The sequence below is a fragment of the Aeromonas sp. 603757 genome, from assembly GCF_049171255.1.
Lineage (GTDB): Bacteria > Pseudomonadota > Gammaproteobacteria > Enterobacterales > Aeromonadaceae > Aeromonas > Aeromonas veronii_A.
Genome location: NZ_JAAKOE010000023.1, coordinates 1 through 56,726 on the forward strand (window position 1 = coordinate 1; position 56,726 = coordinate 56,726).

51 protein-coding genes are annotated in these 56,726 nt (G+C 58.8%); 25 read left to right on the forward strand and 26 right to left on the reverse strand.

Annotated elements, in window-relative coordinates; all coding sequences use genetic code 11:
• Positions 1-225: 225 nt before the first annotated feature.
• Both G5332_RS17960 and G5332_RS17965 read right to left on the reverse strand, forming a co-directional pair.
• Entirely contained in the window at positions 226-660 is a 435-nt protein-coding gene (locus G5332_RS17960; protein ID WP_005361134.1) for a YcgN family cysteine cluster protein, read from the reverse strand.
• A 412-nt stretch (positions 661-1,072) separates the two neighbouring features.
• Entirely contained in the window at positions 1,073-1,558 is a 486-nt protein-coding gene (locus G5332_RS17965) for a cell division inhibitor (RefSeq protein WP_227342688.1), read from the reverse strand.
• Between the two features lie 230 nt (positions 1,559-1,788).
• Between G5332_RS17965 and G5332_RS17970 the strand changes: the two genes are divergently transcribed.
• Positions 1,789-1,986, forward strand: a complete 198-nt coding sequence (locus G5332_RS17970; protein ID WP_005333612.1) for a DUF4250 domain-containing protein — start codon at positions 1,789-1,791, stop codon at positions 1,984-1,986.
• Between the two features lie 375 nt (positions 1,987-2,361).
• A complete protein-coding gene (locus tag G5332_RS17975) occupies positions 2,362-4,836 on the forward strand; it encodes a glycogen/starch/alpha-glucan phosphorylase (RefSeq protein ID WP_216978915.1) in 2,475 nt (824 codons plus the stop codon).
• 366 nt (positions 4,837-5,202) lie between these two features.
• On the opposite strand, the gene G5332_RS17980 is transcribed toward G5332_RS17975, so the two are convergent.
• Positions 5,203-6,588, reverse strand: coding sequence for an SLC13 family permease (locus tag G5332_RS17980; protein WP_421249919.1), 1,386 nt, complete (start codon positions 6,586-6,588; stop codon positions 5,203-5,205).
• A gap of 161 nt (positions 6,589-6,749) precedes the next feature.
• On the reverse strand, positions 6,750-7,184 hold the full coding sequence (gene trxC / locus G5332_RS17985; RefSeq protein ID WP_216978913.1) for a thioredoxin TrxC: 435 nt from the start codon (positions 7,182-7,184) through the stop codon (positions 6,750-6,752).
• Between the two features lie 167 nt (positions 7,185-7,351).
• Between trxC and G5332_RS17990 the strand changes: the two genes are divergently transcribed.
• The 4 genes from G5332_RS17990 (at position 7,352) to G5332_RS18005 (ending at position 14,447) form a co-directional block, all read left to right on the forward strand.
• Positions 7,352-10,156 carry a response regulator gene (locus tag G5332_RS17990; protein WP_421249918.1) on the forward strand — a complete coding sequence of 935 codons (2,805 nt, stop codon included), beginning with the start codon at positions 7,352-7,354 and terminating at the stop codon, positions 10,154-10,156.
• Between the two features lie 166 nt (positions 10,157-10,322).
• Entirely contained in the window at positions 10,323-12,059 is a 1,737-nt protein-coding gene (locus G5332_RS17995) for an ABC transporter transmembrane domain-containing protein (protein ID WP_421249917.1), read from the forward strand.
• Positions 12,056-13,807: an ABC transporter transmembrane domain-containing protein gene (locus G5332_RS18000; protein WP_421249916.1), complete on the forward strand. Its 1,752-nt coding sequence runs from the start codon at positions 12,056-12,058 to the stop codon at positions 13,805-13,807. Before G5332_RS17995 ends, G5332_RS18000 begins: the two co-directional genes overlap by 4 nt.
• A 166-nt stretch (positions 13,808-13,973) precedes the next feature.
• Positions 13,974-14,447 (forward strand): DUF4442 domain-containing protein, encoded by a 474-nt coding sequence (locus tag G5332_RS18005; protein ID WP_019446113.1) that lies wholly within the window; start codon positions 13,974-13,976, stop codon positions 14,445-14,447.
• Between the two features lie 33 nt (positions 14,448-14,480).
• On the opposite strand, the gene ybcJ is transcribed toward G5332_RS18005, so the two are convergent.
• Positions 14,481-14,714 (reverse strand): ribosome-associated protein YbcJ, encoded by a 234-nt coding sequence (ybcJ, locus tag G5332_RS18010; RefSeq protein WP_005361116.1) that lies wholly within the window; start codon positions 14,712-14,714, stop codon positions 14,481-14,483.
• A 260-nt stretch (positions 14,715-14,974) separates the two neighbouring features.
• On the opposite strand from ybcJ, the gene G5332_RS18015 reads away from it, so the two are divergent.
• The 3 genes from G5332_RS18015 to pdxY all read left to right on the forward strand — a co-directional run bounded on the left by G5332_RS18015 (position 14,975) and on the right by pdxY (position 17,435).
• Positions 14,975-15,538 carry a VC2662 family protein gene (locus tag G5332_RS18015; protein WP_320546028.1) on the forward strand — a complete coding sequence of 188 codons (564 nt, stop codon included), beginning with the start codon at positions 14,975-14,977 and terminating at the stop codon, positions 15,536-15,538.
• Positions 15,539-15,622: 84 nt separating this feature from the next.
• Positions 15,623-16,399, forward strand: a complete 777-nt coding sequence (locus G5332_RS18020) for a DUF429 domain-containing protein (protein ID WP_227342698.1) — start codon at positions 15,623-15,625, stop codon at positions 16,397-16,399.
• 172 nt (positions 16,400-16,571) lie between these two features.
• On the forward strand, positions 16,572-17,435 hold the full coding sequence (pdxY, locus tag G5332_RS18025; RefSeq protein WP_216953460.1) for a pyridoxal kinase PdxY: 864 nt from the start codon (positions 16,572-16,574) through the stop codon (positions 17,433-17,435).
• 77 nt (positions 17,436-17,512) lie between these two features.
• Here pdxY and G5332_RS18030 read toward each other — a convergent pair whose 3' ends face one another.
• The gene (locus G5332_RS18030; protein WP_139478043.1) at positions 17,513-17,905 is read right to left on the reverse strand and encodes an NUDIX hydrolase; all 393 of its coding nucleotides are present in this window, start codon (positions 17,903-17,905) and stop codon (positions 17,513-17,515) included.
• Between the two features lie 339 nt (positions 17,906-18,244).
• Between G5332_RS18030 and G5332_RS18035 the strand changes: the two genes are divergently transcribed.
• Both G5332_RS18035 and G5332_RS18040 read left to right on the forward strand, forming a co-directional pair.
• A complete protein-coding gene (locus G5332_RS18035) occupies positions 18,245-19,090 on the forward strand; it encodes a DUF5718 family protein (RefSeq protein ID WP_216953462.1) in 846 nt (281 codons plus the stop codon).
• Positions 19,091-19,148: 58 nt separating this feature from the next.
• On the forward strand, positions 19,149-19,589 hold the full coding sequence (locus G5332_RS18040; RefSeq protein ID WP_227342699.1) for an acetyltransferase: 441 nt from the start codon (positions 19,149-19,151) through the stop codon (positions 19,587-19,589).
• A gap of 77 nt (positions 19,590-19,666) precedes the next feature.
• Here the strand turns inward: G5332_RS18040 and G5332_RS18045 are convergent, their stop codons facing one another.
• From G5332_RS18045 to G5332_RS18055, 3 genes are all read right to left on the reverse strand, one after another.
• Complete coding sequence (locus G5332_RS18045; RefSeq protein ID WP_227342700.1) at positions 19,667-19,984, reverse strand: DUF4377 domain-containing protein; 318 nt, start codon at positions 19,982-19,984, stop codon at positions 19,667-19,669.
• Positions 19,985-20,075: 91 nt separating this feature from the next.
• A complete protein-coding gene (locus tag G5332_RS18050) occupies positions 20,076-21,362 on the reverse strand; it encodes a citrate synthase (RefSeq protein ID WP_005346116.1) in 1,287 nt (428 codons plus the stop codon).
• Positions 21,363-21,551: 189 nt separating this feature from the next.
• On the reverse strand, positions 21,552-21,740 hold the full coding sequence (locus G5332_RS18055; RefSeq protein ID WP_216953465.1) for a hypothetical protein: 189 nt from the start codon (positions 21,738-21,740) through the stop codon (positions 21,552-21,554).
• Between the two features lie 64 nt (positions 21,741-21,804).
• Here G5332_RS18055 and sdhC point away from each other — a divergent pair, with 64 nt between their 5' ends.
• The 10 genes from sdhC to G5332_RS18105 all read left to right on the forward strand — a co-directional run bounded on the left by sdhC (position 21,805) and on the right by G5332_RS18105 (position 32,505).
• Positions 21,805-22,182: a succinate dehydrogenase cytochrome b556 subunit gene (sdhC, locus tag G5332_RS18060; protein ID WP_005346101.1), complete on the forward strand. Its 378-nt coding sequence runs from the start codon at positions 21,805-21,807 to the stop codon at positions 22,180-22,182.
• On the forward strand, positions 22,176-22,520 hold the full coding sequence (gene sdhD, locus G5332_RS18065) for a succinate dehydrogenase, hydrophobic membrane anchor protein (protein WP_216953466.1): 345 nt from the start codon (positions 22,176-22,178) through the stop codon (positions 22,518-22,520). Before sdhC ends, sdhD begins: the two co-directional genes overlap by 7 nt.
• A 1-nt stretch (position 22,521) precedes the next feature.
• Positions 22,522-24,288: a succinate dehydrogenase flavoprotein subunit gene (gene sdhA / locus G5332_RS18070; RefSeq protein ID WP_013723668.1), complete on the forward strand. Its 1,767-nt coding sequence runs from the start codon at positions 22,522-22,524 to the stop codon at positions 24,286-24,288.
• Positions 24,289-24,304: 16 nt separating this feature from the next.
• Positions 24,305-25,021, forward strand: coding sequence for a succinate dehydrogenase iron-sulfur subunit (locus tag G5332_RS18075; RefSeq protein WP_216978904.1), 717 nt, complete (start codon positions 24,305-24,307; stop codon positions 25,019-25,021).
• Between the two features lie 115 nt (positions 25,022-25,136).
• Entirely contained in the window at positions 25,137-27,947 is a 2,811-nt protein-coding gene (gene sucA / locus G5332_RS18080; protein WP_040066315.1) for a 2-oxoglutarate dehydrogenase E1 component, read from the forward strand.
• Positions 27,948-27,980: 33 nt separating this feature from the next.
• The gene (gene odhB / locus G5332_RS18085; protein WP_421173129.1) at positions 27,981-29,168 is read left to right on the forward strand and encodes a 2-oxoglutarate dehydrogenase complex dihydrolipoyllysine-residue succinyltransferase; all 1,188 of its coding nucleotides are present in this window, start codon (positions 27,981-27,983) and stop codon (positions 29,166-29,168) included.
• Positions 29,169-29,272: 104 nt separating this feature from the next.
• Positions 29,273-30,439: an ADP-forming succinate--CoA ligase subunit beta gene (gene sucC, locus G5332_RS18090; protein WP_005346090.1), complete on the forward strand. Its 1,167-nt coding sequence runs from the start codon at positions 29,273-29,275 to the stop codon at positions 30,437-30,439.
• Positions 30,439-31,311, forward strand: coding sequence for a succinate--CoA ligase subunit alpha (gene sucD, locus G5332_RS18095; RefSeq protein WP_005333542.1), 873 nt, complete (start codon positions 30,439-30,441; stop codon positions 31,309-31,311). Before sucC ends, sucD begins: the two co-directional genes overlap by 1 nt.
• A 39-nt stretch (positions 31,312-31,350) precedes the next feature.
• A complete protein-coding gene (locus tag G5332_RS18100; RefSeq protein WP_216953469.1) occupies positions 31,351-31,905 on the forward strand; it encodes a GNAT family N-acetyltransferase in 555 nt (184 codons plus the stop codon).
• A gap of 291 nt (positions 31,906-32,196) precedes the next feature.
• A complete protein-coding gene (locus G5332_RS18105; protein ID WP_216953470.1) occupies positions 32,197-32,505 on the forward strand; it encodes a hypothetical protein in 309 nt (102 codons plus the stop codon).
• A gap of 163 nt (positions 32,506-32,668) precedes the next feature.
• Here G5332_RS18105 and G5332_RS18110 read toward each other — a convergent pair whose 3' ends face one another.
• Together G5332_RS18110 and G5332_RS18115 are read right to left on the reverse strand one after the other, a co-directional pair.
• Positions 32,669-33,424 carry an NYN domain-containing protein gene (locus G5332_RS18110; protein WP_421311488.1) on the reverse strand — a complete coding sequence of 252 codons (756 nt, stop codon included), beginning with the start codon at positions 33,422-33,424 and terminating at the stop codon, positions 32,669-32,671.
• A gap of 251 nt (positions 33,425-33,675) precedes the next feature.
• On the reverse strand, positions 33,676-35,607 hold the full coding sequence (locus G5332_RS18115; protein WP_421311490.1) for an amidohydrolase: 1,932 nt from the start codon (positions 35,605-35,607) through the stop codon (positions 33,676-33,678).
• A 196-nt stretch (positions 35,608-35,803) separates the two neighbouring features.
• Between G5332_RS18115 and G5332_RS18120 the strand changes: the two genes are divergently transcribed.
• Positions 35,804-36,502, forward strand: coding sequence for a TetR/AcrR family transcriptional regulator (locus G5332_RS18120; protein WP_266134848.1), 699 nt, complete (start codon positions 35,804-35,806; stop codon positions 36,500-36,502).
• 83 nt (positions 36,503-36,585) lie between these two features.
• Here the strand turns inward: G5332_RS18120 and G5332_RS18125 are convergent, their stop codons facing one another.
• The 5 genes from G5332_RS18125 to phnR all read right to left on the reverse strand — a co-directional run bounded on the left by G5332_RS18125 (position 36,586) and on the right by phnR (position 42,947).
• Positions 36,586-37,992: an FAD-dependent oxidoreductase gene (locus G5332_RS18125; RefSeq protein ID WP_421311492.1), complete on the reverse strand. Its 1,407-nt coding sequence runs from the start codon at positions 37,990-37,992 to the stop codon at positions 36,586-36,588.
• Positions 37,993-38,010: 18 nt separating this feature from the next.
• Positions 38,011-39,747, reverse strand: a complete 1,737-nt coding sequence (locus tag G5332_RS18130) for a putative 2-aminoethylphosphonate ABC transporter permease subunit (RefSeq protein WP_421311494.1) — start codon at positions 39,745-39,747, stop codon at positions 38,011-38,013.
• Positions 39,744-40,838: a putative 2-aminoethylphosphonate ABC transporter ATP-binding protein gene (locus G5332_RS18135; protein WP_421311496.1), complete on the reverse strand. Its 1,095-nt coding sequence runs from the start codon at positions 40,836-40,838 to the stop codon at positions 39,744-39,746. Before G5332_RS18135 ends, G5332_RS18130 begins: the two co-directional genes overlap by 4 nt.
• Positions 40,839-41,099: 261 nt before the next feature.
• Positions 41,100-42,119, reverse strand: a complete 1,020-nt coding sequence (locus G5332_RS18140; protein ID WP_005352506.1) for a putative 2-aminoethylphosphonate ABC transporter substrate-binding protein — start codon at positions 42,117-42,119, stop codon at positions 41,100-41,102.
• A gap of 120 nt (positions 42,120-42,239) precedes the next feature.
• Positions 42,240-42,947 (reverse strand): phosphonate utilization transcriptional regulator PhnR, encoded by a 708-nt coding sequence (phnR, locus tag G5332_RS18145; RefSeq protein ID WP_407970203.1) that lies wholly within the window; start codon positions 42,945-42,947, stop codon positions 42,240-42,242.
• Positions 42,948-43,200: 253 nt separating this feature from the next.
• Here phnR and phnW point away from each other — a divergent pair, with 253 nt between their 5' ends.
• From phnW to phnX, 3 genes are read left to right on the forward strand one after another with little or no spacing between them, the layout of a single operon-like run.
• The gene (gene phnW, locus G5332_RS18150; RefSeq protein ID WP_421311498.1) at positions 43,201-44,343 is read left to right on the forward strand and encodes a 2-aminoethylphosphonate--pyruvate transaminase; all 1,143 of its coding nucleotides are present in this window, start codon (positions 43,201-43,203) and stop codon (positions 44,341-44,343) included.
• Complete coding sequence (locus tag G5332_RS18155) at positions 44,340-45,779, forward strand: aspartate aminotransferase family protein (RefSeq protein ID WP_421311500.1); 1,440 nt, start codon at positions 44,340-44,342, stop codon at positions 45,777-45,779. The genes phnW and G5332_RS18155 overlap by 4 nt, the downstream gene beginning before the upstream one ends.
• Positions 45,772-46,611: a phosphonoacetaldehyde hydrolase gene (phnX, locus tag G5332_RS18160; RefSeq protein ID WP_139459301.1), complete on the forward strand. Its 840-nt coding sequence runs from the start codon at positions 45,772-45,774 to the stop codon at positions 46,609-46,611. The genes G5332_RS18155 and phnX overlap by 8 nt, the downstream gene beginning before the upstream one ends.
• A gap of 98 nt (positions 46,612-46,709) precedes the next feature.
• Here the strand turns inward: phnX and G5332_RS18165 are convergent, their stop codons facing one another.
• The 10 genes from G5332_RS18165 to nrfA form a co-directional block, all read right to left on the reverse strand.
• Positions 46,710-47,162 (reverse strand): NUDIX hydrolase, encoded by a 453-nt coding sequence (locus tag G5332_RS18165; RefSeq protein WP_421311501.1) that lies wholly within the window; start codon positions 47,160-47,162, stop codon positions 46,710-46,712.
• Positions 47,163-47,216: 54 nt separating this feature from the next.
• Positions 47,217-47,846 (reverse strand): DUF2268 domain-containing putative Zn-dependent protease, encoded by a 630-nt coding sequence (locus G5332_RS18170; RefSeq protein WP_021231308.1) that lies wholly within the window; start codon positions 47,844-47,846, stop codon positions 47,217-47,219.
• 91 nt (positions 47,847-47,937) lie between these two features.
• Complete coding sequence (gene nrfF, locus G5332_RS18175; RefSeq protein ID WP_421231694.1) at positions 47,938-49,128, reverse strand: heme lyase NrfEFG subunit NrfF; 1,191 nt, start codon at positions 49,126-49,128, stop codon at positions 47,938-47,940.
• Positions 49,125-49,724 carry a DsbE family thiol:disulfide interchange protein gene (locus G5332_RS18180; protein WP_421173116.1) on the reverse strand — a complete coding sequence of 200 codons (600 nt, stop codon included), beginning with the start codon at positions 49,722-49,724 and terminating at the stop codon, positions 49,125-49,127. The genes nrfF and G5332_RS18180 overlap by 4 nt, the downstream gene beginning before the upstream one ends.
• Entirely contained in the window at positions 49,721-51,688 is a 1,968-nt protein-coding gene (gene nrfE / locus G5332_RS18185) for a heme lyase NrfEFG subunit NrfE (protein ID WP_421173115.1), read from the reverse strand. Before nrfE ends, G5332_RS18180 begins: the two co-directional genes overlap by 4 nt.
• A 46-nt stretch (positions 51,689-51,734) precedes the next feature.
• Positions 51,735-52,178 carry a hypothetical protein gene (locus G5332_RS18190; protein WP_270906057.1) on the reverse strand — a complete coding sequence of 148 codons (444 nt, stop codon included), beginning with the start codon at positions 52,176-52,178 and terminating at the stop codon, positions 51,735-51,737.
• A gap of 119 nt (positions 52,179-52,297) precedes the next feature.
• Positions 52,298-53,251 (reverse strand): cytochrome c nitrite reductase subunit NrfD, encoded by a 954-nt coding sequence (nrfD, locus tag G5332_RS18195; RefSeq protein ID WP_421249913.1) that lies wholly within the window; start codon positions 53,249-53,251, stop codon positions 52,298-52,300.
• A gap of 87 nt (positions 53,252-53,338) precedes the next feature.
• Positions 53,339-54,019: a cytochrome c nitrite reductase Fe-S protein gene (gene nrfC, locus G5332_RS18200; protein WP_421249912.1), complete on the reverse strand. Its 681-nt coding sequence runs from the start codon at positions 54,017-54,019 to the stop codon at positions 53,339-53,341.
• On the reverse strand, positions 54,016-54,615 hold the full coding sequence (gene nrfB, locus G5332_RS18205; protein WP_421249911.1) for a cytochrome c nitrite reductase pentaheme subunit: 600 nt from the start codon (positions 54,613-54,615) through the stop codon (positions 54,016-54,018). Before nrfB ends, nrfC begins: the two co-directional genes overlap by 4 nt.
• 51 nt (positions 54,616-54,666) lie before the next feature.
• Positions 54,667-56,112 (reverse strand): ammonia-forming nitrite reductase cytochrome c552 subunit, encoded by a 1,446-nt coding sequence (nrfA, locus tag G5332_RS18210; RefSeq protein WP_227342727.1) that lies wholly within the window; start codon positions 56,110-56,112, stop codon positions 54,667-54,669.
• Between the last annotated feature and the right edge of the window lie 614 nt (positions 56,113-56,726).

The following is a 56,726-nucleotide window of genomic DNA, read 5'->3' on the forward strand; positions in this document are numbered from 1 at the left end:
TCTGCCTCTGCCTCTGCCTCTGCCTCTGCCTCTGCCTCTGCCTCTGCCTCTGCCTCTGCCTCTGCCTCTGCCTCTGCTTCTGCCTCTATCTCTCTCAATGCGCAGCTTGGAGGTGGTCTGGTTTAGCCAGCCAGATATGTGTGAAGCTACAAACCCTGCTTGCAGAAACAACAAGGGCTGCACATTGTGCAGCCCTTGTCTCTGGAGAATAGCGGGTTGAGCGTGTCAGCTGGCCCAAGTGATGATGTGATCGATCCATTCACCCGCCTGATCCTCGTGAATGACTTTGCCACGGACGGATTGACCAGCCTGATGCATCGCGGAACGACTGCCGGTCAGCAGAGGATGCCACTCTGGAAGAGCGTCACCTTCAGACAGCAGGCGATATGCGCAGGTTGAGGGGAGCCAGTCATATTCGGTGATCTTGTCATGGGTGATCTGCAGACAGTCAGGCTCTTTTTTGAAACGATTGGCGTAATCAGAGCACTGACAGGTCTTGGTGTTAAGCAAATTGCAGGCGACATTGGTGAAAACCAGTTCGTCTGTATCTTCATCTATCAGCTTGTTGAGGCAGCATTTTCCGCAACCATCGCAGAGGGATTCCCATTCGGATTCAGTCATCTGCTGCAGACTCTTGGTCTGCCAAAAGGGGGCTTGCATCATACCGCTCACTTATTACACCTGATAAAACGCGTGGTTATACCCCTTGTTACCCGGTATTTCAAGGAGAGGGTCACTCCGGGGGGAAATTTGTCGTGATCAGCTCAAATGAATGCAATGACTTTCAGCCTCATCATATTGCTCAAACGGGTTCGCTGGTGGGCAGGAAGTCCCACAGGTTTGAATACTTGGGCTGCATGATTGTCCAGTTCAGGTTTTATTTTCTGCTTCTTGATCCGTTACATCTTTTGATGTTTGTCTGCTTGCAGCAAGCAGGGTCAAATGATCTCCGATGCCTACCGTCAGGCTGTTGCACGCTTGTCTTTCAAATAAAGCCGCTGGTCACATATTGTTTGCGCCCTTCTGTCGCTGCGACCCGCGGGAGAGCCTGCGTAGGCGTTCGTTTTTTGTCTTAATGATTGAGATAGATATCTTGCTCTGAATAGGCCAGCAGAGGTGTGTCGAGGTTAGTGCGTTTCGCGCCAAAGAAGCGGGTGAGTACGCCAGATTGCTGTCCCAGTCGCTGCAGCTTGACGTGATCCAGCTCGATCTGCTCGGGTAGCCAGGTAAATACGGCGGCGCAGTGACCATTGCCCAGACTGCGCTCCAGGGTTTGCTGCCAGTTCTTGATTTTGGGGCTATGTACCACCAGCACTCTCTTGGGATCGATACCTCGCTCTTCCAGACGGCTGACTGTGGGGCGTCCCGGCGGGGCGATCAACAAGATCCAGCCGGTATGAGCCTCCCCAAGCTTTGTCAGCTCGCTCAGAAACTGATCATCAGACTGGATAGTTACACCATAATGAGCCAACTCCGCTTTGCAGGCGGTTCTGGTTGGCCAGGGCTTGCTCATGACACGATTCATCGCAAAGGGCAGTGAGTGCAGGGGCTGGTTCATATATGGGATTCCTGTATGAATATCCAAGCTGTATGTGTGTACAGTAGTTCTATCCTGTGGCAGTGACAAGGTGTTTTTGCTGAAAAATGTGATGGTGTTGGCATGTGACGTTAGTAAGACTATGTTTTTAAAAGTTATTTAATATAAAACTGGCTGGGTGTTTTTCGTACTATGGACAAACCTTGCGTAACCGCCCATGGTTATACAGGTCATTTACAGGAGGTGCCGCCATGGATATCAGTACCTTGCAACGTCTTGATGCCAACATCTTGCTGGGCATCATCAATGAGAAGCTAAGGCTTGAGTGTGACGGGTTGGAGGAGTTGCTGGCCTATTACGATATGAGTGAAGAGCAGTTGGCAGGGCGTCTGGATCAGATTGGGTACCATTACGATCCATTGAGCAATCAGTTCAAAGCACATCTTTAAGGATGCAATGATTGCTTCATATTTATACGGTAATTTTTCAGGCACATTGAAACCGGTTTCAATGTGCCGTCTTGCTGCCTATTTTCAGGGATTTTCAAGGCTTGGCAATCTTTGAAAACCTATTCATGCCAGAATATTTTTATTTTTTCATTAAGCTTTTGATAATAAAGGGAATGTTTGTTTTTGTGCGATCAATTTAAGGAAAGGGTTTTCAAGCTTTTCAGGCTGTTTTTATCGGTTAAAGTGTGACTTGCGTTAACTTTTAATTCTGCCGCTTTAGTTAGTATTCTCACGCCGGTACATATTTTGAGATAACAACAGCGCCGGTCCCGCAAGCGGGATAACAATTTTATTTGTAACGAAGGAATATGGTTTATGGCTACCAAGAAGAAGACAGACCAGGATCTCCAACTGGATAAAGATCAGCTCAAGGCGAGTATCGTGCGTCACCTGCGTTCTACCTTGGGAACAAGCGAACAGAAAGCCTCTCCCGAAGCGTGGTGGAAAGCCACTGCTGCGGCTGTCAATGAACAGGTGTACGAGCGCCTGACCCGCACTCAGCAGACTCATTTCAAGAAAGATACTCGTGCGATTCACTATCTCTCTGCTGAATTCCTGATGGGACGATTGACTTCCAACAACCTGCACAACCTCTCCCTCTACAAGACTTGCGAAGAGGCGCTGGGCGAACTCGGTCTGGAACTGACCGACCTGTGCGAACAAGAGCCGGACATGGCACTTGGCAACGGCGGCCTGGGTCGTCTGGCTGCCTGCTTTATCGACTCGCTGGCCACTCTGAACTATCCGGCGGTTGGTTACGGTATCCACTACGAACACGGTCTGTTCCGTCAGGAAATCCAGGATGGCCGCCAGATCGAGCGTCCGGACTCTTGGCGTGAATATGGCAACCCCTGGGAGATCTGCCGCCCCGAGTCGGTGCAAGAAGTGCCGCTCTATGGCTACGTCGAGACCGTGTTTGGTGACAATGGCGGCCTGAAGAAGGTATGGCACGCCGGTCGCAAGATTAAAGGGGTGCCTTGGGATATTCCTGTGGTCGGTTTTGGCGGTCACACCGTCAACATCCTGCGTTTGTGGGAATCCCGCGCCTCCGAGTTTTTCGACTGGGACGTATTCAACGCCGGTGGTTACATCGACTCCCAGGCTGAGAAAGCCCAGGCCGAGACCATATCCAAGGTACTCTATCCGAACGATGAGACCGATGCCGGTAAAGAGCTGCGTCTGATCCAGCAGTACTTCTTCTGTGCTTGCTCCATCAAGGATATCATGCGCCGCTACAAGCGGGTGCATGGCGCCGACTTCAGCAACTTTGCCGCGCAAATTGCCATTCAGCTCAACGATACTCACCCGACTGTCGCCATCCCGGAACTGATGCGGGTACTGGTTGACGAGGAAGATCTGAACTGGGATGCCGCTTGGGCCATCTGCTATCAGGTCTTCTCTTATACCAACCACACTCTGCTGCCGGAAGCGCTGGAGAAGTGGTCGGTCAGCCTGTTCGAGAAAGTACTGCCTCGCCATCTGGAGGTGATTTACGAGATCAACGCCCGCTTCCTGAACGAGTTGGTGGAGCCCAAGTGGCCGGGCAACGACGCCATCAAGGCCAAGCTCTCCATCATCGAAGAGGGGGCCGTGCGCAAGGTTCGCATGGGCAACCTGTGCGTGATCGGTTCGTCCAAGGTGAACGGTGTGGCCGAGATCCACTCCAAGCTGGTGAAGGAAGATCTCTTCCCCGAGTATGCCGAGCTGTGGCCGGAAAAAATGTGCAACGTGACCAACGGGGTAACCCCGCGTCGCTGGCTGCTGGCCTGCAACCCGGAGCTGGCGGGTCTCTACAACGAAGTAGTGGGCAAGGAGTGGCCGCTGCAACTGGACAAACTGCGTGGCGTGGTGAAGTTTGCCGACGACAAGGCGTTCCAGCAGCAGTTCATGACCATCAAGCGTCACAACAAAGAGAAGCTGGTCAAGGTCATCAAAGACGAAACCGGTATCGATGTCAGTGCCGAGGCGATCTTTGACGTTCAGATCAAGCGTCTGCACGAGTACAAGCGCCAGCAGCTGAACCTTATTCACATCATGGCACTCTATCGTCGTCTGCTGGCCAACCCGGACTATGACATGCATCCACGCGTGTTTATCTTCGGCTCCAAAGCGGCGCCCGGTTACAAGCTGGCCAAAGACATCATCTATGCCATCAACAAGCTGGCGGATCGGGTCAACAACGATGCTCGTATCCAGGGCAAGCTGAAAGTGGTGTTCATGCCGAACTACCGCGTGAGTCTGGCCGAGAAGTTGATCCCGGCGGCAGATGTCTCCGAGCAGATCTCTACTGCTGGTTACGAAGCATCCGGTACCGGCAACATGAAGATGGCACTCAACGGTGCAATCACCATCGGGACGCTGGATGGAGCCAACATCGAGATCGCCGAAGAGGCGGGTGCCGAAAACTGTGCCATCTTCGGTCTGAACGTGGACGAAGTGAAGTCGCTGAAGGCGCGCGGTTACAACCCGTACGACTTCTACTATGCCAACTCAGAGCTCAAGGCCGTGCTGGACTGGTTTGATACCGACTACTTCACGCCGGGTCGTCCGGGTGAGCTGGCCTCCATCAAGCGCTCTTTGCTGGAAGGGGGAGACCCTTACCTGACCCTGGCGGACTTCCAGTCCTACTCGGATGCACACAAGCTGATCGATACCTGGTATCGGGATCCGGCACTGTGGGCGAAGAAGGCTATCATCAACTCGGCCACCATGGGTAAGTTCAACTCAGACCGTTCCATCCAGGACTATGTGGATCGTATCTGGAAGCTGAAACCCTGCAACATCGGTTGATCACCTCTTAATATGAGAACCCCGCTATGCGGGGTTTTTTTATAGCTGCTTGGATTCGTAAATATTTGTACACCATTTGCAAAAAGCTTGATCATCTGTGATAGATGCACAGGGCATCACATATTATTTTAATGTCGTTATTACCAGCCTTTCCCGGGAACACCTCATCTCATGGCACCCGTATCGCTCATAAGTCTGAAGTCATCATCATGTGTACTCTCGCTGCTGTCGCATGGCACAAGCTGACGATGGTCAGGGATGTGACAGATGGCCGTTGGGGTGCAGGAAAAGAGAAAGCCCCGATGATACGGGGCTTTGTTGGAACCTGGTGTAGATTGAGGAGCCCGGCGAGCGAGCCACCAGCCATCAATGCAGTATGTCGCCCATAAAATAGGCAAGCAGGGTCAAAATGACGGTGAAGACCAGGTTCAGCACCAGGCCGGCCCGCATCATTTCACGCTGCTGGATATGGCCGCTGGCGAAGACAATGGCGTTGGGCGGGGTAGCCACTGGCAGCATGAAGGCGCAGGAGGCACCGACAGCGATCAGCACGGATACGACAATGGGAGAGACTCCCAGTGCCTCTGCGACTCCGGCAAACAGTGGAACCAGCAGAGCGGCGGTAGCGGTGTTGGATACCAGCTCGGTCAGGAACACCACGAAGGTGGCAAGACAGAGCAGGATGACGAAGATCGGCATGGTGGCCAGACCGTTGGATAGGTGCTCCGCCAGGAAGGCGTTGGCCCCGGTCTGCTTAAGGATGGCGCTCAGGGTCAAGCCGCCACCAAACAGCATCAGTACTCCCCAGTCGGTGTTCTGGTTAATGTCATCCCAGCTGGCCACCCGGCTGACGGCGATGGCGATGATGGCTCCCATGGCGATCAGTGTATCAAATTGAGGTATTCCTCCCAGCGCTTGGGCAATAGGCTGGGAGCCAATCCACAACAGCACTGTGGTCAGAAAGATCAGCATGGTCACCTTGCGTTGGCCGGTCCACTCTATGGTCACTCGCTCGGTGCTGACCTGATGTGAGAGGTTGGGGCGGGTTACCAGATAGAGCAGCCCGATGCCTACTGGCATGAAGATGAGGACAACAGGAATGCCAAATTTCAGCCAGTCAGTGAAGCCCAGCCCCATCTGGGCGGCCGCAATGGCATTGGGCGGGCTGCCTACCAGGGTGCCGATGCCGCCAATACTGGCGCTGTAGGCCACACCAAGCAATACGAAGACCAGTGTGCGGCGCTCCTTGTGAATGTCGAGACCTTTGAGCATGCCAAGGGCCAGCGGCATCATCATGGCGGCGGTAGCGGTATTGCTGATCCACATGGAGAGTGCCGCAGTAATACTGAAGAGTACGATGGCAGCCCAGCCGAGGTGTCCCTTGGCGAGCTGCATCACCTTACCGGCAATCTGGGTGTCTAGCCCCTGTTTGGATAGCGCTGCCGCCAGGGCAAAACCGCCAAAGAAGAGGAACAACACCGGGTTTGCGAAGTCGGTCAACGACTTGCTCATATCAAACACCCCGAGCAGGGTGGCAAGTACCGGGATGGAGATCGCGGTGATAGTGATGTTGACCGCTTCGGTCAGCCAGAGAATAGCTATAAAGACCAGAATGCCCAGCCCCTTGTTGACCATAGGATCAAAAGGGAGCCAAGCGAGCATGATGCATAGCAGAAGCAGATCCAGGATCACGATCCCGGTCTTGATATCCAGCCAACGAGATGGAGCAGAGGGTACAGCCGATGTGTGCATATCGTTCTCTCGGTTAATTTATGGTTGTTTTTGTGTTGCCGAGATTACATCCATTCACTTGTTTGAAACAGGCTCACATATTGAAAATCAGTCTCTACTCACACACTCATTGATAAAAATGAGGAAATAAATACATAAATCAAACATTGCTGAAACATAAGTTAAACATCCATGAACTGTTCCAGCCACTGCTTGAACATGTTCTTGGGCAGGGATCCATTTATCTGGTTCACCACTTTACCCTGTTTGAAGACCATCAGGGTGGGGATGCTGCGAATGGCGTAACGGGCGGCAATGGTGCTCTGCTGCTCGGTATCGACTTTGACAAAGCGCATCCGTGGTTCGAGTTCATGGGCAACATCATGAAATACTGGAGCAAACTGCTGGCAAGGGCCGCACCAGCTGGCCCAAAAATCGACAACGACCGGAATATCGGAGTTGATCAGGGTATCGAAGTTATCCGCCTTCCCGAGGCAAGGGGTTTGGCTGAACAGGGACGCCTTGCAGTGCCCACATTTGGCGGAGTGGGTTACATGGGTGGAGGGCAGGCGGTTTCTTGTAAAGCAGTGGCTACAATAAGTAGTGATAAATGACATAATAGTCTCCTTGAAGATCGGTTCTGGTGGCTGTGATGAAAATAGTGCCAGAGTTAAAATAGTGAAATAACGTTAACACAGCGCTCGGCTGGGGTGGACACTTCCACTCCGAGCTCTGCTCAAGCCGGACAATTCAGCGGCCATTATAAGTAGAGAGTCAAAACGGGATGAATAAAGGATCACGGAAGAGCCCTGTGGTACTGCTGCTTGTTGCTGCCTTGTTGCTCGGCTTCTCGGTTCTTTGCTGGCAACTGCTTAGTCAACAGCAGCGTGCATACAGCCTGAATCAGGCAGCGGAGGCAGTGCTGAACCGGATCAACACCGACAGTGTTTACCTGCTTGGTCGTGAGAGTGCCAATGATAGCAATGTTCAGCAACGGCTCGTCCAGTTATCCGGTATCCTCGATAGCTTTGTTCACAGGGTTCGTAGTGATGCTGAGGTTGAGCAAACGCCTCTTTCACAGAGGTTGCTGCAGGATTTGGATCTCTACCAGATGGAGCTGGCCAGACTGTACAGCATGGAAAAGGCGGTGGAATATATCGTGCAACCCTTTCAGCATCAGCTTGAGAAGGTACGCGCTATCACGCCGGCAGAGAGCCTCTTGCATCGTGATCTCAATGAGTTGGCCCAACTCAGCCATTTTTTGCAACACAGCGCCGATAACCAGTATCAGCAACAGCTGAGCTTGTTGCAGCGTGCTCTTGCTTCCCATTACGGCTCGCAACCCGAGGTGATCACCTTGGTTAACCTGAGCAAGGATTTGAGTCGTCAGGTGATGGCTTATCATACCCTGCGCCATCGTCTCATCGATATGCAGGTGAGCGATAACCTGGTGCGCTGGAAGATGGATAAGCTGGAGCGGGCTTCATCATTGCTGAACCGCTTCTATTTAATGGTGCTTGGCGGTGCCTTGATCAGTTTTGTGCTGGTGGCCTATACCCTATGGCGTCGTAATCAGAAGTTGAGCGAGTTGTCCCGTCAGACGGCCTTGCTGGCACAGGCCAAAAGCGATTTTCTGGCCAATATGAGCCACGAGATCCGCACCCCCATGAATGCCATCATCGGTTTCAGCTCACTGGCACTGCAGACAGAGCTGGATCAGCAACAACGGGACTATCTGGGCAAGATAAAGTCTTCATCAGATACCTTGCTGCTGCTTATCAACGACATTCTCGATCTGACCAAGGTGGAGTCCGGCAAGCTGACGTTGGAGGAGATCGACTTCGATCTCAGCGAGCAGCTCGACTCGCTGGCGGGCATGTTTGCCGATCTGGCGGAGCGCAAACATGTGGAGGTGATCATTCGCAAATCGCCGGAGGTGCCTGTCTTCTTGCGTGGGGATCCTCTGCGGCTGGGGCAGGTTCTGGTCAATCTGGTGAACAATGCCATCAAATTCACCGAACGTGGTGAGGTCGAAGTCTCCATCGATCTGGCCAACTCCCATCCAATGCGGATCCGCTTCAGTGTGCGCGATACCGGCATCGGCATTGCCGAAGAGAAGCAGACCCAACTGTTTCAGGCGTTTACCCAGCTGGAGGCGGGCAATACCCGCAAATATGGCGGCTCGGGTCTTGGGCTCAATATTTCCCAGCGGCTGGTGGAGCTGATGGGGGGGCGGATCACCGTAGAGAGCAAGCCTGGCGTCGGCTCTCTGTTCAAGTTCGATATCCCGATGGCGCAGGCGGTCTACGGTGTGGCTGGACGGAAAGTTTTCTTCGAAAACCAGCCGCTGGTGATGGTGATGGATGACAACGAACTGGTGCTGGATCTGGCTCGGGACATCCTGACTCGGGCGGGTGTGCGAGTGCTGCCGGTCAACTCCCTTTCCCGTGCCCGTCAATTATTGCGTGAAGAGGGGCCCAATCTGCGGTTGGCAATCCTCGACTGGCGCATGGGGCAGGAGGATGGACTCGATCTGGCGCTGGAGATGTATCAGCACAGCCAGTGGCGGCGGATACCCATCCTGATGATCAGCGCCTGGGCCAGAGAGGGGCTGCACGCCCGGATGGACAGCATGGGGCTGACCCATTTTCTGCCCAAGCCGATGACCGAGAATGCCCTGCTGGCCAAGGTGGACGAGTTGCTCAACGGCAGCTCTTATGAACTCAATCTGCGCAAGGCAGAGGCTCAGGGGGATCAGCAGCACTTCAAATCCCTGTTGCAGGGTACCCGAGTGCTGTTGGCCGAAGACAACCGGGTCAATCAGCAGCTCATCATCGAATATCTACGTCGGGTCGATGCGGTAGTGTGCGTGGTTAACAATGGTCGCGAGGCGGTGGAGCGGGTTGCCGAGCAGCCTTTTGATGTGATCCTGATGGACCTGCAGATGCCGGTGCTGGACGGACTCGATGCCACCCGCCAGATCCGCAAAATGGTCGACAAGCACGATGTGCCCATCATAGCCCTCACTGCCAGCGCCATGCATGGAGACAAGGAGCGCTGCCTGGGGGTGGGGATGAATGGTTACGTCACCAAGCCGGTGAGCAAGCTGGATCTTTACAACAACCTGCTGCAGTGGGTGAAGCCGCAAGGGGTGGAGCAGGCGGGGATCATGGAGGTGAAACCGCCGGATATGATGGGGATCCTCGATCTGCAGGATGCCCTCAAGCGGCTGGAGCAGGACAAGGAGGCATTGCAGATCCTGTTCAAGCTGTTTATGTCGGAGCACAAGGACGATCTGTGGGAGATCCGCTCCGCCCTGCGCCGTCAGCAGCCCGAGGTGGCCAGCAAGTTGCTGCACACCCTCAAGGGGGTGTCGGCCAATATCTCGGCGGCCCGTCTGCAATTGGTGGCTGGCGAGCTGGAGTGGCGCCTGCGGCAAAACGAGGTGCTGAGCGAGACGGATCTCGAACAGTTGCAACAGGTCTTCAGCCAGACCCGGGAAGAGGTGTCACACTTCCTGTTGACCGGTGAGCAGCATGAAAATTCGTATAATCCCTATTCATCAGGGGATGATCGCATGTCACAGTGAATTAAATAGTAATTATTCTCAACCATCCTGGTTCGGGATATGATGAGCTTTCGTTCGAATCGCCTCCAGCCGGAGGCGATTGTTTTCATTCTTCTATTTCTGCGTGGCTTCTCTGATGGCCGCTCCTTGGAGCGGTCACGGGCAGAGAGCGCTAAAGGTTGGTGGTGTGAGCGTATTTCTACGATTGAGCTGGTTTTTCAAGGAGCAGTGGCCCCGTTATCTGGCCGCCATCTCCCTGCTGCTGATGGTGGCCCTGTTGACCGTTATTCCGCCCAAAGTGGTGGGCTGGGTGGTGGATGGCATCACCAAGGGCGGTCTCGACAATGACACTCTGATGCGCTATCTGGCGGGGCTGTTTGGTCTGGGTGTGCTGATTTATCTGCTGCGCTACGTCTGGCGGGTGATGCTGTTCGGTGCCTCTTACCGTCTGGCCTATGTGTTGCGCAATCGCCTGTTCAGTCATTTCACCCGGATGAGCCCCGATTTTTATCAGCGCCACCGTACTGGCGATTTGATGGCCCATGCCACCAATGACATTCAGGCTGTGGAGATGACCGCTGGCGAAGGGGTGCTGACCCTGGTGGACTCCATCATGGTCGGGGTATTGGTGCTCTCCATCATGTGCAGCCAGTACTCCTGGCAGTTGACGCTGGTCTCCTTGCTGCCGTTGCCGGTGATGGCCTATTTCATGAACCGCTTCGGCACCCAGATCTACACCCAGTTCAAGGCGGCGCAAGGGGCCTTCTCCAAGCTCAACAACAAGACCCAGGAGGCCCTTTCCGGCGTGCGGGTGTTGAAATCCTATGCGGTTGAATCGCTGGAAGATGAAGGCTTTGCCGAGCTGACCAAACAGGCGGGGGAGCGCAATATGGCGGTGGCCCGCATCGATGCCAAGTTCGATCCGGTCATCTACCTCTGCATCGGTTGCTCCTACTTCCTCGCGGTGGCGGGGGGCAGTCTGCTGGTGCTGCAGGATGAGTTGACCCTGGGTGAGCTCACCAGTTTCACCATGTACCTCGGCCAGCTGATCTGGCCGATGTTTGCCATCGCCTGGCTGTTCAACATCATCGAGCGGGGCAGCGCCGCCTACTCCCGTATCGAAAGCCTGCTGGGGGAGCGCAGCGATATCGAAGAGCCCGCCCAGCCGGCCGCGTTTACCTCTGCCTTTCCTTTGCAGATCAAAGGGGTGAGCTATCAACTTGAGCAGCGCACCCTGCTTGCGGATATCGACGTTACCCTCAAGCAAGGGGGGATGCTCGGGGTGGTGGGGCGCACCGGGGCAGGCAAGAGTTCCCTGCTCAAGCTGCTGATGCGCCTTGCCAATCCGACTCACGGTTCGATAGCCATGGGGGGCGTACCGATTGACCAGTTGCCGCTCGCCACACTGCGCAGCCAGTTTGCCTATGTGCCGCAGGAGCCATTCCTGTTTTCCACCACTATCGCCGCCAATATCGCCCTGGGCAAACCCGATGCGAGCCGCGAGGAGGTCGAACGGGTGGCGCGCATTGCCTGTGTCCACGATGATATCGTGCGTTTCCCCAAGGGCTATGAGACCGAGGTGGGCGAGAAAGGGGTGACCCTCTCCGGCGGCCAGAAACAGCGGCTGGCCATTGCCCGCGCCCTGCTGCTGGAGGCGCCCATTCTGGTGCTCGATGATGCGCTCTCGGCGGTGGATGCCCACACCGAGCTGCAAATTCTGCATTCCCTCAAAGCCCATCGTCGCACCCTGATCCTGGTCAGCCATCGCATGACGGCGGTGGAGCAGGCCGACGAGATCCTGGTGCTGGAGCAGGGGACCGTTAGCGAACGGGGTCATCACGGTACCCTGATGGCGCACAATGGCTGGTATGCAGATATGGTGCGTTATCAGCGTCTCGAAGAAGCGGTGGAGGAGAGCCTGTGAATCCGACCATTAAACGACTGCTCGCTTACTGCGCCCAGTATCCTCGCTGGCTTATTCAGGCGGGGATCTGTTTGCTGCTTGCCACCGGCGCCGAAGTGGCCGGGCCGCTGCTGATCAAGCTTTTTATCGATGACTATCTGGCGCCACGCAATATCGTGCTGCCCACCATTGCTTTGATTGCAGCGGGCTATTTGGGTTTGCAGGTGCTTTCGGCGGCGGGTTTCTATTTGCAATCCCTGCGCTTCAATCGCATCGCTCAGGCGGTGGTGCAAACTTTGCGCGAGCAGGTATTTGCTACCGCCATCCGCTTGCCGGCCCGCTACTTTGACAAGCATCGATCCGGCTCGCTGATTTCCCGCATCACCAACGACACCGAAGCGATCATGAACCTCTATGTGCAGGTGATCGGCTTGCTGGTGCAAAAAGTGGTGCTGTTGTGCGGCATCCTCATCTCGATGGCGCTGCTGGATCTGCGGCTGATGCTGGTCTGCTCCCTGTTGCTGCCCGCTGTGGGCGGGGTGATGTGGCTCTACCAGAAACTGAGCGTGCCGGTGGTGCGAGCGACCCGCAGCCTGCTCTCCGACATCAACAGCCGCCTCAATGAGTCGCTGCAGGGGATGCCGGTGATCCAGGCGATGGTACAGGAGCGCCACTTTGCCAACGCCTTTGCCGAGGTGAACCTGCAGCACTGGTCGGCACGGGTCAAGAGCCTCAAGATCAACGGCATTTTGCTGCGTCCGCTCATCGATCTCTTCTACATGATGGTGCTGATCGGCCTGTTGGCGCTGTTCGCCCACGAGGGGGGGAGCCACGCCGGTGCCATTCAGGTGGGTGTGCTCTACGCCTTTATCAGCTATCTGGGGCGGATGATCGAGCCGCTCATCGAGATGACCAACCAGCTCAACCAGCTGCAGCAGGCGATGGTGGCGGGGGAGCGGGTCTTTGCCCTGCTCGATGAAACCCGCGAGAGCACCGATGGCGAGATGATCCCGCTGGAAGGGCGGGTCAGTTTCGAGCGGGTGAGCTTCTCCTACGATGGTGAGCAGCAGGTGCTGCGGGAGGTCAGTTTTGCCGCAAAACCGGGCCAGATGCTGGCGCTGGTGGGCCATACCGGCAGCGGCAAGTCCACCATTATCAGCTTGCTGATGGGCTTCTATCCGCTGGGTCAGGGGCAGATCCGCTTCGATGATCACGCACTGGATACCCTGTCGCTGGCAGCGGTACGCCGTAGCATCGGGCTGGTGCAGCAAGATCCCTTTATCTTCGTCGGCACTCTGGCGGAAAACCTGCGTCTCGGTCGGGCCGGAATAGACGAAGCGCGGCTCTGGCAGGCGCTGAGCGAGGTGCAGCTGGCCGAGTTTGTGCGCAGCCTGCCACAGGGGATCAACACCCTGATGGAGGAGGGAGGCAAGAACCTCTCCGCCGGTCAGCGGCAACTGCTCTCCTTTGCCCGTGCACTGGTGGGAGATCCGCGTATCCTCATTCTGGATGAAGCGACGGCCAGCGTGGACTCCCAGACCGAGTTGGCGCTGTCGCAGGCGATCTCTGCCGCCCGTCGTGGCCGCACCACCATCGCCATCGCCCACCGCCTCTCGACCATCGTCGATGCGGACGAGATCCTGCTGCTCTCCCGCGGTCAGGTGAATGAGCGGGGTACCCATGGTGAGTTGATGGCCCTCGGCGGTCACTATGCCCAGCTGTTCGAGATGCAGAGTCAGGGGGCCTGGCTGGAAGAGAAGCGCGCCTGATCGGCACATTTGCTGTAACAGCGACATGAGCGAAAAGAGGGAACCGGTGCGGTTCCCTCTGTTTTTTTGCGTTGGGTAAAGGTCGTAACCGTGATCCCTGTGCTTGTCGAATGGCGCAGATGCAGGCAACATGTTGTTTACATTAACTCATCGGATCAGTTCGCATATGGATTTGCAACGCTTCAAAGCCAATCTGGCGCTTCGGCTGTTTGCCTGGCGCTACATTCCCGTCATCGGGTTTTGTGCCCCGATCATCGAAGAGATGAACGCCAAGGCGCTGCGCATTCGCATTCCCCTTGGCTGGCGTACCCGCAACCACCTGGGCAGCATGTATTTTGGCGCGCTGGCGACCGGCGCCGATCTGGTAGGCGGTCTGCTGGTGATGGAGAAGGGGCGGCAGCGGCGCAAGAAGGTGCACTTCGCCTTCAAGGATGTGCAGGGGGAGTTTTTGAAACGACCGGAGGGGGATGTGCAGTTCGACTGCGCAGCGGGGGAGGAGATTGACGCCATGATCGACGAGTCGCTGGCAAGCGGTCAGCGCATCAATCGCCCCATCCAGGTGGTAGCCACCTGTCCGTCATTGAACGGGGATGAGGCGATGGCGCGTTTTGTGCTGACCCTGTCGATCAAGGCCAGCTAGCGGGTTGCCGGAGAGTGGCTCCCCGAAACGGGTTTAGCCAATCTCCGGGCTGACGCCCTCTTTCACCACGACCTTCATGCCGTTGAAGTTGACCACCTGTTCGGCCACGATCTTGCAGCGCTTGCGGGTCTCCACCTGACCGTCCACCTCGACCAGCCCTTCGGCAACGAGGGCTTTGGCGGCGCCGCCACAATCGGCCCACCCCTGATGTTTGATAAGGTCACACAAGGCAACGAAGGGGTGACCTTCGAGCAGAAACGTCTCCATGGGAAATCCTCTAGATGGATGAATGCCGGATACAGCAGGGCGACTATTTTAGGCAGTTCGCTCAGGCAAAGAAAGGAAGAGGGGCCACTCGCTGCGAAAAAGTGGCCGATTGTCCTTGAGGTGGCGCTTTCGCAAGACCTGATGGAGAGGTGAGAGGGCCAACCGTGACGTATCGTGACGCACCTCGTCCCTGCTGGTGTGCCCACACTAGCCCCTTACTGTTAGGATCGGGTCACTCTCAATGGCCCAAGGAACTTTCCATGACACTCTCCCGCCTGCTGCTGGCATGCAGCGCCCTGACCCTGTGCTGTGTCGCGCAGGCCAGTACTCCGGTGCAGGTCTCGCTGCCCGGGGTCAATTTGCCCGCGTCCCATCAGGTGGAAGGGGCGCGCGCCTCGCTGCTCTACGGTCGGACCGGTCAGGTGAAGGGTATTGATCTGCCGATCTTCGCCCTCTCCGATGTGGATCAGTTCAGCGGCCTGCAGCTCGGGATCTTTCTCGGTGCCGGTAGGGTGCGCCACCAGTTTGGCGGAGTTGCCATCAACGCCATCAACTGGCACGAAGGGCAGGATACCGGCGTCAATCTGGGGCTGGTCAACCTGACCAATAATGTGCAGGGGCTTAACTGGGGGGCGGTCAATATCGCCAAGGGCAATGCGCTGGCCAACGTCGGCTTCGTCAACTATGCCGAGCGTACCACCTTCCAGATTGGCTTTATCAATGCAACCAAGCACCTCGATGGCTTGCAGATCGGGCTGGCCAACTATGCCGCCAACGGCGTGTTCCCCATTCTGCCGCTGGTGAACTTCCAGAAATCGTTCTGACCAAGGCAGTTCGCTTTGCGTTAAAGGCATCTGCTGATTACCCTGTGCCTCTTGCAACTTGTGACAGGCGAACAGAGGTAATTGATGACGGCAGGGCAAATGAGTGCAATCGGGATCGGCTGGGATGTGCGTGGCTGGCAGGGCAGCGCCCAGGCGGTGGCCGTGGTGGGCTGGCAGGCCGACTCCAACCGCCTGCACTGGCTTGGGGTGTCGCCGCTGTTTCGTCTAAGCTCGCGGGTGGCGCCGGATCTGGCCGCTCTGCTGCGTCCGGCCCTGCAAAACGAGCTGACCCTGATGCAGGTAGAAGCCTGCCCGCAACTGGCGCTCGGTATCGATGCGCCACTCGCTTTTCCCCGTGCCTTGCGGGATCTGCTAAATGGCCAGCCACATAGCTGCGCAGCTCCCGAGCGTGAGATAGACAACCCCTACGCCTATCGCGACTGCGAGCGCTGGCTGTATCAGCAGTACGGCAAGAAGCCGCTGTCGGCCACCTTCGACCGGCTTGGCAACAATGCCACCCTGGCGCTCTCCATGCTGCCGCGACTCTCGGATCTGCAACTGGTGCCGACCGTTGCCCCGAAGGCCAGTCGCGCCGTGCTGGAGGTCTATCCGGCATTGGCCAAAGTGGGCGGCAAGGCCTCTCCGGCACGGCCCGATCTGGCGGCCTTGCTGCCCGCGGGCGTGCTGGCAGGCACCGATCGCTACGATGCGGCGCTCTGCGCCCTGATGGCGCTGCAATATGCCGCTGGTGGCAAGGTGACTGTGTTGCCTGAGCTGATTTCGCCACCCAGTGACATGCCGTGTGATGAGGGATGGGTCTATCACTTTGCCCGTCATGGCGTTGAGTACAACGGGATGTGACGGACGGACGCGGCGCATCATGGCTCCGCTCACCTTGTTGATGTGGGCCAAATGGCGTAAAAAACCTGTCTTTAGTCAGGAAATTGCCTGTTCATCCCGCGCCAAGGTGGCGCATCGTTATCTTCATCCGATATATTGCCCACCTTGCTGATCCTTTGCTGTGGTATTCCCGATGAAATCCGTTCTCTCTATTCAGTCCCACGTGGTCTTTGGTTGTGCCGGCAACAGCGCGGCCGTCTTCCCCATGCGCCGCCTTGGTATGGATGTATGGCCCATCAACACGGTGCAGTTTTCCAACCACACCCAATATGCCCAGGGGTGGCAGGGGATGGCGATGCCGGCGGGTCATATCAGTGCGCTGGTGAAAGGATTGGGCAATATCGAGGTGTTGAGCCAGTGTGACGCCGTGCTGAGTGGCTACCTTGGCTCCGCCGAGCAGGGGGACGAGATCCTGACCGTGGTCAACGCTGTCAAGGCGGCCAACCCCGATGCCATCTACTTCTGCGACCCTGTGATGGGTCACCCGGAGAAGGGGTGTATCGTCGCTCCTGGCGTCACCCGTTTCCTGACCGAGCAGGCGTTGCCGGTGGCCGACATGATGGCCCCCAACCTGCTGGAGCTGGAGACCCTCTGCGATACCCATCTGGCTGATCTGGATCAGACCCGCGCGGCTGCCCATCAGCTGCTGGCTCGCGGCGTCAAGCTGGTGCTGGTCAAGCATCTCGGTCGTGCGGCGCAGGACTCCAGCCGCTTCGAGATGCTGCTGGCGACCCCGCAAGGGGATTACCTGATTGCCCGTCCGCTCTATGACTTTGCCCGCCAGCCGGTGGGGGTTGGCGATCTTATCAGCGCCCTGATGCTGGCGAATTTGCTTGCTGGTCACGATGCGGTCAGCGCGTTCGAACGCACCAACGCCTCGGTGGATGCGGTGCTGCAGGAGACCTGGCGCCAGCAGGCTTACGAGCTGCAACTCATCGCCGCGCAAGATGCGTTTGATTCGCCGAAGGTGGAGGTGCGAGCGGTGATACTACCCTGATTGCTGCCATGTCTGAAGCAAAAGAGGTGAGCCATTGGTTCACCTCTTTTTTGTTTGTATCGCTCCCGGCTATGGGGTCAGCGGATCAACCCCTGCTCAACCAGCCAGGCAAACAGCAGACGTGAGACGGGGGAGAGCTCATCGAGGTGAGAGCTGTCGAGCCAGCGCAGCTCGGCAATTTCGGCCGAAGCGATGGGGGTGCCGCTTGCTTCGCCGGTGTAGCAGCGAAGTCTCACCTCGACACCTGCCGGTTTGCCATCGGCCTGGGCGCTGAATTCGCAGGCAAAGCGCAGGGTGTCGGGTTGCAGGGTAACAGCCAGCTCCTCCTCAATCTCGCGGATCAGGGCTGCCTCGTCGCTCTCACCCGGTTCCCGCTTGCCGCCCGGGATGTAATAGATGTCCTTGCCGTGGGAGCGGGCGCAGAGCAGCTGCTGATCTTTAAAGGTGAGCCAGGCAAGTTTGTCGATCATCCGTTTTCTCTCCAATGGGGTTGCCGTGATGAGCAGTGGCGCACTCAAGCACACCGTTGTTTTGCATGCCGGCAGCCTAACAAAGATGAAGTTGAGTCCCAAGGAGAAAGAGGGAAGATGCCGGAAACGCACTGTTTCCTGCGTGGTGACCAGCGTAGCTGGAAGAGTACGCAATGGCTGTTTCACCACAGCCTTCTCGTCCCTAAAAAAGTGGGCTGGCGCACACCACGACAGGGCCGGACTGGGCGAAGGCGGGGCCCTTGTGGTTTAATCTTGCCACTTTAGCGGTAGTGGGCGACGGGCCTGCTACCTTGCGTGGTCAAGATGCAGGTGAGCAAGATGCAGATAGCAGCAGAGAGCAAATTTATCGGACTCGGGGTCGCGGGGAATTTCGCCGGTCATCTGGAGCAGGCGGGTGAAGCGTCGGACTTCGTAGCGGTAGTCGTGCGGGATACCACGGCGCCCAAGGCGCTGTTCCCCTTTTTCGTGCCGGGCCATCCGGGTCAGCTCGGGGTATTCCCGTTGAGCGACAAGGCTATCTTCCTGCCGGAGGCGGCGGTCAGTGGTGACGAGAAGGTGCAGATCGAGCCGGAAGTAGCCCTCTGGTGCGAGCTGGAGTATGCCGGCAAGCAGGTGGTAGCGATCCATCCCCGTGCCTTTGGCGCCTATAACGACTGCTCCATCCGTCGTCCCAATGCCAAGAAGATCAGCGAGAAGAAGAACTGGGGCGAAGAGAGCAAGGGGTTGGCGGCCAATCTGCTGCCGCTTTCCGGTTTTGCCGCCGGTTGCGAGCTCGATGACTATCGCATCGCTTGCTATCTGGAGCGCGATGGCGAGCTGCACGCTTACGGGGTAGACAGCGCCGCCATCGACTACAGCTACTTCCACGGCAAGCTGCTCGACTGGGCCATCGACAAGTTCAATCATCAGCAGGATGAGGGGCCGGCGGAGCACATTCAGGGACTGCTGGCGCAGGCGGGACATCCTCCCCATGCGCTCATCAGTATCGGTGCCACCCGCTATACCCCGTTTGGCGAGACCCACTTCCTCAAACCGGGCGACACCTCCTGCGTGGTGGTCTACCCGGGCAGCCGTTATAGCGAAGCGGATATTCGCGAAGCGATCCGCAGCCGCCACTTTGATGCTGATATGTCGGTGCTGCTGCAAGCGGTACAGGCGCGCTAATCAGGTTGGCTCGCGGGGAGGCCACAGTCATCCTGCGGGCTGCAACAAAGAGTCATTGATGAAGATTGATACTGCAACGCGGGCCGATTATCCGGCCCTGATCGCGCTGTGGGAGGCCTCGGTGCGGGCGTCCCACCACTTCCTGCCCGAGGCCGAGATCCTCGCGCTCAAGCCGCTTATTCTGGAGCACTACTTCGATGCGGTGACACTGCACTGTGCCCGCACAGAAGAGGGGCGTATTGCCGGTTTTTGCGGGCTATGCGATGGCAAGATAGAGATGCTGTTTGTGGCACCGGCGGTGCGCGGCAGTGGCGTGGGGCGTTTGCTGGTGGCACATGCCATCAGCCAGTGCGGCGCGACGCTGGTTGACGTCAACGAGCAGAACGAACAGGCGGTGGGCTTCTATCTGAAGATGGGATTCACCGTGACGGGTCGCTCGCCGCTGGATGGTCAGGGCAAGCCCTATCCGCTGCTACATATGGCGCTGGCGCCGACCTGATCGTGCCTGATGAGGCGCAGTACCCATAAACCAACGGGGGATGGCATCAGCCATCCCCCGTTTTTTGATAGTGTTTGTTACTTGCTGGCGACCTTGTTCACCACCTTGATCAGCTGATAGCGCAGGGAGGGGGCATCGGCTGGTACATCGGTGAGCTGCTCCTTGCTGACTGTGAGCTGATACCGGTAGCCCGGCTCGAACTGGAAGCCCTCTATCTGCTGGTAGAACAGCGTCCAGGGCTGCTGCTCGTCGCTGCGAACCTGCATGCACTGCATCGGGCCAACCCCGACGCAATCGACCAGCTGGCTGTTGATATAGAGGGTCTCACCCTGTTGGACCGTGGTGCCCTGACAGGCGGTGAGCAGCAGGACGGCGCTGGCAAGCAGAGGTTTCATAAGGGCTCCTTGAGCTTAAAAGGGCATTAAAGCGGCAAACAAAAAGGCGGTCAATGACCGCCTTTGTAACAAACCATGTTGATTCAGTTCATTAGCGTTGATCAAGCGGCGTGAAGTCCCGTTGCGGGTGGCCCACGTAGAGCTGGCGCGGGCGGCCGATCTTGCTATCCGGATCGGAGTGGAACTCGTTCCAGTGGGCAATCCAGCCGATGGTACGGGAGATGGCGAAGATCACGGTGAACATGTTCATCGGGATACCGATCGCCTTCATGATGATACCGGAGTAGAAGTCCACGTTCGGGTAGAGTTTCTTCTCGATGAAGTAGGGGTCGGAGAGCGCGATGCGCTCCAGCTCCATGGCCACGTCCAGCAGCGGATCCTTGATCTGCAGCTCGGTCAGTACTTCGTGGCAGGTTTCGCGCATCACGGTGGCACGAGGGTCATGGTTCTTGTAGACACGGTGACCGAAGCCCATCAGACGGAACGGATCGTTCTTGTCCTTGGCCTTGGCGATGTACTCGGGGATGCGATCCACCGAGCCTACTTCCTCCAGCATGCGCAGGCAGGCTTCGTTGGCACCACCATGGGCCGGACCCCACAGGGAGGCGATACCTGCGGCGATACAGGCAAACGGGTTGGCACCGGAGGAGCCAGCCAGACGGACGGTTGAGGTGGAGGCGTTCTGCTCGTGATCCGCATGCAGGGTAAAGATGCGGTCCATGGCGCGTTCGACCACCGGATTGACCTTGTACTCCTCGGTCGGTACCGCAAACATCATATGCAGGAAGTTGCCTGCATAGGAGAGGGCGTTGCGCGGATGCATGAACGGCTGGCCGATGGAGTACTTGTAACACATGGCCGCCAGGGTCGGCATCTTGGAGATGAGGCGGAAGGCGCAGATCTCGCGGTGCTGTTCGTTGTTGATGTCCAGGGCGTCGTGATAGAAGGCAGAGAGTGCGCCCACCACACCACACATGATGGCCATGGGGTGGGAGTCACGACGGAAGCCGCGGAAGAAGAAGGCAATCTGCTCGTGCACCATGGTATGGCGGGTCACGGTACGCTGGAAATCGGCAAACTGTGCCTTGGTGGGCGCCTCGCCGTAGAGCAGGATATAGCAGACTTCGAGGTAGTTGGACTCTTTGGCCAACTGGGCGATGGGGTAGCCACGGTGCAGCAAGACACCCTGATCCCCGTCAATGTAGGTGATGGCAGATTTGCAAGAACCGGTCGCCATAAAGCCCGGGTCAAAGGTGAAATACCCTTGCCCACCCAGCTTTCTAACATCGACAACATCCGGTCCAACGGTTCCAGAGAGGATCGGCAGTTCAACCGGATCTTTCCCGGGCAGGTGTAGGGTGGCTATCTTATCAGCCATAGCACGTCTCCTTTGCTCTTTATAATTTGGTTCCAGTCCTACTCTATTACGACTTTTATGACGCTGGCAAAGGTTGTTACCCATACCGAGGTGGCTGGAGCGCCCTATTTGAAACAGAGTTCCCTATCAATGTCAATTTTGCTGGGGCGGCATTAAAGGCATTAACGGAATGTTAAATTAAATATGCGATCAAGTTTGCGGTTTTGTGTTTTCTTTGTAGCTGTTTGATTGTCTTCGGTTAAGGCCGTCGATATACTGCGCCACGTGGGTCATGGCTGCTGGTGTTTGAAACGCTTTGGCAAAGCCTGATGTGAAACCAAAAATTCGCGTTTTGGCTTTTTCAGAGTGTTTTGGTAACAAATAGCCAACAATCACCATCCCGTGCCCTCAAGTGTGAGTTAAAACAATAACTAACGTGCTCAATAGAGCTGAGTGGGCAAGCGTGAAAAACAAACAGAGACCGGTCAACCTCGACCTACAAACGATCAGCTTTCCTGTCACTGCCATCGCCTCCATCCTGCACCGTGTTTCAGGGGTTATTACCTTTGTTGCACTGGGCATCTTGCTGTGGATGCTTGGCACTTCACTCGCCTCTCCCGAAGGATTTGAGACCGTGGTGTCCATCATGGACAACTTCCTGGTCAAATTCGTATTGTGGGGGATCCTGACTGCGCTGGCTTACCACATTGTGGGCGGTTTGCGTCATCTGGTCATGGACATGGGCTATTGGGAAGAGCTGGAATCCGGTAATCAGAGTGCCCGTGTGGCCTTCGTGATCACCGCGATCCTGGCTGTATTGGCGGGAGTGCTTGTATGGTAACCAATTCTGCAACTTTCGGGCGCAGCGGCGTTCACGATTACATCCTGATCCGCGCCACCGCCCTCATCATGACCTGCTATGTCCTCTATCTGGTGAGTTTTGTCGCGTTCAACGACATCACCTACGAGGTGTGGACAGGTTTCTTCGCCAATACCTTCACCAAGGTATTCACCCTGTTGGCCCTGCTCTGCGTACTGATCCATGCCTGGATCGGTCTGTGGCAGGTGTTGACCGACTATATCAAGCCGGTAGGGCTGCGCGGGGCGCTGCAATTTGCCCTGGTCGTGGTGCTGTTTGTCTATCTGATGACGGGTTTCGTCGTGCTGTGGGGTGTGTAAGGTGACTATTCCAACTCGTGAATTTGATGCTGTGGTGATTGGTGCCGGTGGTGCCGGTATGCGCGCCGCGCTGCAGATTGCCCAGTCCGGCAAGAGCTGCGCTCTGTTGTCCAAGGTTTTTCCAACCCGTTCTCACACTGTTTCCGCTCAGGGCGGGATCACGGTTGCGCTGGGCAATGCCCACGACGACAACTGGCAGTGGCACATGTATGACACGGTAAAAGGTTCCGATTACATCGGTGATCAGGAAGCCATTGAATACATGTGCAAAACCGGTCCCGAGGCTATCTATGAGCTGGAGAACATGGGCTTGCCCTTCTCCCGTTTCGATAACGGGTCTGTCTACCAGCGTCCGTTTGGTGGTCAGTCCAAGAATTTCGGTGGCGAGCAGGCTGCTCGTACCGCAGCGGCCGCCGACCGTACCGGTCACGCCCTGCTGCACACCCTCTATCAGCAGAACGTCAAGAACAAGACCACCGTCTTCTCCGAGTGGTATGCGCTGGATCTGGTGAAAAACCAGGATGGCCATGTGGTGGGTTGTACCGCCATCGATATGGAGAGCGGTGAAGTCGTCTACTTCAAGGCCAAGGCCACCGTGCTGGCGACTGGCGGTGCCGGTCGTATCTACCAGTCCACCACCAACGCCCACATCAACACAGGTGACGGCGTCGGCATGGCGCTGCGTGCCGGCGTCGGCGTGCAGGACATGGAGATGTGGCAGTTCCACCCGACCGGTATCGCCGGGGCAGGGGTGCTGGTAACCGAAGGCTGCCGTGGTGAAGGCGGCTATCTGCTCAATAAAGATGGCGAGCGCTTCATGGAGCGTTACGCCCCGAACGCCAAGGACTTGGCCGGCCGCGACGTGGTGGCCCGCTCCATCATGATCGAGATCCGTGAAGGCCGTGGCTGCGACGGTCCCTGGGGCCCGCACATCAAGCTCAAGCTGGATCACCTCGGCAAAGAGGTGCTGGAATCCCGTCTGCCGGGGATCTGCGAGCTCTCTCGCACCTTCGCCCACGTGGATCCGGTCAAAGAGCCGATCCCGATCATCCCGACCTGCCACTACATGATGGGTGGCGTGCCGACCAACGTGAATGGCCAGTGCCTGACCCAGGACAAGAACGGCAACGATGTGCCGGTGGTCGGTCTGTTTGCGGTGGGCGAGATTGCCTGCGTCTCGGTGCACGGCGCCAACCGTCTGGGTGGCAACTCCCTGCTGGATCTGGTGGTGTTCGGCCGCGCGGCCGGCATGCATCTGGTCAACACTCTGGGCGAGATGGAACATGGTCGCGATGCCTCTGAGTCGGATCTGGATGCCGCACTGGCCCGCTTCAACCGCTGGGAAAATTGCCGTGACGGGGAAGACCCGGTGCAGATCCGCAAAGACCTGCAGCGCTGCATGCAGAACAACTTCTCCGTGTTCCGCGAAGGGGCTGCGATGGCAGAGGGGCTGGCCGAGCTCAAGGTTATCCGCGAGCGCCTCAAGTCAGCCCGTCTGGATGACACCTCCAAAGAGTTCAACACCCAGCGCATCGAGTGCCTGGAGCTGGACAACCTGATGGAGACGGCGTTTGCCACGGCGGTTGCCGCCAACTTCCGTACCGAGAGTCGCGGTGCTCACTGCCGCTTCGACTTCCCGGATCGCGACGATGAGAACTGGCTGTGCCACAGCCTCTATCATCCGGACACCGAGTCCATGACCCGTCGTGCTGTCAACATGTCACCCAAGACCCGTGAGGCGTTCCCGCCCAAGGTTCGGACTTACTGATTGCGGAGCCAGCCCTATGAACGTCACATTCTCTGTCTACAGATACAATCCGGATGTTGATAACGTCCCCCATATGAAGGATTATCATCTTGATATTCCTGAAGGTTCCGACATGATGGTGCTCGATGCACTGATCCAGTTGAAAGAGCTGGATCCCACGCTTGCCTTCCGCCGCTCCTGCCGCGAAGGGGTTTGTGGATCTGACGGTCTCAACATGAATGGCAAGAACGGTCTTGCCTGCATCACCCCGCTCTCCGATTTGCTGAAGAAGGGCAACAAGGTCGTTATCCGCCCCTTGCCCGGCCTGCCGGTGATCCGTGATCTGGTGATCGACATGACCCAGTTCTACGCCCAGTGGGAGAAGGTCAAACCCTTCCTCATCAATGAAGACAAGTTGCCGCCGGTGCGTGAGCACCTGCAATCCCCCGAAGAGCGTGCCAAGCTGGATGGCCTGTACGAGTGTATTCTTTGTGCCTGCTGCTCCACCTCTTGCCCCTCCTTCTGGTGGAACCCCGACAAGTTCATCGGTCCGGCCGGGCTGCTTGCCGCCTACCGCTGGCTGGCTGACAGCCGCGACACCGCGACCACCGAACGGCTGGGTAATCTGGACGACGCCTTCAGCGTGTTCCGCTGCCACGGCATCATGAACTGCGTGAACGTCTGTCCGAAAGGCTTGAACCCGACCAAGGCGATTGGCCAGATCAAGTCGATGTTGCTCAATCGGGCTGTTTAGTATTTGGGCCGGCCCTGTGCTGGCCCGACTTCCGGATAGCCATCCCACCCGTGGCAGGATGGCTGTTTGAACCCTACAAGCTGCGTAGCAGTAACAAGAAGTACAAGGGATAGAAATGCATAACGGCGTGATGAAGGCCTGGTTGGAGTCATCTCACCTGGCTGGTGCGAATGCAAGCTATATCGAGGATTTGTACGAATCCTTCCTGGAAAATCCTGACTCCGTGTCCGACGAGTGGCGCAGCCTGTTTAGCGAGCTGCCCCAGGTCAATGGCCATGCGGTTGAACAACCCCACTCCCAGGTCCGCGATTATTTCCGTCGTCTGGCCAAGGATCCCTCTCGCTACAGTGCCCCCGTCTCCGATCCGCAAGTGGATGCCAAGCAGGTGCGGGTATTGCAGCTGATCAACGCCTTCCGTTTCCGTGGTCACCAGAATGCCAATCTGGACCCGCTGGGCCTGTGGCAGCGTGAAACCGTTGCCGAACTGGATCCTGCGTTTCACAACCTGCAGGGCGCAGATATGGAGGCCACCTTCAATGTGGGCTCCTACGCCATCGGTCGCGAGACCATGGTGCTCTCCGACCTCTACGCCTCGCTGAAGAAGACCTATTGCGGCAGCATAGGCGCCGACTACATGCACCTCACCTCCACGGAAGAGAAGCGCTGGCTGCAACAGCGTCTCGAATCCATTGAAGGGAAGGGGAGCTACACCCTCGAAGAGAAGACCCGTTTCCTCGAGAGCCTGACCGCCGCCGAAGGGCTGGAGAAATATCTTGGCGCCAAGTTCCCGGGAGCCAAGCGCTTCTCGCTGGAAGGTGGCGACGCCATGATCCCCATGCTCAAGGAGCTGATCCGTCGCGCCGGTGAGCAGGGCTGCAAAGAGGCCGTTATCGGTATGGCACACCGCGGTCGTCTCAACGTGCTGATCAACGTGCTCGGTAAACGTGCGCAGGATCTGTTCGACGAGTTTGCCGGCAAGCACGGCGAATCCTGGGGTACCGGTGATGTGAAGTACCACATGGGCTTCTCTTCCGACTTCGCCACCCCGGGCGGCAACGTCCACCTGGCGCTCGCCTTCAACCCCTCTCACCTCGAAATCGTCAACCCTGTGGTCATCGGCTCGGTCCGTGCCCGTATGGATCGTCGCGGTGACAAGGATGGCTCCAGCGTGTTGCCCATCACCATTCACGGTGACTCGGCCATGGCCGGTCAGGGCGTGGTGGCCGAGACCTTCAACATGTCCCAGACCCGCGCCTATGGTGTCGGCGGGACGGTGCGCATCGTCATCAACAACCAGGTTGGTTTCACCACCTCCTATATCCGTGACCTGCGCTCCACCGAATATTGCACCGACATCGCCAAGGCGGTGCAGGCGCCGGTGCTGCATGTCAACGGGGATGATCCGGAAGCCGTGGTGCTGGTGACCCAGATTGCGCTGGATTACCGCAATACCTTCAAACGCGACGTGGTGATCGAGCTGGTCTGCTACCGTCGTCACGGCCACAACGAAGCGGATGAGCCGAGCGCGACCCAGCCTTTGATGTACCAGAAGATCAAGCAGCACCCGACCCCGCGCAAGATCTACGCCGATCAGCTGGTGGCCGAGGGGAGCCTCGCTCAGGAGCGGGCGACCGAACTGGTCAACGAGTATCGTGAAGCGCTGGATCGCGGTGAGCGGGTGAGCAAGGAGTGGCGGCCGATGGAGCTACACTCCGTCGACTGGACGCCGTATCTGGGCCACGACTGGAACATGGCCTATGAGAGTGCCGTGCCGATGGATCACCTCAAGAGCCTCGGCGAGCGGGTGAGCCAGTATCCGGCAACCCACGTGCTGCAGCGTCAGGTCGAGAAGATTTACGAAGACCGCCGTCTGATGGCAGCGGGCGAGAAGCTGGTGGATTGGGGCTTTGCCGAGACCCTGGCCTACGCCACTCTGGTGGACAAGGGTTCCCGCATCCGCTTTACCGGTGAAGACTCCGGCCGTGGCACCTTCTTCCACCGCCACGCCGTGCTGCACAGCCAGACCGATGCCAGCACCTACACCCCGCTGTGCAACCTGCACGACGAGCAGGGCCCGTTCGAGGTGTATGACTCTGTGCTGACCGAGAACGCGGTACTGGCCTTTGAATATGGTTACGCCAGCGCCGAGCCGGCTGGCCTCACCATATGGGAAGCCCAGTTCGGCGATTTCGCCAACTGTGCCCAGGTAGTGGTGGATCAGTTCCTCTCCTCCGGTGAGCAGAAGTGGGGCCGGATGTGCGGCCTGACCATGTTGCTACCGCACGGTTACGAGGGGCAGGGGCCGGAGCACTCCTCCGCCCGTCTGGAGCGTTATCTGCAGATGTGCGCCCAGCACAACATGCAGGTGTGCGTCCCCTCAACCCCGGCTCAGGTATTCCACATGCTGCGCCGTCAGGTAGTGCGCCCGATGCGCCGTCCGCTCATCGTGATGACGCCCAAATCCCTGCTGCGCCATCCGCTGGCGGTGAGCAAGCTCGAAGATCTGGCGGAAGGCACCTTCCAGAACGCCATTGGCGAGATCGACGCGCTGGATCCGAAAGCGGTCAAGCGGGTGGTCTTCTGCTCCGGCAAGGTCTATTACGACCTGCTCGAAGCCCGTCGCAAGGCGGAGCAGAAGGATGTGGCGATCGTGCGTATCGAACAGCTCTACCCCTTCCCGGAAGAGGAAGTGCGCGCCATTCTGGCCGATTACAGCCACGTCACCGATTTTGTCTGGTGTCAGGAAGAGCCGCAAAACCAGGGCGCCTGGTACTGCACCCGTCACAACTATGATGAGGTGCTGCCGACCGGAGCCACCCTGCGTTATGCCGGTCGTCCGGCGTCCGCCTCACCGGCGGTTGGTTACATGTCCGTCCACGCCAAGCAGCAGAAAGCCTTGGTGGAAGATGCCCTTACTCTGGCCTAAGCCCTGAACAAGAAGTAACAAGGAACTGATTAGATGACTATCGAGATCAAGGTACCGGACCTGCCGGAATCAGTGGCGGATGCCACCATTGCCACCTGGCACAAGAAGCCGGGTGATCTGGTTGCCCGTGATGAAGTGCTGGTCGACATCGAAACCGACAAGGTGGTGCTGGAAGTGCCGGCACCGCAAGCTGGCGTGCTGGGCGACATCCTGCAGGCAGAGGGGGCAACCGTTCTCTCCCGCCAGCTGATCGCCACCATCAAGGCGGCTGCCGTGGCCGGTGAAGAGACCAAAGAGAAGCCGGCCGAAGCGGTTGCCGATGATGGCGCCGATGGCCTGAGCCCCTCCGTGCGTCGTCTCATTGGTGAGCACGACATCGACGTGGCCAAACTGACCGGCACTGGCAAGGGCGGTCGCATCACCAAGGATGATGTGGAAGCCTACATCAAGGCGCTGAGCAAGCCTGCCGCAGCCGCTCCGGTTGCTGCTGCGCCGGTCGCACCGGTTGCCGCTCTGGCCGGTCGCAGCGAGAAGCGGGTGCCGATGACCCGTCTGCGCAAGCGCATCGCCGAGCGTCTGCTGGAAGCGAAAAACACCACCGCCATGCTGACCACCTTCAACGAGGTCAACATGAAGCCCATCATGGATCTGCGCAAGCAGTACGGCGAGATCTTCGAGAAGAAGCACGGCATCAAGCTCGGCTTCATGTCCTTCTACGTGAAGGCGGTAGTGGAGTCCCTCAAGCGCTATCCGGAAGTGAACGCCGGGCTGGATGGTGACGACATCGTCTACCACAACTACTTCGACGTCAGCATCGCCGTCTCCACCCCCCGTGGTCTGGTGACCCCGGTACTGCGCGATTGCGACAACATGAGCCTGGCCGACATCGAGAAGGCCATCAAGGAGCTGGCCGGCAAGGGTCGTGACGGCAAACTGACCGTGGATGAGCTGACTGGCGGCAACTTTACCATCACCAACGGTGGTGTGTTCGGCTCCCTGATGTCCACCCCGATCATCAACCCGCCCCAGAGTGCCATTCTGGGCATGCACAAGATCCAGGATCGCCCGATGGCCGTTGACGGCAAGGTCGAGATCCTGCCGATGATGTACCTGGCCCTCTCCTACGATCACCGTCTCATCGACGGGCGCGAATCGGTAGGCTTCCTGGTTTCCGTCAAGGAGCTGCTGGAAGATCCGACCCGCCTGCTGCTGGACGTCTGAGCAACTAACTGAAAGATAACGAGGGGCCCCCGAGGCCCCCACTCACAGGGGATTGAGAAACACGAGCCCCGGACGGAAATACCTACAACACGGATAGAGCATCTATGAATCTGCATGAATATCAGGCAAAACAGCTGTTTGCCGAGTATGGCCTGCCGGTCTCCGAAGGTTATGCCTGTGCTACCCCGCAGGAAGCGGCCGAAGCAGCCGACAAGATTGGCGGCAATACCTGGGTGGTGAAATGCCAGGTACACGCCGGTGGCCGCGGTAAAGCGGGCGGCGTGAAAGTGGCCAAGAGCAAGGATGAGATCCGTGCCTTCGCCCAGAACTGGCTGGGCAAGAATCTGGTGACCTACCAGACTGACGCCAACGGCCAGCCGGTCACCAAGATCCTGGTTGAATCCTGCACCGACATCGCCAAAGAGCTCTACCTGGGCGCCGTGGTTGACCGTGGCTCCCGTCGCGTGGTCTTCATGGCCTCGACCGAAGGTGGTGTGGACATCGAGAAGATCGCCCACGAAACCCCTCATCTGATCCACAAGGCCACCCTGGATCCGCTGGTTGGCCCGCAGCCCTATCAGGCCCGCGAGCTGGCCTTCAAACTGGGTCTGGTCGGCGATCAGATCAAACAGTTCACCAAGATCTTCATGGGTCTGGGCCAGATGTTCCTCGACTGCGACTTCGCGCTGCTGGAGATCAACCCGCTGGTGATCACCGCGCAGGGCAACCTGCACTGCCTGGATGGCAAGATCAACATCGACGCCAACGCCCTCTATCGCCAGCCCAAGCTGCGCGAGATGCACGACCCGTCGCAGGATGACCCCCGCGAAGCGCACGCTGCCCAGTGGGAGCTCAACTATGTGGCCCTCGATGGCAACATCGGCTGCATGGTCAACGGCGCGGGTCTGGCCATGGGCACCATGGATATCGTCAACCTGCACGGCGGCAAGCCGGCCAACTTCCTTGACGTCGGCGGCGGCGCCACCAAGGAGCGCGTAACCGAGGCGTTCAAGATCATCCTCTCCGACAGCAACGTCAAAGCGGTGCTGGTCAACATCTTTGGCGGCATCGTGCGCTGCGACATGATCGCGGAAGGCATCATAGGTGCGGTCAAGGAAGTGGGGGTCAAGGTGCCCGTCGTGGTCCGTCTGGAAGGCAACAACGCCGAGCTGGGTGGTATCAAGCTGGCCGAGAGCGGCCTCAACATCATTGCGGCCAAGAGTCTGACCGATGCCGCGCAGCAAGTCGTCAAAGCAGCGGAGGCCAACTGATGAGCGTACTGATCAACAAGGACACCCGAGTCATCTGCCAGGGCTTTACCGGCGGTCAGGGTACTTTCCACTCCGAGCAGGCGCTCTCCTATGGTACCCAGCTGGTGGGCGGCGTCTCTCCGGGTAAGGGCGGCACCACCCATCTGGGCCTGCCGGTGTTCAACACCGTCCGTGACGCGGTCGAAGCGACCGGCGCTACTGCCTCCGTCATCTATGTGCCGGCACCTTTCTGCAAGGACGCGATCCTAGAGGCGATCGACGCGGGCATCAAGCTCATCGTCACCATCACCGAAGGCATCCCGACGCTGGATATGCTGGACGTCAAAGTGAAGCTGCAAGAGACCGGCGTGCGGATGATCGGCCCCAACTGCCCAGGTGTGATCACTCCGGGTGAGTGCAAGATCGGCATCATGCCGGGCCACATTCACAAGCCGGGCAAGGTGGGTATCGTCTCCCGCTCCGGCACCCTGACCTACGAAGCGGTCAAGCAGACCACTGACGAGGGCTTTGGCCAGTCCACCTGCGTCGGTATCGGTGGCGACCCCATCCCGGGTTCCAACTTTATCGACATTCTGGAAATGTTCCAGAACGACCCGCAGACCGAAGCGATCGTGATGATCGGCGAGATCGGCGGCAACGCCGAGGAGGACGCGGCTGCCTATATCAAGGCCCACGTCACCAAGCCGGTGGTCTCCTATATCGCCGGTGTTACTGCCCCTCCCGGCAAGCGGATGGGCCACGCTGGCGCCATCATCTCCGGTGGCAAGGGTACTGCCGCCGAGAAGTTTGCCGCGCTGGAAGATGCTGGCGTGAAAACCGTCCGCTCCTTGGCCGATATCGGCAAGGCCCTGCGCGAAGTGACCGGCTGGTAATTCCTGTTAGCCCGTTATCTCTAATAAAAGTGCCGCCCGATGGGCGGCTTTTTATGCCTAATAATAGAACATCATTATCTATTCTCGCGAATTAAAGAATATGTTTTGCCTTGGGAAAAAGGATATATGGAAATTTCATTGCTTGCAGATCATCCGCATCATATATCGACAATAGTCGGCTGGTATTTCGATGAATGGGCCTCTCATGTGCCCGGCGTTACGAAAGAGATGGTACGTAAAAAGGTTGAAGTCACAGCTTTAAATAGAGATATCCCATTTAGCTTGGTGGCGCATGACGATAGAGAACTGGTTGGAACATTGGAGATTAAAATTCAGGAAAATAAAAATCACCCTGAATATGAGTTCTGGATTGGTGGTATCTATGTTTCAGCAGTACACCGCAGAAAAGGTATCGCTAAAAAATTGATGAATGTTGCCAGGAATATGGCTGTTTCCCGTGGTGTTGCGACACTCTACTTGCAGTGTGAAACACATAATGTTGGCTTCTATCGTGAGCAAGGCTTCAACGCAATACATAAATCAACCCACGGTCACTGGGAAACGACCATTATGGTATGGCATGCCATCACATAAATATGCCTATAAATCTGTTTTACGGCTTAACCACATCCTTATTTATTCCGCTTTTGTTGGCGCAATAATGCGCACTTGATATTTGACGTCACAAGTTGAGGCGATGAGGTGCTAACATTTTTATGGCCGCGCTCTCGGTGCTTGGAGGAAACAATGAGGTGGTTTTTTCTGCTGTTTATCATGATGCTTGTTGTGGTTGGCAACGCAGCAATTTTTGATAATTCTTCATCTACCAAAGTATTGGTGACATTGCGTTTAACCTGATCCCGTTATCTTTGCTTATGTTCTGGTTTGGATTTTATTTTTTCTGATGGAGATAAGCGCGCCCAGTTACTTGTGGTTGGTCATGTGCTGCTTGTCTTTTTTGTCGGCGCTGGATTTTTGCTTATCGGCACCAATATTGTTTTGGCTGACACATGTGAAATAGTGACATTTAGTAGGAGAACGGGTGGTCTTCTCTGGAAATTTGCAAACTATATACAGTTGATGGGGTATTGTCAGGAGCTGGTGGGCATTGCCGTGTTCGGAATTATTATCTCTTATTCTAACGCTAGACTTTTTTGGGGTTGGTGCTTTCACGTTAATCATTTAAAAAAATAAGGATGTTGTCATTAATCATAAACCTATTTAACAAGACAATGGCTTTCTGTTATCACTTCACATAACTCCCTAACGATGACACTGACGTATTAACTGTTTTTATTAGGGAGTATATTTTCGTATGTCAGGATTCGTGTCGTTCTTCGACCCTAGAGACTTATGATTAGTTTTTACTTGCTACGGATTGTAAGGGTGGAGTGGACTTATTCAGTTGTTTTGCTTTTCTTTTGTCTCTAACCCAAATAACTGAACCATTTGTTTTTTTCATCTCGAAGAGATCGATGGACTGGAATAGATCGCTCAGCTTTCTAAATCCGTAGTTTCGTTGATCAAATGAAGCATGGTTTGAAATGTGGTTGCCAATCTCACCAAGCATAGCCCAGCCATCATCTTCGCCAATAGCATCTATTGCCTGCCGGAGTAAATTGATGAGTTTTGTGTCACCCTTTATGTTTTTACTTTGTTTTTGAATGGGTAGCTCCAGCACTGGCGCGGCATCCAGATATAGAAATCGAGAACAACTATTAACGAATGGTAATGGTGCTTTCCGTTCTCCAAATCCGATGACAAATTTCCCATCAGCAAGTGTTCTGGTAACTAAAGGTGTAAAATCACAATCCGATGATACAAGGCATATTATGTCAATATCCTTTGTATATATTACGTCCATTACATCAATGACTAATGCCATGTCTGTCGCATTTTTACCCTTTGTTAAATCAAATTGTTGTACTGGTTGTATGGCATAGTCGTGTAGGACATCTTCCCATGGTTTAAGATTAGGGTTTTTCCAGTTACCATATGCTTTTCTAATATTTACAACGCCGTATCTAGCTAACTCTGAAAGAACTATGTCTATTTTACCTGCGGGTGCATTATCAGCATCAATAAATACGGCTATTTTTTCTTTATCTTTCATAAAGGCCTCCGTGCTATTTAATTATTTTATGCGCTGTGACTCCATTACAGCACTTAGCCCTCAATGCGAGCAGTAAAACATATCCAGACGCTTGGGGTCATGTAGTATGCCACAAGTATTTTGGACTGCCAGTGTTGAACCTCTCAATATTAGGAGTCTTCTTAAGAAAAAACTCCGCAATAAAAATACCGACCCTTGGGTCGGTATTATCATTCTGCTCGCAGCTGATGACTTGTCTTACTACCAGAGTCCTACTGGTTAAAGATGGTTTGCCCGCGAAAGACGGTCTGGACTACCTGGGTATCGGCGATCTGCTCCGGCTTGCCGGCGGCGACCAGCTGGTAGAGATCCCGATCCAGCACGATAAAGTCGGCCGATTTGCCCGCCTCGATCGAGCCGCTGATAGCCTGCTGGCGTACCGCGCGGGCGCCATTGATTGTGTAGGCCGCCAGCATTTCGTCAAGGGTGATGCGCTGGCTGGCGCGATAATCATCGCCGCTTTGGGGAGCCTTGATGATCCCGGTCGCCATATTTTCGAAGGGGCGGGGATCCCGGCTGTCGACCGGGGCATCGCTGCCAGCGACCAGTATGGCGCCCGCCTTGCGCGAACTCTCGACCGGGTAGAGGGCTCCGTGCAGATAGCCGAGGGGATCATAGAGGGCATCGCTCAGGGATTGGCCCACCCGGGTCGGCTGGATAAAGGAGGCAACCAGCATGTCGTAGGCCAGTTGGGGGGAGGTCCAGGCATAGGTAAAGGTGAGGTAGAGCCCAAGCTCGCCGAGCCGTTTTTGATCATCGGGATGGACCACCTGCAGGTGGGCCAGGGTGTGGGGAATGCCGCTATCACCGTTGCTGGCGCGGGCGGCGGTGAGGGCATCCAGCGCCGTGCGGGTGGTGCGATCACCGATGCTGTGCATATGGATGCTGAAGCCTGCCTTGTCCAGCGCCCCTATATAGCGGGTGAGGTCGGCCTCCCGGTAGTTGACGATCCCGTTGTTGCCGGACTCCTCGCTGTCGGCTGTGATGGTCACTTCATCGGTAGCCGGGTCTCTGGCCAGATGGGGGGTGTGGTAGTTTGCCAGCATGCCGGCATTGGGCAGGAAGGGGGGGGTTGTGAAGGGATCCCCTTCCAGCACACCGTCGAGGAAGATCTTGACCGCATCGGCCTTGATCAGCGGGTTGTTGGCAAAGGATTCTCTCACCTGGCTGGCCTTGGCAAGATGCCCCTCTATATCGAGTTTGCCCTGATAATCATCATCGCTAAAGCAGGTGGCGGCCGTGACACGCATATGCAGCAGGTCCCGTGACTGCATGGTGAGTAGTCGCTGGCGGATAAAGTCGGTGGCGCAGGCATCCTGAATGCTGGTGATACCGCGAGAGGCCATCAGCTCGGCAATGGCGGGCAGGGTCTGGTCGTATTGGCTGGCTGCCTGCTCATCACTGGCGCTCAGAACGCCACTATCGGGCACTGGAATGGCGCTGCGGGCCGTGTCACGCACCACTCCGCTGGTCAGGTCGACATAGGGGATAAAGGGCTCGAAGACCCCGCCGGGGGCCAGCGTAGTTCCATTGAAGCCGATTGTGTTGCCGTCGTTATCCTGCGCCATGGCAAGGGCGCGGGAGTTGTAGGCACTGGCATGGCCATCGACCCCGGCCAGCACCACCGGATTGTCGGGGGCGGCGGCATCGAGGGCTGCCAGCAGGGTGGCATGGCTGGCGGTTGCCGTATTGCCCTCGTAGGGAGACCACTGGTTGACTACCAGCCACTCCCCCGGTTTGGCCGCATAGCGGGGCAGGCATGTGCTGATCTTGGCGGCCAGCTGATCCAGAGTGACGGGTTTGCCATCGAGATCGCACATGTCCAGCGCCACCGTACCGAGCAGATGGATATGGTTGTCATGCAGGCCGGGCAGTACCATTCGGCCTTGCAGATCCACCACCCGGGTGGTGGGGTGCTTGAGCGCTTCGGCCCCCTCCTGGTTGCCCACATAGATAAACTGGCCGTCACTGACCATCATGGCCTCGGCTACCTGACGCTGCCCATCCTGGGTGTGGATCTTGCCGTTGAGATAGAGGGTCGTTGCCCCATTCGTATCATTGGTGTCACTTCGGCAGCCACCGAGCAGGCCTGCGGCCAACAGGAGGGTGATGCCAAATCGGGTTGAGGTATGTTTGCTATCCATTGCACTGCTCTCCTTGGGTTAAATGCAGTAATTACTGCAGATCTGAGCAGATATGTTTATTGCAGCTATTCTGAAAAAATCCAGTAATTACTGCATTTATTTAACTTTTTGTTTACCTTGTCTCATGGATGTCAATGAGCCACTACCGGTCGTGACCCGGGCAAAGAGGGGACCTCAGTGGTTCGAAGGAGAGAAGATGTCAGAACAACGAGTGCCTGCCGCCCTGCATATGCGGCGTCAGCCCCGGCAGCAGCGCAGTCAGGAGGTGGCAAGTCGCATTGAACAGGCCACCCTGCTGTTGCTGCAGGAGCGAGGTTTTGCCGCCCTCAACACCAATGCCATTGCTGATCGGGCCGGTGTCGGGATCAAATCGCTCTACCACCTCTATCCCAACAAGGAGGCGATCATTTGCCGTCTCGCTATGGGGTGGCTGGCAGCTATCTGTGAGGCGCAAGAGCAGATCCGAACCCAGGCGACCAGTTGGCCGCACGTGCTGGTGCTGCTGGATCTGGCGCTTGAAGAGCTTGATCGTCGCTTTGTCGGCTATGGTGCCTTGTGGCACGCCATGGATCTCATCCCCGAACTGCACGTGGTCGAGCAGGAACACGAGCGGCGCCAGATTGACTTCTGGTCATCCCTGCTGCGCGACTTTGGCTGCCGCTGGCCGGAGGCCGAGCTCACGAGTCTGGTGCGCTACTTCTATCGCACCGCCGATGTGACCAAGCAGTGCACCCGTGGTGATGGGGAGGCGGGCCAGAGGATGTGGTTGCTGCATCGTCGCTGGAGCGAGCAGCTGATCGCCGCCGCTATTGCCGAGTCCGACCCGGCACGGGTGTGGCAGGCAAGGCCAGCCCTGCTTATGGGCACGGAAGTACAGGCAAAGGCGGCGCCATAACAGGCGCCGCAAGGTGTGCGGGTCGGCGCTTTGCTTGTTGTAGCCAGACGTGGCTGAACCGTGCAAGAGCGAAGTCAGCGCGATTATTTATCCGCCTTGCCCGCCGCATCGGCAAGTTTGGCCAGCTGTTTGTCATACCAGGCCACCGGGCGGTTCTCATCTTCCGCCCGCTCCTTGCGCCGGATGGCGTTGCGCACCGCCATGGCCCCCAGCCAGCGAAACGGTTCGGGCGGGAAGTAGCCACGCGGGCCGCTGACTAGGGCGCAGTCGCGCCACGGTTTGTCCGCTTCCCGCACCTCATCGCGCACCAAGGCCGCCAGGATCTGGCCGCCGATCCAGCTTTGCGCCACCCCGTTGCCGGAATAGCCGAGGCCATAGACGATATTGGGCTGCCCTCGCCAGTGGCCGAAGAAGGGGAGGCCATCCACCGAGCGGTCGGAGGCGCCGCACCAGCTGGCAGCGATGGGCACCTCTTTAAGCGCCGGAAAGAAGCGGCGCAGGGTGCGGGTGAGGGGGACAAGATAACGGCTCGGGGCGTCAAACTCGGCCAGATGGCGGTTGGCAAAGGCGAAGGTGTTGCCCCCCTTGCCCAGCATCAGCCGCCCTTGCGGGGTGGAGCGGTAGTAATGGACAAAGGTGCGGCCATCCACCACGCTGCGGCCGTGCTCAAGCTGCTGGGCAGCCAGTGCATCCGGTGCGGGATCGGTTATCACCATATCGGAGGAGACCAGCACGATACTGCGGCGAAACTCGCGAAAGTGCTGCACCATGGCGCTGTTGAGGGCCAGCACCACCTTGCTGGCACGCACCTCACCCTGCGGTGTCTGTACCCGTGCAGGCTGACCCGCCTCAAGGCGCTGCATGGGGGAGTGCTCATAGACCTCGACCCCCAGCTCCCGCGCCACCCGCAGCAGGCCACGCACCAGCAGTGCCGGTTGCACCGAGCCCGCGTGGGGGCTGTAGAGCCCCTCCAGATGAACGTGGGAGCCGCTCTGGCTCGCCAGTTCACCCTCTTCAATCGCCTGCCACTGGTTAAGACCGGCTCGCTTGAGTTCCTGCAATACCGGCTCCATCAGGCCGCGCTGGGCCTCGCTGGTAGCGGTGTAGCAGGTGCCCTCGACCCTCAGCTCAGCCTCTATGTTGTGCGTTTCGCAGAAGCGGGCGATCTCGTGCACCGCCTGCTCGGATCTTTGTACCAGCCAGGCGGCCTGCTGCTCGCCAAAGAGGCGCTTTAACGTCAGATATTTGGCCGACCAGGTGAGCAGGCAGCCGCCGTTGCGCCCGGAGGCGCCGCTGCCGCACAGGTCTTTTTCCAGCACTATGACGTGCAGGTGGGGCTCGGCCTGTTTAAGGGCGATGGCGCTCCACAGCCCGGTAAAGCCGCCACCGACGATGCAGACATCGGCCTCGTGGTGGCCGTGAAGTAGCTTGGGAGGCGCGGGCTGTTCGGCGGCGAGCGCTTCGGCCAGCCAGAAGGGGAGAGTGGACATGATGACTCCTCGATAAGGTTATTGGTGGCGCCAGCGCTGGGTACGATCCAGCAGGGCGCGGCTCAAAAAGAGCTGGAGCAGCTTGACGGTGGCGGCGGCCAGCAGGATCAGGGTGGCCATGGCGGCGGCCGCGGCGGTATCGCCGGAATCCTCCATATTGAGCACGGCGATGGAGGCGAGCACGCTATCGCTCGAATAGAGGAAGATCACCGCCGAGGTGGTGGTCATGGCGTTGACGAACAGGTAAATGAAGATCTCCAGCAGTGCGGGCAGGGAGGCGGGCAGGGTGACTCGCCAGAACGCCTTCCAGAGCGGAATGCGCAATGAGATTGCCACCAGCTCCAGCTCCTTGGGCAGCTGCTTGAGGCTGGTCAGCGCCGTCATATGGCCCACCGTGTAGTAGTGGATGACGCAGGAGAGCACCATCAGCGGCAGAGTGCCATAGAGGCTGCCAAAGAGCGGATTGCCGTTGAAAAAGAAGATGTAACCCAGCCCCAGCACCATGCCGGGTACCGCCAGCGACAGCATGGCGAGCAGATGCAGCAGCTGGCGCAGCGGCGCGAAGTGGCGCCCCTTCTCCTGTGCCCAGGCCAGCACCATCACCAGCACGGTGCCGATCAGCGCGGTATAGAGGCCCAGCTGCAAGGTGTTGGTAAAGGGCTGCCAGCCGTAGACACTGTTGCTGTCAAAGGCGTAGTGATCCAGCGTCAGCCCGAGATTGTAGGGCCAGAACTGTACCAGGGAGCCGTAAACGGCCATCCCCACCAGCGCCAGAAACAGCAGGGCCCAGAGCGTGCACCAGCCGAGCGCCAGCAGATCACGCAGCCGATGGGGTTTGGGCTGATAGGGTACCGCCTTGGTGCTGCTCTGCTCCTGCATCTTGCTGCGTACCCTGTGTTCCAGCGCAAAGCTCAAGAGCGCCGGCAGCAGCAGGGTGACGCTGGCCACTGCGCCCAGCGAGAAGTTCTGCATCCCGATCACCTGCCGGTAGATATCGGTAGCCAGCACGCTGTACTGGCCGCCAATCACCTTGGCTACCCCGAAGTCGCAGATGGTGAGGGTGAAGACCGCGATGGCTGCGCTGAGCAGGCCATAACGGGCGGTAGGCAGGGTGACTGTGACAAAGGTGCGCCAGCCGCTGCTGCCCAGCACCCGGGAGGCTTCATAGAGGCGGGCATCGCTCTGGCCCAGCGCCGTGATAAGGATCATCAGGGCGTGGGGGAAGCACCAGAAGCCCAGACCAATGACGATGCCGATGGGGCCGTAGATGCTCTCGCCGCCGAGCAGCCCCTTGGCGATCCCCTGATTGCCAAACCAGTAGACCAGACTGATGGCGGGCAACAGGGAGGGCATCAGAAGCGGGATCAAACCGATGAGGCGAAACAGGGGCTTGCCCGGAATGCAGGTGCGGGTGAGGGCATAGGCGTAGCCAAAGGCGATGGTCACCACCAGCGCGGTGATCAGCACCCCGAGCCAGAGGGTGTTGCCGATGGTGCGCCCCAGATGAGGGGAGTCGAAGTAGGCGCTGAAGTTGGCAAGGCCCACCCAGAGGCCGTTCTCATCCTGCAGACTTTTTTGCAGCATGGTGAGCAGTGGCAGCAGCAGACCGCCGGTGAGCAGGGCGATGCCGAGCACCAGCAGGATCAGTTGCAGCAGCTGATCCCGGCTCCAGCCGCGACAGAGCCGCTGCCAGCGAGAGACTTGGCGGGCTGTCGCTGGCGGCAACAGGGAGGAGGTCGCGAAGGGGGCTGTCATGGGCGATCTCCTTCAAACAGCTGCATCGCTCCGGCGGGCCAGTGCAGCGAGCAGCGCATGCCGCTGCGCCAGCCACCCTGTTCGTGGCGGGGCAGCTCGTGGGTCGGGCGCTCCACCAGGATCTGCTGCGGGCCCAGATAGGTGTCGGCGGTGCAGATAAGACGCTGGGCGGCGCCGAGAAACTCCACCTGATCGATGGTTGCTTCAACGCCATGTTGGCCAAGATACGGCTCGCTCGGCGCACTCAGGGTGATTGCCTCGGGGCGGATCGCCACCTGCAATTTGCTGCCGGCAGCGGCCCGGTTGGCAAGTGTCAGCGGTTGTTCGTTGAGGCGTACCTGAGTGGGGCTCAGCACCAGGGTGTCGAGGAAGTTCATGGTGCCGACGAAGCTTGCCACAAAGCGGCTGGCAGGCTGGTGGTAGATCTCCTGCGGGGTGCCTACCTGCACGATGCGGCCACCCTCCATCACCACGATGCGATCGGCCATGGTCAGCGCCTCTTCCTGATCGTGGGTCACCATGATGGTGGTAATGCCAAGGCGCTGCTGCAGGGCGCGGATCTCGCTGCGAAGGTGGGTGCGCACCAGTGCATCCAGCGCGCTGAGCGGTTCGTCCAGCAGCAACAGACCGGGGGAGAGGGCGAGCGCCCGGGCCAGCGCCACCCGCTGCTGCTGGCCGCCGGAGATCTGGCTCGGGTATTTGTGGGACTGGGCAGTGAGATCCACCAGCCCCAGCCAGTGGTCCACCCGCTCCTTGATGAGATCCCGCGCCAGCCCCTGATTTTCAAGGCCGAAGGCGATGTTCTGGGCCACCGTCAAGTTGGGGAAGAGGGCATAGGACTGAAACACAATGCCAAAGTCGCGCTCCTGGGGCGGCAGGCGGGAGATATTGCGCCCCCCTTGCCAGATCTCGCCGCTGTCCGGCAGATCCAGCCCGGCGATGGCTCTGAGCAAGGTGGTCTTGCCGCAGCCGGAGGGGCCGAGAAAGCAGATAAACTCCCCCGGCTCAATGGTCAGAGAGATCCCCTTGAGGGCCTGAAAAGCACCGAACTGCTTGTTGAGATGTTGAATGTCCAGATAGGGCTGGGTCATGGTTCGACTCGCTACTGATTTGGTATATACCAGTTTGCGGGTGAAGTGTGACGGTCAGGTGATCGGGGGATGACAGCTTGATGACAGTCAGATGACGGCGGTACGCCAGCAAGTGGCTTGGCACCGTGCGGATGGGTGAGGCGTCGCTAATTGAAGGCAATACAAACTCGGGAAGTTAAAAAGGCCAACACTTGTTGGCCTTCGACTGGCAGTTTATTGGCGGTGGTGTGTCTGGCGTGAACAAACCGCCGCCCTTCACGCTTACTGTTTGGCTTCGGTCTTGCCGTCGAAGCTGGCGCTCCACTGGGCCAGGATGGCGTTACGCTCGCGGGCTGCCCAGCTAAAGTCGTTGTCGATCATCTGGCCTTTGATATCCGCCGGATAGCCCGCTCTCGGTTGGGCTACATCGGGGATGGCGACCACGGCGAACGACTTGTTATAGAGGGCGTTGGCCTGTTCGGTGGCGGCAAAGTCGAGCAGCTGTTTGGCGGCTTCCAGCTTGGGAGTGCCCTTGATGATGGCGGCGGCTTCCATATCCCAGCCCGAACCCTCTTTCGGGAACACCACCTCGATGGGGGCACCCTTGGCCTTGAGGCTGGTAGCCGGGAAGTCGAAGGAGATACCGATCACCGTTTCACCGCTGGCGGCCAGCTTGCAGGGGGCGGAGCCCGAGTGGGTGTAACGGTCGATGTTCTGGTGCAGGCCATTCATGAATTGCCAGCCCTGCTGTTCGCCCATGGTCTGCAGCCAGCCAGCAACGCTCAGGTAACCGGTGCCGGAGGAGCTGGGGTTGGGCATGATTACCTTGCCCTTGTAGATGGGCTTGGTGAGGTCGGCCCAGCTGGTGGGGGCCGGGATCCCCTGTTTTTCCGCCTCTACCTTGTTGAAGCAGATGGCGCTGAAGAAGGCGTCCAGACCGATCCAGTGCGGCTCGGCCTTGCTGTCGCGAAAGCGGCTGTCGAGCTTATCCAGTCCTTTCGGTGCATAGGCATTGAGCATCTGCTGCTGATCGAGCTGCATCAGGCTGGTGGCGGCCAGTCCCCACACCACATCCGCCTTGGGCTGCGCTTTTTCTGCCAGCAAGCGGGCGGTGACCACGCCGGTGGAGTCACGCACCCACTTGATGTTGATGTCCGGATGCTGGCGCTCGAACGCGGTTTTCAGCTCGTTGAGCTGCTCCGGTTCGAAGGCGGTGTAGACGGTGAGATCGGTCGCGGCCAGTGCCGGGGCGGTCATGGCAGCCAGCACGGCGGCGGCCAGCAGATGGGTTCCCTGTTTCATCCTCTTCTCCAGTTAAATTGGTTTGGTATAAACCAGATTGGTCGAGAGAGAGGCTAGGGGATCTTTATGACGTGACCGTGACAGCCCCGTGACGTTTTGCCGTTCCTGATTTATCCGTGACTAATCCTGGGTATCCACTTCGATCTCCAGGCTGTCGTGGCGCCAGTACTCCAGATCGAAGTCGAGCACCCGGCCGTGCTGATCGAAGTTGAGTCGCTCGAGACGCAGGGCGGGCAGACCGGCGGTGGCCCCCAGCGCCTTGGCCACCTCATCCGGCAGGGCGGTGGGAAAAAAGCGCACCTGCATGCGGGCGTAGTGGAGATCGTAATGGGCCTGGTAGATCTCGGTCAGACTGCCGTTGAGATCCAGCTCCAGCAGGCCGGGCACCCGCTCTGGCAGGCAGTGGTTCTCGCAGTAGCAGATGGCGCGTCCGTTGGCGTAGCGCAGCCGCTTGAGCAGAAACAGGCTGTCGAACGGCTTGAGCTGCAGTTGCGCCATCAACGCGGGCGGTACCGCCTGGCGGCTTTTATCCAGCAGTTCGGTGTGCGGTTCTCCCCCTTGCTCCCGCACTATCTGGTGAAAGTTGGAGGTGCGTCTGGGGTTCAAGCGAAAGCGCGGCGGAGTGACGAACCAGCCGCGGCGATCCTCCCGATAGATAAGGCCGTTGGCCTCCAGCTGCACCAGTGCCTCGCGAATGGTAACCCGGGTGGTGCCATAGAGTTCCCCCAGCAGCCGCTCGGAGGGGAGCTTGTCGTTGGGGGCCAGCCCCCCCGCCAGGATCTGGTTGGCGAGGGCATCCTTGATCTGCAGATATTGCGGTTTGCTCATGAAAATCCCTGGTTTTGCAATAAGTTGTGCAATGGGCTGGGCACAGGGCTGGTCATCTGCCCGGTGGTTAAACGGCGACATCAACATGCGTTGGTAGATACCAGCATCGCCCCTGTTGTTCAGGCCTCCTAGATTATCGCGATCCCGGCGCTGAAAATGAATTTTTTGTTGCACGTAGCGCCACCCCTTTGACCTTGGCGGGGCAGTTACCCACAATGCGCTTATTCTGGTATATACCAATAGGAGCGAAATCATGACCCATATTCCTGCGGCCTCCGCCGCCGTCGATTACCTGCTGCTGACCCCGGGCCCCCTCTCGACCACTGCCACGGTGCGCGCCGCCATGCTGCAAGACAGCTGCACCTGGGATGCGGACTACAACCAGGGCGTGGTGGAGCCCATCCGCCGCGAGCTGGTGCGCCTCGCCACCGGCCCTGAATATGAGAGCGACTACAGCGCCGTGCTGCTGCAAGGGAGTGGCAGCTATGTGGTGGAGAGCGTGCTGGGCTCGGCGATAGGCGTCGATGAGTGTCTGCTGATCATCAACAACGGCGCCTACGGTGCCCGCATGGGGGAGATGGCCCGCTGCCTTGGCCTGCGCCACCACGAGCTGGACTGCGGCGAGACCACCCGCCCGGAGCCCGCCGCCATCGAGGCGATGCTGGCGCGCCACCCCGAGATCACCCATCTGGCCATGGTGCACTGCGAGACCACCACCGGCATGCTCAATCCGCTCGATGAGGTAGCTGCGCTCTGCCAGCGTCGTGGCATTCGCCTGATCGTCGATGCCATGAGTAGCTTTGGCGGCATCCCCATCGACATGGGGCGACTTGGCATCGAGTTTCTCATTAGCTCGGCCAACAAGTGCATTCAGGGGGTGCCGGGCTTTGGCTTCGTCATCGCTCGCCGCGTGGCGCTCACGGCCTGTGCCGGTCGTGCTCGCTCGGTCTCCCTTGACCTGCATGCCCAGTGGCAGACCATGGAGCAGCAGGGGGGCAAGTGGCGCTTTACCTCGCCCACTCATACCGTGCTCGCCTTTGCCCAGGCCCTGCGCGAGCTGGACGAAGAGGGGGGCATTGAAGCCCGTCATCAGCGTTACAGTGAAAATCAGCGCACGCTGGTGGCGGGGATGGCTGCGCTTGGCTTTGCGCCGCTGCTGCCAGAACAGTGGCAATCCCCCATCATCACCGCCTTCTACTCTCCGACCCACCCTGATTACCGCTTCGCCGACTTCTACCAGCGGCTCAAGGCGCAGGGCTTTGTCATCTATCCGGGCAAGGTCTCCCAGGCCGACTGCTTCCGTATCGGCAATATCGGCGATGTGACCCCTGAGCGGGTGCGGGATCTGCTCGCCGCCATGGCCAGCGCCTGCTACTGGCAAGGGGACGCGCGATGACCAGCATGCTGGCTCAGGGTCGTGATCTGCGTGGCCGCGATTTGCATGACCATAAGCTGCACGGCAGCGGCCGCGCCGACAGCGAAGGGGATATTAACCTCGGCGAGGGGCGGGCGCGCTGGTGGGCGGGCCAGAGCGAAGATGTGCAGGCCGGATTGGCGGAGGATAGCCGCTACTTTCTCCATCAGGCCCTCTCTACCCCCTGTCTGGATCTGCTTGAGCGCGCGCAGGGGAGCTGGTTGACCAGTGTATCGGGCAAGCGTTACCTCGATTTTCACGGCAACAGCGTTCATCAGCTGGGTCACGGTCACCCCAGGGTGGTGGCCGCGGTGCAGCAGCAACTCGCCGATCTGCCGTTTGCACCCCGCCGCTACACCCATCAGGTTGCCATCGACTGCGCCCGCACCCTGGCTGAACTGGCTCCCGGCGATCTCAACCGGGTGCTGTTCGCCCCCGGCGGCAGCGAGGTGGTGGGGATTGCCCTGAAGCTCGCCCGTTTCATCACCGGCAACAGTAAGGTGGTGTCTCTCTGGGATGCCTTTCATGGCGCCTCCCTCGATGCCATCTCGGTCGGCGGCGAGGCCTGTTTTCGCGCCGGTATGGGCCCGCTGATGGCCGGAGTGGAGCGCATCCCGCCCCCCACCCGTTATCGCGGTGTCTGGTATCGCGGGGAGGGGGATGACCTGCACTACGCCGATTATCTGGAGTACGTCATCGAGAAGGAGGGAGGGATCGGCGCCTTTATCGCCGAACCTATCCGCAACACCGATGTACAGGTGCCCTCGAAGGCCTACTGGCAGCGGGTGCGGGAGATCTGCGATCGCCACAAGGTGCTGCTGATCGTCGACGAGATCCCCAATTCCCTGGGGCGCACCGGCCACTGGTTCAGCTTCGAGGAGTTTGGCATCGAGCCCGACATCATCTGTCTGGGTAAGGGGCTGGGGGGCGGGGTGGTGCCGTTTGCCGCACTGATCACTCGCGATCGTTTCAATCAGGCGGCGGCCATCTCGCTCGGTCACTACACCCACGAGAAGAGCCCCATCGGCTGCGCGGCGGCCCTCGCCACCATCACTACCATCCGCGAAGAGGGGTTGCTGGCAAAAGCGCAGGAGGATAGCCGCTTTATGGCGGCAGAGCTAGGCAAGTTGGCCGAACGTCACCCGCTGATCGGGCAGGTGCGCGGTATCGGTTTGCTCTGGGCGCTCGATCTGGTAGTCGATCACCAGAGTCGCACCCGCAACAGCCAGGCCGCCGAGCGCCTGCTCTACCGCTGTCTGGAGCTGGGGCTCAGCTTCAAGGTCTCCCTGGGCAACGTCATCCAGCTCTCGCCCCCACTCAATATTGCTCGTGCCGATCTGGTGCGCGCCATCACCATTCTCGATCGCGTCCTTGGCGAGATCGCACTTTCACCGAAACAGGAACATCACCATGACTGACTTGCAGACTGCCATCGACGCGGCCACCGACGTGGAGGCGCTGATCCTCGACTGGGCCGGTACCGTCGTCGATTTCGGCTCCTTCGCCCCCACCTCCATCTTCGTCGAGGCCTTCGCCCGCGCCTATGACTTCCCCGTGACCCTGGATGAGGCGCGCCAGCCTATGGGCCTTGGCAAGTGGGATCATATCGCCGCGCTGGGCCGTCTGCCTTCGGTGGATGCGCGCTGGCAGGCTCGCTTCGGCCACCCCATGAGCCACGCCGAGGTGGACCACATTTATCACACCTTTATGCCGCTTCAGATTGCCGCCGTGACCCGCTTCGCTGCCCCCATCCCAGGTGTGCTGCCGGTGCTGGACGCTCTGCGGGTGCAGGGGATGAAAATCGGCTCCTGCTCCGGTTATCCCCGTCCGGTGATGGAGGCGCTGGTACCTGCTGCGGCCGATCACGGCTACCGCCCGGATCACTGGGTCGCCACCGATGACCTCAAAGCCGGTGGTCGCCCCGGTCCCTGGATGGCGCTGGCCAACGTAATTGAGCTCGGAGTGAGCGCGGTGCATCGCTGCATCAAGGTGGATGACGCCGTGCCGGGTATCAGCGAAGGGTTGAACGCGGGCATGTGGACGGTGGGATTGTCGGTTTCCGGCAACGAATTTGGTGCCACCTGGGAAGAGTTTGCCGCCATGAGCGAGGCGGAGATCGCCGCTCGGCGCGCACCGGCCGAGGCCAAACTGCGGGCGGCGGGGGCGCACTACGTGATTGATACCCTTGCCGACATCGCCCCGGTTATCGCCGATATCAACCGCCGTCTGGCCGCTGGCGAGCGGCCGTAGGCCATCTGCTTGGGCTAACAAAAGCGCTTGGCTGGCTTGAGATACAACACGCCCCCATCCGGGGGCGTGTTGCATTTACAGGGGGAAGTCGTGCGCGGTCAGCGGATATCGACCCGCATCAGGGGAGAGGGGGCGTTGTCGACAAAATGGTGCCAGATATGGTCGTAGAGCGCCTTCTGGCCGGGGAAACTCACCAGCGCCTTGGCCTCGGCCAGGGAACACCAGCGATATTCGGTGTGCTCATCGTTGAGGGTCACCGCCTGATTGGGCGGGCAATAGACCACAAAGACCGGTACCACCTCCACCGTATTCAAGCTCGCCTCGTAAAACTGCTCCAGATACTGGCCATTGTAGAGTTCGGTGACCCTGATCCCCGTCTCTTCGCCAAACTCCCGAATAATGGTCTGCCAGCCGGTTTCACCCGCCTCCACCGTGCCTGCCACATGACACCAGAAGCCCCCCTTGACCCGTTTCATCACCAGCAATCTGGTTTCGCCATCGACAGTGGTGAGGGCAACGCCAGAGACGGCCTTGCAGCAAATGGGGATCATGATCTTCTCTCCGGGTTTGGGCTCTGTGATAGCCATGAACAGTGTGAAGGCGTGTTAATTGAAATACGCCTCGGCGGGCAGGCCCATGACCTCTATTTCATTCAGGCCATTTTTGGCCAGATAGTTGGCCACCAGATTGAACCCCACCCAGTAACCGGCATATTTGGGAAATGGCCGGTTATCACGGCAGTAGAAAAAGTCTAAATAGTTGAACTGCTTGCTGGATAGATGGGGCGTCATCTCTGCCAGGAGCGATTGCCAGTCATGGTGATGAGACTCCTTGAACAGCGAGGGGAGTGTGCCACCATTGAACCTCTGCTCAAAGTAGCAGGCCAGCCCTTCAAAAATCAGGTTTTCGGCCAGTGTTTCTGCTTCCACCTTATTCTTCTTTTGCACGATATGGTGGACTTCGTGGGCCAGCACGGCAGGTAATTCGGTGATGATCACCTCTTTGATGTCGGGCCGTTCCAGATCAAGCTGGAGTTCTATTCGATACATGTTGATGGCCCAGCCACCGATACCTGAGTCGGGAGCATCCCCCTCGGCAAAAGGGCTGAAGGTGACATCCAGTTGGGAGAGATCGAACAAGGCATTCAATTTGTGCGCCGTCTCGGCAAAAACGTGCCTAATGGTGTCATCGAGCCCATCGAATTTGCCCGAGTCGTTTAACAGGGTGAGTTGCATCCAGACATCCTTGTCTATTGAAAAAGAGTGCTGAGCCACTTGCGTGGTCGCGGCGCCATATCACCACGATTACCCTCCTTTAATCAAGGGGTTACCCGCCCATTATGCTTGCCGTCTGGATCGCCTCGATCAGCGCGGCCCGATTGATGCGAGGGCGCTCGCCATCGAGCAGTTGCTGCCACAGCGCAATGGCCTGACTGTAGCGACCATGCAGGAAGTGATCGGAGGCCAGCAGCATCAGGGCGCTCACTTCCCCCGCGTCCTGCTTGAGGGCACTCTCCAGCAGGCGGGTTGCCTCGGGAGTCAGCTGCTGGCCCGCCTGATAGTAGAGCACGGTGGCTTGCGCGGCTTGAGTCGCCGCGCTGGCGCCCCCCTCCAGCAGAGCGAGACGCTGGTAGGCGAGCAGGGCGTTGTCATATTCGCCCCGATAGAGATAGAGCTGGCCGAGCGCCGCCCAGCTGTCGAGATCGGCGGGGTTGGTTTGCAGGCGCTGGTGCAGGGCGCCCAGCTCCTTGTCCTGCAGATCCCGCGGGCTCAATCCCGCCAGCGGATCGGTGCGCGACTGATAAGCCTGCCACGCCTGATAGCGGCCGGTGCCGGCATAAATGCCCGCCATCAGCGCCAGCAACAGGGCCCCAAGCAGTATCCATGACCGCAGCCAGGGCAGCGGACGGGCGGTGCGATCCTTGGCCAGCCGCTCGCGCAGGGCCTGCTCGGCGGTTGGGGTGGTGTTGGCGAGGCGGGCCAGCTCCAGCTCCCGGTAGAGGCGGCTGTGGGGTGCAAGCCCCGCCTGCTGCTCGGCCATGATCAGCCGGTTCAGCTCGGCCCTGGGGTCGTGGGCGAGCATCCCCTCGGCTCTGTCGCCAATAAGCGGTACCCGCGCCGGTTGCTGGCGATGCAGGCTTCTGCGCAGGCGATGGAGCGCCAGCAACAGCAAGAGGGCGGGGCCGCCCCACAGCAGCGCCGTGCTGCGCTTGAAGGGGGGATCGTAGCGGACGAAATCGCCGAAGCGCTCCGTCATGCGGGCGATCACCTGCTCATCAGACTGCCCCTCGTCCACCCAGCGGTAGACCTCGAGCCGCAGATCCCGGGCGATGGGGGAGTTGGATTCCACCAGATTCTGGTTCTGGCACTGGGGGCAGCGCAGGGCGCGGGCCAGCTCTTGCGCCCGATTTTGCAGCTCGGGGTGGCGAAACTGATAGGTATCGACCCCGCTGGCAAGGGCCCCGAAGCTCAAGGCCAGCAAGAGCGGCGCGATCAGGGCGTGGCCGAGGCGGCTCATGGCTTGCTCTCCTGCACTTGTCTCTTTACTTCTCTCTCCACTGCTCTTTCCACTTCGGGCTGGCTGGCGCTGTTGCTGCGGGCCTTTGCAAGCAGGGGGGCAAACTGGCGTTGCCAGATCTCGCGGGTGAGCAGGCCGGTATGGCGGGTCAGCAGGGTGCCGTCGCCGGCAAAGAGATAGGTCTCCGGCGTGCCGTAGACGCCGAGCTCAAGGGCCAGTCGGCCGTCGGGGTCGGCCAGCACGGTGCGGTAGGGGTTGCCCGCCTCGGTGAGCCAGGCGCGGGCGGCGTCCCCCTTGTCCCGGTAGTTGAGGCCATAGAGGGGCACGGCGCTGGCCAGCTCACCCAGCAGCGGATGCTCGGCGCGGCAGTTGGGGCACCAGCTGGCCCAGACGTTGAGCACGAAGGGCTCCCTCTTGAGCGCCGCGGTGTGGATGGGGGCGCCGCCAAGCAGATCATCACTCTGCCAGGCAGGCAGAGTGCGGCCGGCGATGGCCTCATCCTGGCTGTAGGGGTTGTTGCCAAGGCCGAGCCAGAGCAGGGCACCGAGCCCCAGGGTGAGCACGAGTGGCACGAACAGGCGCAAACGAGCGTTCATAAGGACTCCTGTTCAAGCCGAGGGTAGGGGGCGGTAGTTGGCGCAGGATGGCTAGCCAGCAGCGGCCGGCGGGCGAGCAGGCGCAGGGTGCCACCCGCCATCATCAACAGGCCGCCGAGCCAGATCCAGCGTACCAGCGGCTTGTAGTGCAGTCGCATGGCATAGGCGCCGGGTCCCATCTTCTCGCCAAGCACCACGTAGAGATCGCCGAGCATTCCCCATTTGATCCCGGGCTCGTTCATGTTCATGGTGCGCACGCTGTAGTGACGCCGCTCCGGCGTCAGCCGCGCCTCCTCTTTACCGTCCTTGTGCACGCTAAGCGTGATGCGCTCGGCGGTGTAGTTGGGGCCGATGATGGGCTCGCTCCCCTCATAGCGAAACTCGAAGGCGCCGAGCCGATAGGGCTGGCCTGCGGCGAGTACCGCGCCCCCCTCCTGACTGTGGTGACTCACCTGAGCGATGCCGAGGGCGCACACCGCCACCCCGAGGTGGGCCAGCAGGCTGCCGAACCGATTGAGGGTGAGCTCACGCCGCGACGTCAGTTGCAAGAGCGGGAGCAACAGGCTGGCCATCAGCCAGAGGCTCACCATATTGGCGAGGATACCGCTCCAGCTAGCGGAAAACGATCCCTGTTCCAGATAGGCAAGGCTAAGCAGCCCGCCACCAAGCAGGCCAAACAGTGGCGGCAACAAAGTGTTGAGTCGGGAACCTGCGGCAAGCAGCTGCCAGCGCAGGCGCGGCAGTTGGGTCATCAGCACCATCAGGCAAAGGGCCAGCGGCACGAAGATGGTATTGAAATAGGGGGCGCCCACCGAGAGCGAGCCCAAATGGAGCGACTGGAACACCATGGGGTAGAAGGTGCCGAGCAACACGCTGGCGCAGGCCACGCAGAGCAGCAGGATGGTGGCGCCGAGCAGCCCCTCTTTTGACAAGAAGCCAAAGCGGGCATAGGGGGCGCGAATATCCGCCCGCAGGGCAAACAGGGTGAGGGCGCTGGTCAATAGCAAGCCGAGCAGCAACAAGAGGGTGAGGCCGCGGCTGGGGTCCACCGCAAAAGCGTGCACCGAGGTGAGCACCCCGGAGCGCACCACAAAGGTGCCGAGCAGGCTCAAGGCGAAGGTGAAGATGGAGAGCAACAGCACGGCGTGGCCGTAAGCGCCGCGCTTCTCGCAGACAATCAGGGCGTGCAGCAGGGCAGTGCCCAGCAGCCAGGGCAAGAGAGAGGCGTTTTCCACCGGATCCCAGAACCACCAGCCGCCCCAACCGAGCTCGTAATAGGCCCACCAGGAGCCCAGCACTATGCCGGCGGTGAGAAAGACCCAGGAGCCGAGCGCCCAAGGGCGACTCCAGTGGGCCACGGCGCCATCCAGTCTGCCCGAATGGAGCGCCGCCATGGCGAAGGCGAAGTTGACCGCAAAGCCGACGTAACCGAGATAGAGCAGGGGCGGATGGATGATGAGGCCGATATCCTGCAGCATGGGGTTGAGATCGCGCCCCTCCAGCGGCCCCGGGAATTGGCGGTCAAACGGGCTGGAGAAGATCAGGGTATAGAGGCCGAACAGCCCGACGATCAGCCCCATGATGGCCAGTACCCGGGCTGTGATCAGCGGATCGACCCGCTTGGAGCAAAGGGCCACCAGAGCGCCCCACAGCCCCAACGCAAAGACGAAGAACAGCATGGAGCCCTCGTGGCCGCCCCAGACCGCAGCCAGTTTGAAGCCCAGGGGCAGGGCGCTGTTGGCGTGCTGGGCCACATAGACCAGGGTAAAGTCATCGAGGCCAAAACAGCCGGCGAGCAGCAGCAGGGCGGCCAACAGCAGGAGCGCGACCAGGAGGGCCAGCGGTGTTGCGCAGCCGAGCAGCGGCCGTGAGGCGAGCCGCAGCCCCAGCCAGGGCAGCAGCCCTTGCAGCAGGGCGAGCCCGGTCGCCAGCAACAGTGAGAGATAGCCGAGCTCCGCCAGCACACAACCTCCAAATGCAATTAGAAATTAATTGAATTAATTACAAATTTCAGTCTTTCAACTCAGGCCCAGAAGGCGCTTCTGAGTAGACGTGGAACGTTTCCACAATGGTGCTTTGAGGAAACTCGCCTTTGAAATAGATCCAATGTTCGTCATCCGAAGGGACTGAGGGGGTATCAAGGCAATCATTGACTCGATAGATGGTTACGCCAGCTTTCTTTAATTCTGGGATGGACATTCGGATGACATGGCCGTTGGCAAACCTTCCATTTCCCAAGGCATAGCGTTTGGCTACTTCAAAATGCGGGGTTGTCGATATCCCTCCAGTTGGTTCACCATTCCCACCGTATTCGTGTGAGTGAATGCTATTGGTGATAGAGAGTCCGCATGTGAAATCTGAGTCTCCGCATTGAACTCTGTCATCACCAAACTCAGCGCCTTGCTCTGGATCATCCGATAGCGATTTGGGAACCATTGCATCGGTCACTGTCATATGGCAGTTGAACCCTCGATAAAGAAATTCCAACGTTGTTATCCCCATTTAGATTTCACTTGCGAATCAACGAGCCAGCGCCAGTCACCCGAGGGTGGCTGGCGCTGGTGATCATACCGTTATACGACTGTCATTTGACCGGCATAGAGCACGAAGTAGCGGAGCAGCAGGATCCCCACCAGGGTCAGGCTGCAGACCAGCACCAGATGGCCGTTTCGCACCCGCAGGGGCGCCGGGGTCAGCAGAGCCAGCAGCTGGGGCAGCAGCATGCCGATGCCCACCACCCCGAGCCAGAACACCTGAGCCCAGAAACCGCTGCCGATGGCCGCCCACATGGCAGCCTCTTTCTGGCCGCCACCGAAGTAGAGGCCGGTAAAGAAGCAGACCAGCAGCAGCACCTCCACCGCCAGCACCGGCCGCTCGAAACGATGCACAAAGCTCACCCCCTGGCTGTGATGGTTCTCCTTGAAGATTGTCACCGCCAGCAAGATGGTGGAGGCGATGCCGGAGCTGATGCCCGAGACCAGAAACAACACCGGCAACACAGGGTTGTTCAAAAGCGGATAAGTCTTGAGCGCCGAGAGCAGAAAGCCGGTGTAGGCCCCCAGCAGCACGGCGAGCAGCAACAACAGCGGGGCCAGCAGCCGCTCGATGCGGGCAAGCCAGCCAATCAGCCCATCCACAAAAGCGAACTTCTCTTGCAGCAGGTGACGACGCAAGGTCTCAATCTCGGCGCGAAACACCACCGCCAGCCAGACGAACAGCACCGCCATATAGAGCTGAAACAGCATGACCCCCATCGACATCACGGAGTCGAACTGGTAGTGGAACATCAGCTTCCAGAAGGTCCAGGGGCGGGCCAGATGGAAGATAAGGATCAGCAGCCCCAATATCACGCTCGCTGGCGCCAGAATGGCGGTCGCCTTGATGATGCCGCTCTCGCTGCCGGCCCCCTTGCGGCGCAGCAGCACCGAAAGGGTGGTGGCCCCGGCGGAGATGCCGAGCAGAAAGAGATAGATGGCGATGGGCCAGTCCCACACCAGTGAAGGGAAGTGAAATGCGTCATGCAACATGATCCATTCCTCCTTCTGTTACTGCGGTAGATGGCGATCGGACAAATTCCCACACGAGGGAAGGGAAGTGAAACGCCTCTTGCATCGTCATGACTTTATCTCCCCTTTGGGCACGCGGTACATCTTGGGCGAGGTGCCGAGCGCCTGCTTGTAGCGATAGGTGGTCTCCTTCACCAGCCGTTGGGCGATGGGGCTGTCCGGATCATCCAGATTGCCGAACACCAGCGCCTTGGTGGGGCAGGATTCCACGCACGCCGGCTCCTTGCCCGCCGCCAGGTTGGTCTTGCGGCAAAAGTCGCATTTGTCCGCCACTCGGGTGACCGGGTTGATAAAGCGCACCTGATAGGGGCAGGCGGCGAGGCAATACATGCAGCCGACGCAGAGATCCGCGTCGACATCGACGATGCCATCCTCCTTGCGAATATGGGAGGCGCCGGTCGGGCAGACGTGCACGCAGGGGGCGTTGTCACAGTGCTGGCAGGACTTGCGAAAGAAGTGGTACTCGGCATCGGGGAAGGTGCCGATGGGGCCGGAGCGGATGATCTCGAGGCGCGAGACCCCTTCCGGCACCTTGTTGACCTCCCGGCAGGCGTCCATGCAGGCGGTGCAGCCGATGCAGGCCGTCTCGTCGTGGATCATGCCATAGCGGATCCCGTCGATGGTCTGGCTGTGGGCGAGGGGGGTAGCAAGGGAACGAGTCGGCCCCGTCATCATGATAAGGGCCCCCGCGCCCATGCCCGCCATAAAGTCACGGCGAGAGCAGCTCATGATGCCTCCTTGCCGGTAGCCGGTTTGGACTGCTCCTGCCGGGCCTTGCTGGCCTCATGTTGCTTGCTGTGGCAGTCGACGCAGAGCTTGATGCGGGATTTTTCCGGGATCGCCACCATGGGCTCCTTGACCGGATGCAGCTGGTGGCAGCTGGTGCAGGTGAGCTTGGTGGCGTGCACGTCGTGGGCCCAGAGCGCCTCGCGCAGTGGTTTGGGCTCGTGGCAGCTCATGCAGACTCCGTTCTGCTCAGCGATGGGGTAGCTCTGGGTGCTCTGCTTGTTATTGAAGCTGTCGCTAAAGCGCATCACATCCTTGACCCCTTCCCTGTGCTGGGGAGAGGGCTGGCCGTGGCAGTTGGTGCAGGTGACAGGTGCCAGGTTGTTGGGATTGGTCGCCTGACCATGCTTGCCGTGCATCCCTTCGCTCTGCTCCTTGTGACAGTCGGTGCAGGCCTTGTCGGGATTGCGTAAAAATTCCACCTCATGTGCAGCTGGAACAGGGGCTGCTGTCGGCTCGGCCGCCTGACCCTGCAGGCTGGTGAACAGCATGGCTGCCATCAGCATCAGTCGTAAAAAATCCATCGTTAAATCACCCATAGGAAGCCTCCATCCGCTGCGGGCCTGGTCTGGCCGGGCCCGCAGGCGCCGTTACTGTGCCAGCCGTCCGGCCGCTTTGGCCTCGGCATCCCAAGCGGGGACCGTGGTCTTGAGGAACTGGGCCTTGTCGCTGTTGAACTGCTTCATATCCATGCCAAGGGCGGCTTGCGCTTTCTCCTTGGTGGAGATGTCGGGGATGGCGATCTCGTGGCTGATCCCCTTGCTGGCCAACAGGCGCGCCAGCTTGGTGCGGGCGTCAGCGGCTTTATCCAGCGCGCTGCCAAGTACCTTGAGGGCCACTTCGGGGGCGTGCATCTGCACCCCGTGGGAGGCGATGGCGTAGTCCCAGCGCCACTGGGCGTGACGGATGTCCTGCAGAATATCCTTCATCTCTGCCTCGGTGGCGCCGGCATCCCAGGCTGCCTTGGCTTCAAAGTGGGCGTGTACCAGCTGCTTCTCGACCTTCAGCTTGGTTTCGATCACCGCCTCTTTGCGCTGTTTGACAATCCCTTGCAGCATCTCCTTGCTCTGGGTGTGGCAGTTGCGGCAGGTCTGCTCGAAGCGATCGAAGGGGTTACCCACCTTGTGATCGGTGTAGACCTTGCCCTGCTCGTTCTGCACCTTGGGCATGTGGCAATCGACACAGGCGACGTTGTTCTGGCCGTGAATGCCGGCGCGCCAGGTTTCGTACTCGGGGTGCTGGGCTTTCAGCATGGGGGTTTTGGAGAGGGCATGGGTCCAGTCGGCAAAGCCGATTTCATCGTAATAGGCCTCCATCTGCTCCACAGTGGTGCCCTTGTCCCAGGGGAATTTGACCGCCTTGGTGGGGCCGCTGAAGTAATACTCCACGTGGCACTGGCCGCACACCTGGGACTGCTGATCAAAGCGCCCCTGCTCCTTGAACGGCTTGCCGATGGCTGTCATGGCCCGATCGGCATAGGGACGGGAGAGGTGCAGGGCCGGTTTACCCTCCTTGAACTCCTTCGAGGCGGTGTCGTGGCAGTCGGCGCAGCCGATGGTGTTGACTACTTCCGGCCCGCCCTTGGCCCACATCCCTTTGAAGTAGCCATCCTCACCCTGCTCGTCGATGACGCGGGCCACATCCGGGCCTTTGCAGCTCCAGCAGGCCATGGGCAGGGGGCCATCTTCGGCTGTTTTCGGGGCGCCGGTGCGCAGGGTTTCGCGCACATCGGTCAGGGCATAGAAGTGACCGCGCGGCTTGTTGTAATCCTTGGCGAAGGGGTAACCGCCCCACAGCACCACCATGTTGGGATCTTCCGCCAGCGCATCGGTGCGTTCCTTGCTTTCGCTGGTGGCTTGCCAGCTGGTGAACTGATCGGCGTGATCCTTGGCGAACAGCTCGCTGCGCGCCTCGATCTTGCCTTTGGGTTGCGTGTCATCGGCTGCCTGTGCCCAGCCGCTGGTGCCAAGGCTGGTAGTCAGCAGCAGGGCGGCGAGGCCCAGCTTGATCTGTCTGTTGCGTGAACTCACGATCATCACTCCCTAATCGATCTCATTGCCAGACCTGACAGTTCCATCCTGGATGTGGGCATTGGTTCGCCCCCGCCAAGCAGGAGCAGGCAGGCCGCTTCATTGTTATTAGTGAATAAAACCCATGTTTTTATGCGATTGCTCGAGTTGGATATTACCAAATGGGTAAAAAGAATGATGATTTATCAGAGGGGGGCTTGCGCTAGATCAATTACCGAGAGCACCAACAGACAGAAATGAGATCCCGGTTAAATTATTAAGAAAGTCAGAATATTGGAAGTGTAATGAGTCTCTGTGGCGGGACGGAGCGACACCTGAGGTATGCCTGTGTTATTTGGCAAGGCATGCAGGGTTATCTGTCATATCAATTATCTATTTATGGGTATAAAAATAATAAATGAATAAATATTCTTTTTTTTGAGAGGGCTGTCGGTTACAGTCTGTACGGGCCGGGCGTTCCGCCGATGGGCGAGATGGTCGGCAACATCAATGAGAGAAGCCGGCAATGCCGGCTCCTCTCAGGTCTTATCGTGATCAGATACTGTTTGGGTTGCAGCCCCAAAGGCATGGTGGTGAACCAACGAATACCCCGGCTTCGGGGTTTACACCAGCGGATATGG

Excerpts from the sequence above, each read along its gene's own strand:
- G5332_RS17960 (WP_005361134.1), bottom strand. The coding sequence starts at position 660 with ATGCAAGCCCCCTTTTGGCAGACCAAGAGTCTGCAGCAGATGACTGAA.
- G5332_RS17965 (WP_227342688.1), bottom strand. The coding sequence starts at position 1,558 with ATGAACCAGCCCCTGCACTCACTGCCCTTTGCGATGAATCGTGTCATG.
- G5332_RS17970 (WP_005333612.1), top strand. The coding sequence starts at position 1,789 with ATGGATATCAGTACCTTGCAACGTCTTGATGCCAACATCTTGCTGGGC.
- G5332_RS17975 (WP_216978915.1), top strand. The coding sequence starts at position 2,362 with ATGGCTACCAAGAAGAAGACAGACCAGGATCTCCAACTGGATAAAGAT.
- G5332_RS17980 (WP_421249919.1), bottom strand. The coding sequence starts at position 6,588 with ATGCACACATCGGCTGTACCCTCTGCTCCATCTCGTTGGCTGGATATC.
- trxC (WP_216978913.1), bottom strand. The coding sequence starts at position 7,184 with ATGTCATTTATCACTACTTATTGTAGCCACTGCTTTACAAGAAACCGC.
- G5332_RS17990 (WP_421249918.1), top strand. The coding sequence starts at position 7,352 with ATGAATAAAGGATCACGGAAGAGCCCTGTGGTACTGCTGCTTGTTGCT.
- G5332_RS18005 (WP_019446113.1), top strand. The coding sequence starts at position 13,974 with ATGGATTTGCAACGCTTCAAAGCCAATCTGGCGCTTCGGCTGTTTGCC.
- ybcJ (WP_005361116.1), bottom strand. The coding sequence starts at position 14,714 with ATGGAGACGTTTCTGCTCGAAGGTCACCCCTTCGTTGCCTTGTGTGAC.
- G5332_RS18015 (WP_320546028.1), top strand. The coding sequence starts at position 14,975 with ATGACACTCTCCCGCCTGCTGCTGGCATGCAGCGCCCTGACCCTGTGC.
- G5332_RS18020 (WP_227342698.1), top strand. The coding sequence starts at position 15,623 with ATGACGGCAGGGCAAATGAGTGCAATCGGGATCGGCTGGGATGTGCGT.
- pdxY (WP_216953460.1), top strand. The coding sequence starts at position 16,572 with ATGAAATCCGTTCTCTCTATTCAGTCCCACGTGGTCTTTGGTTGTGCC.
- G5332_RS18030 (WP_139478043.1), bottom strand. The coding sequence starts at position 17,905 with ATGATCGACAAACTTGCCTGGCTCACCTTTAAAGATCAGCAGCTGCTC.
- G5332_RS18035 (WP_216953462.1), top strand. The coding sequence starts at position 18,245 with ATGCAGATAGCAGCAGAGAGCAAATTTATCGGACTCGGGGTCGCGGGG.
- G5332_RS18040 (WP_227342699.1), top strand. The coding sequence starts at position 19,149 with ATGAAGATTGATACTGCAACGCGGGCCGATTATCCGGCCCTGATCGCG.
- G5332_RS18045 (WP_227342700.1), bottom strand. The coding sequence starts at position 19,984 with ATGAAACCTCTGCTTGCCAGCGCCGTCCTGCTGCTCACCGCCTGTCAG.
- G5332_RS18050 (WP_005346116.1), bottom strand. The coding sequence starts at position 21,362 with ATGGCTGATAAGATAGCCACCCTACACCTGCCCGGGAAAGATCCGGTT.
- G5332_RS18055 (WP_216953465.1), bottom strand. The coding sequence starts at position 21,740 with ATGGTGATTGTTGGCTATTTGTTACCAAAACACTCTGAAAAAGCCAAA.
- sdhD (WP_216953466.1), top strand. The coding sequence starts at position 22,176 with ATGGTAACCAATTCTGCAACTTTCGGGCGCAGCGGCGTTCACGATTAC.
- G5332_RS18075 (WP_216978904.1), top strand. The coding sequence starts at position 24,305 with ATGAACGTCACATTCTCTGTCTACAGATACAATCCGGATGTTGATAAC.
- sucA (WP_040066315.1), top strand. The coding sequence starts at position 25,137 with ATGCATAACGGCGTGATGAAGGCCTGGTTGGAGTCATCTCACCTGGCT.
- odhB (WP_421173129.1), top strand. The coding sequence starts at position 27,981 with ATGACTATCGAGATCAAGGTACCGGACCTGCCGGAATCAGTGGCGGAT.
- sucC (WP_005346090.1), top strand. The coding sequence starts at position 29,273 with ATGAATCTGCATGAATATCAGGCAAAACAGCTGTTTGCCGAGTATGGC.
- sucD (WP_005333542.1), top strand. The coding sequence starts at position 30,439 with ATGAGCGTACTGATCAACAAGGACACCCGAGTCATCTGCCAGGGCTTT.
- G5332_RS18100 (WP_216953469.1), top strand. The coding sequence starts at position 31,351 with ATGGGCGGCTTTTTATGCCTAATAATAGAACATCATTATCTATTCTCG.
- G5332_RS18110 (WP_421311488.1), bottom strand. The coding sequence starts at position 33,424 with ATGAAAGATAAAGAAAAAATAGCCGTATTTATTGATGCTGATAATGCA.
- G5332_RS18115 (WP_421311490.1), bottom strand. The coding sequence starts at position 35,607 with ATGGATAGCAAACATACCTCAACCCGATTTGGCATCACCCTCCTGTTG.
- G5332_RS18120 (WP_266134848.1), top strand. The coding sequence starts at position 35,804 with ATGTCAGAACAACGAGTGCCTGCCGCCCTGCATATGCGGCGTCAGCCC.
- G5332_RS18125 (WP_421311492.1), bottom strand. The coding sequence starts at position 37,992 with ATGTCCACTCTCCCCTTCTGGCTGGCCGAAGCGCTCGCCGCCGAACAG.
- G5332_RS18130 (WP_421311494.1), bottom strand. The coding sequence starts at position 39,747 with ATGACAGCCCCCTTCGCGACCTCCTCCCTGTTGCCGCCAGCGACAGCC.
- G5332_RS18135 (WP_421311496.1), bottom strand. The coding sequence starts at position 40,838 with ATGACCCAGCCCTATCTGGACATTCAACATCTCAACAAGCAGTTCGGT.
- G5332_RS18140 (WP_005352506.1), bottom strand. The coding sequence starts at position 42,119 with ATGAAACAGGGAACCCATCTGCTGGCCGCCGCCGTGCTGGCTGCCATG.
- phnR (WP_407970203.1), bottom strand. The coding sequence starts at position 42,947 with ATGAGCAAACCGCAATATCTGCAGATCAAGGATGCCCTCGCCAACCAG.
- phnW (WP_421311498.1), top strand. The coding sequence starts at position 43,201 with ATGACCCATATTCCTGCGGCCTCCGCCGCCGTCGATTACCTGCTGCTG.
- G5332_RS18155 (WP_421311500.1), top strand. The coding sequence starts at position 44,340 with ATGACCAGCATGCTGGCTCAGGGTCGTGATCTGCGTGGCCGCGATTTG.
- phnX (WP_139459301.1), top strand. The coding sequence starts at position 45,772 with ATGACTGACTTGCAGACTGCCATCGACGCGGCCACCGACGTGGAGGCG.
- G5332_RS18165 (WP_421311501.1), bottom strand. The coding sequence starts at position 47,162 with ATGATCCCCATTTGCTGCAAGGCCGTCTCTGGCGTTGCCCTCACCACT.
- G5332_RS18170 (WP_021231308.1), bottom strand. The coding sequence starts at position 47,846 with ATGCAACTCACCCTGTTAAACGACTCGGGCAAATTCGATGGGCTCGAT.
- nrfF (WP_421231694.1), bottom strand. The coding sequence starts at position 49,128 with ATGAGCCGCCTCGGCCACGCCCTGATCGCGCCGCTCTTGCTGGCCTTG.
- G5332_RS18180 (WP_421173116.1), bottom strand. The coding sequence starts at position 49,724 with ATGAACGCTCGTTTGCGCCTGTTCGTGCCACTCGTGCTCACCCTGGGG.
- G5332_RS18190 (WP_270906057.1), bottom strand. The coding sequence starts at position 52,178 with ATGACAGTGACCGATGCAATGGTTCCCAAATCGCTATCGGATGATCCA.
- nrfD (WP_421249913.1), bottom strand. The coding sequence starts at position 53,251 with ATGTTGCATGACGCATTTCACTTCCCTTCACTGGTGTGGGACTGGCCC.
- nrfC (WP_421249912.1), bottom strand. The coding sequence starts at position 54,019 with ATGAGCTGCTCTCGCCGTGACTTTATGGCGGGCATGGGCGCGGGGGCC.
- nrfB (WP_421249911.1), bottom strand. The coding sequence starts at position 54,615 with ATGGGTGATTTAACGATGGATTTTTTACGACTGATGCTGATGGCAGCC.
- nrfA (WP_227342727.1), bottom strand. The coding sequence starts at position 56,112 with ATGATCGTGAGTTCACGCAACAGACAGATCAAGCTGGGCCTCGCCGCC.